Below are 54,945 nucleotides of genomic sequence, written 5' to 3' on the forward strand. Positions count from 1 at the left end.
GGCCGGCCCGGACACTGCGCACCGACCACGGCCCGGCGGCCGGGCGGGTCGCGCCCGGCAGGACCGCGGGCCCGACCGGAAGCCGCCCCTCGGCCGGGTCGGCCGGGGCGGCCGCGGCGGTGGGGCCGAGGGTCGGACGCCCGTGCGGCAGATCGGCGGAGTGCGATGCGTAGCTCGTCATGCCCTCAAGACTGGCCGTCCCGGGCAGCGTTGTCGGTAGTGCACCGATCCGAATCGGGGGTGTACCCAGCTTCACCATTTCTCGGTACCGACCTTCATGGTGACGGCCGATCACGGCACTCTAGGCTGTCCGCCATGCTCTCCACGAAGCCGCGCCGTGCGCTCATCGGGAGCGCCGCCCGGCCCCCGTGGCCTGCGGCGTTCTGGCGGGACGCCCGGTTCCTCGCCGCCGGAATCCCGCTCTCCCTTCCCGTCTGGCTGACCGTCACCGTCCCCAAGGTGTCGCTGTTCCTCGTGGGCGTGATCCTGCTCGGGATCCGCCTCCTCTCCGCCGCGCAGCGCGCCCGGCTGCGGGCGCTGCGCGGGGTGGACGTCCCGCCGCTGCTGCGGCCCGCCGGCACCTCGGCCGGCGCGGTGGCCACGCTGCGCACCGCCGTGAGCTGGCGCCAGATCGGCTACCACCTGGTGGTCGCTCCGCTGGTCGCGCTCGGCGCGCTGGTCGTGCTGTGGGGGTCGGGCGCGGCCGTGGTGGCCTCGACGGTCTTCGGCTGGGCCTGGATGATGCCGTCCTCCTCGCCGGTCGCGGACCACTGGGCCAAGCTGGACGTCCCGCTCACCGTCGGCGGCGTGGCGCTGCTGGCGGTCCTGCCCTGGGCGGTCCGCCTGCTGGCCGGTCTGGACGAGGCGCTCGCGGTGCGGATGCTCGGTCCGGGCCGCACGGCGGTGCTGGAACACCGGATCGAGGAGGTGGTGGAGAGTCGGGCCGGCCTGGTGGACGCGGTCGACGCCGAACGCCGCCGGATCGAGCGCGACCTCCACGACGGCGCCCAGCAGCGGCTCACCTCCCTGGCGATGAACCTCGGCCTGGCCCGCCGCACCCTCAAGGACATCCCGCCCGAGGCCATGCAGGTGATAGTCGAGGCGCACGAGGAGGCCCAGGCGGCCATCGACGAGCTGCGGGACCTCGTCCGCGGCCTGCACCCGGCCGTTCTGGAGGACCGCGGGCTGGACGCGGCGCTCTCCGGCATCGCGGCCAGGATCCCGCTGCCGGTCCGGCTGGACGTCGACCTGGCCGAGCGGATAGCGCCGACGGTCGAGGCCGTAGCCTACTTCACCGTCTCCGAGGCACTGACCAATGTCGCCAAGCACGCCCGGGCCTCCCGGGTGGACGTCACGGTGCGGACGGCCGGCGGTCGGCTGCACCTGGTCGTCAGCGACGACGGCGTGGGCGGGGCGGACGCCGCTCGGGGCACCGGCCTGACCGGCCTGCGGCAACGCACCGCCTCGGTCGACGGATCCTTGTTCCTGGTCAGCCCCGTCGGGGGCCCGACCACCATTACCGTGGAGTTGCCGTGCGCGCTGTGATCGCCGAGGACTCGGTCCTGCTCAGGGTCGGTCTGGTCAAGGTCCTGGAGGCCGTGGGCTACGAGGTGGCCGCCGCCGTCGGGGACGCCGAGGCACTGCTCGTCGCGGTGGAGGAGCACCGCCCGCAGGTGGTGGTGGCGGACGTCCGGATGCCGCCCGGCTACTCCGACGAGGGGGTGCGGGCCGCGCTGGTGATCCGCCGCCAGTGGCCGGAGGTGGCGGTGCTGCTGCTCTCCCAGTTCGTCGAGGAGCGCTACGCCGCGGACCTGCTGACGACCAACACCAGCGGGGTCGGCTACCTGCTCAAGCAGCGGGTGGCCAATGTCGACGAGTTCGTGGACGCCCTCCAGCGGGTCGCCGAGGGCGGGACGGCGCTGGACCCGGAGGTGGTGGCCCAGCTGCTGGTGCGGCGCCACCGCGATCCGTTGGAGCGGTTGACACCGCGCGAGCGGGACGTGCTCGCCCTGATGGCGGAGGGCCGGTCGAACGCGGCCATCGCCGGCTCCCTGGTGGTCAGCGACAGCGCGGTGGCCAAGCACATCAACTCGATCTTCGCCAAGCTCGACCTGCCGCAGGCCGACGACAGCCACCGCCGGGTGATGGCGGTGCTGCGCTTCCTGGAGGTGGCATGAGGACGCCGGAGGCCGGTCCGACCGCGGGCACCGGCCCGGTCCGGGGCGGGGGGACGGCGACGGCGAGCCCCGCTGCACCCGTGCCCGGGCCGCCCGCCCGCGGCGGCCACCGGGGCTGGCGGGTCCTCGGGACCGTGACGCTGGTCGTGGTGATGCTGATCGGTGCCCTGCAGGCCTGGGCGACGGCGGTGCAGCAGCAGAGCCGTTCGGAGCGGACCTACGGGATCGCGGTGACCAAGGTGCGGCTGGACACCGGCCGGGCCGCCGTCCGGATCCGGCCCGGGCAGGAGGGCCAGGTGGTGGTCCGGCAGCTTCTGAACTGGATGGTGCGGAAGCCGGTGGTCTCGGCGCTGTTCGACCAGGGCGAGCTCGACGTCCGGATGGTCTGCAACCAGGTGTTCGCGGTCGGCGACATCGGCTGCGGAGCGGTGGTCGAGCTTGAGGTTCCGCCCGGGGTCGCGGTGACCGGACGGCAGTCCAGCGGCAGCATCGACATCGCCGGGGTGACGGGTGAGATCGATCTGGCCTCCACCTCGGGGGAGGTCCGGTTGGACGAGGTGTCCGGTCCGCTGACCGTGCGTACCACCTCCGGCTCCGTGCACGGCCGGCGCCTCACCTCCCCGAGGGCCGACGTGGCCGCGACCTCGGGCTCGGTGGAGCTGGGCTTCACCGCGGAGCCCTCGGCCGTGGACATCGGTGTCACCTCGGGGTCGGTGAGCCTGGGCCTGCCGCGCGGGTCCCGCTACGACTTCGAGGGCGGCTCCGCTCCCCGGGGCGGGATCGATCCGGTGCTGGCCGACCGCTTCAGCCCGCACAAGGTCAGGATCTCGGTCAGCTCCGGTTCGGTGGAGGTCTTCGCGAGGGACGGTGACGCCGACGGCAGCGGGTGAGAGCGACCGGACCGGTCGGGAGAGAGGTGGGCAGGGCCTGGTCAGCGCCGGGGCAGGGGCGGTGGGGAGCCCGGACCGATGGCCCTCCGGGGCGGGCGCGGCGGGTGGGGGACAATGGAGAGTCCCCGAATCGCCGTCCCCGAGGTCAGCCGCGCATGACAGTCCCGCCCGCACCCACCGAGCCGAGCACCGCGACCGGCACGACCGGCGCCACCGGTACGACCGGCAGCAGCACCGCGACCACCGCCACCGGCAGCGCCACCGCGACCGGCGGCACCGCGACCACCAGCGCCACCGCCACCGCAGCCAGCGCCGAGTTCGCGCCGCTGACCGTCGGCCCGATGGTGGTCTGGCCGCCCGTGGTCCTGGCGCCGATGGCCGGCATCACCAACGCGCCGTTCCGCACCCTCTGCCGCGAGCAGAGCGGAGGCAAGGGCCTCTACGTGTCGGAGATGATCACCACCCGGGCCCTGGTCGAGCGCAACGCCAAGACCATGCAGCTGATCAAGTTCGACCCGAGCGAGAAGCCGCGCTCGATCCAGCTGTACGGCGTGGACCCGGTGACCGTCGGCAAGGCGGCCCGGATGATCGCGGACGAGAACCTCGCCGACCACATCGACCTCAACTTCGGCTGCCCCGTCCCCAAGGTGACCCGCAAGGGCGGCGGCTCGGCGCTCCCGTACAAGCGCAACCTGCTGCGCGAGATCCTCCGTGAGGCCGTGTCCAACGCCGGCGACCTGCCGGTCACCATGAAGATGCGCAAGGGCATCGACGACGACCACCTCACCTATCTGGACGCCGGCCGGATCGGCGCCGAGGAGGGCGTCTCCGCGATCGCCCTGCACGGACGCACCGCCGCCCAGCACTACGGCGGTACCGCCGACTGGTCGGCGATCGCCCGTCTGCGCGAGGCCGTCCCGGCGGGGATCCCGGTGCTCGGCAACGGGGACATCTGGTCGGCGGACGACGCGGTGCGGATGATGCGCGAGACCGGCTGCGACGGCGTGGTGGTGGGCCGCGGCTGCCTGGGCCGGCCGTGGCTGTTCCGGGACCTGGTGGCGATCTTCGAGGGCGAGGTGGACTACGCCCGTCCGACCTTCGCCGATGTGGCGCGGGCGATGGTCCGCCACGCGCAGCTGCTCGGCGAGTGGCTGGGCGACGAGGCCCGCGGCGTGATCGACTTCCGGAAGCACGTCGCCTGGTACACCAAGGGCTTCTCGGTGGGCTCGGAACTGCGGGTGAAGCTGGCGAACTCGTCCTCGTTGGCCGAATTGGCCGAAACCCTGGCCCTGGTGGAGCAGTCGCAGAGCTGGCCGGCCGGCGCCGACGGCCCGCGGGGGCGGACCAGCGGCAACAACCGTGTGGTTCTGCCGGAGGGCTGGTTGGACGATCCGTACGACTGCGCCCGACCGGGCGAAGACGCCGAATCGGACACCTCTGGCGGATGATCTGTACGTGGTGGCAAATATGGCCCTCTCGGGCCGATGGCCACCCCGTCCCAGCCCTCTTTGCCACTCTGGACAAGAGGGCTCCTTTTTGGCATCCGAATGTCACGGACCGAGCACGTTTCTGGACGCAGTGCAACGATGGGCGGAGTCGACCTACGCTCGATCGGTGAGATGTGTCCGTGACGCTTGCCACATACCCTCCGTGCCCCAGGGGTCCGACAGTACGAAATGAACAAGTCGAAGGCGGATCGCTTCCCGAAGGGGGGCGGCGGTGGATCGGCACTGAGGGTGCAGGAAATCAAGCCGGGCCGTCAGCCCGGGCGGCCGGTGGCTACCGTGTGTTCCGGATATGTGATCTTCCGGTTTCCATGCCTTCAAGACTTGAACGCTTGCTAGCGTCATCCGGACGATTTCACCTCCAGAGGTGAACGCCGTTCCATGCATTCGATCTATCGGGTTACCTGCGGGTCCTGGCCACGTACGGCCTATTGGCGGCGCAGAAGTGCCTTCGAAATGGGTATGTTCTCCGGCGTCAGGGCAACCGTGCGCGAGGAGACCGACCCGTGGCGTCCCAGCAGAAGTTTGTTTACTCCTTCACTGAAGGAAACAAGGACCTCAAGGATCTTCTTGGCGGCAAGGGCGCGAACCTGGCCGAGATGACCAACCTGGGTCTTCCGGTCCCTCCGGGGTTCACGATCACCACCGAGGCCTGCAAGGTCTTCCTGGAGACCGGCACCGAGCCCACCTCCCTGCACGAGGAGATCAGCGCCCACCTGGACGCGCTCGAGCAGGAGATGGGCAAGCAGCTCGGCCAGGCCGACAACCCGCTGCTCGTATCGGTGCGTTCGGGCGCCAAGTTCTCCATGCCCGGCATGATGGACACCGTCCTGAACATCGGCCTCTCGGACGCCTCGGTGGTCGGCCTGGTCGCCCAGTCCGGCAACGAGCGCTTCGCCTGGGACTCCTACCGCCGCCTGGTCCAGATGTTCGGCAAGACCGTGCTGGGCGTCGACGGCGAGCTGTTCGAGGAGGCCCTGGACGAGGCCAAGCACGCCAAGGGCACCGCCAGCGACCTCGACCTGGACGCCGCGGACCTGAAGCAGCTGGTCGAGGTGTTCAAGGGCATCGTCGAGCGCGAGACCGGCCGGGCCTTCCCGCAGGACCCGCGCGAGCAGATGGACCTCGCCATCCACGCGGTCTTCCACTCCTGGAACGGCGACCGGGCCCGGCTCTACCGCCGCCAGGAGCGCATCCCGAACGACCTGGGCACCGCGGTCAACGTCTGCAGCATGGTGTTCGGCAACCTCGGCGAGGACTCCGGCACCGGCGTCGCCTTCACCCGCGACCCCTCCACCGGCGCCCAGGGCGTCTACGGCGACTACCTCTCCAACGCCCAGGGCGAGGACGTCGTCGCCGGCATCCGCAACACCCTGCCGCTGTCCGAGCTGGAGAAGCTCGACAAGAAGTCGTACGACGAGCTGATGTCGATCATGCAGACGCTCGAGACCCACTACCGGGACCTCTGCGACATCGAGTTCACCATCGAGCGCGGCAAGCTCTGGATGCTGCAGACCCGGGTCGGCAAGCGCACCGCCGCGGCCGCCTTCCGGATCGCCGTCCAGCTGGTCGACCAGGGTCTGATCGACCTGGACGAGGCCCTGATGCGGGTCACCGGCGGCCAGCTCTCCCAGCTGATGTTCCCGCGCTTCGCCCCGAACGCCGAGTCCAAGCAGATCGCCCGGGGCCTCGCCGCCTCGCCCGGCGCCGCGATCGGCAAGATCGTCTTCGACTCCTACACCGCGGTGAAGTGGTCGCGCTCCGGCGAGAAGGTCATCCTGGTCCGCCGCGAGACCAACCCGGACGACCTGGACGGCATGATCGCCGCCGAGGGCATCCTCACCTCGCGCGGCGGCAAGACCTCGCACGCCGCCGTCGTCGCCCGCGGCATGGGCAAGACCTGTGTCTGCGGTGCCGAGGAGCTGGAGGTCGACACCAAGCGCCGCCGGATGACCACCGCCGACGGCCTGGAGCTGGAGGAGGGCGACGTCGTCTCCATCGACGGCGCGACCGGCAAGGTCTACCTCGGCGAGGTACCCGTGCTCCCCTCCGCGGTGGTGGAGTACTTCGAGGGCACCCTGCACGCCGGCGCCGACGTCCAGGGCGGTCTGGTCCAGGCCGTGCACCGGCTGATGTCCCACGCCGACGGCCGCCGCCGCCTCGCGGTGCGCGCCAACGCCGACAACGCCGAGGACGGCTCGCGCGCCCGCCGCTACGGCGCCCAGGGCATCGGCCTGTGCCGCACCGAGCACATGTTCCTCGGCGAGGAGCGCCGCAAGGAGGTCGAGCACCTGATCCTCGCGGACAACGACAAGGACCGCGAGGCCGCGCTCTCCACCCTGCTGCCGCTGCAGAAGGGCGACTTCCTGGAGCTGTTCCAGGCGATGGACGGACTGCCCGTCACCGTCCGCCTGCTCGACCCGCCGCTGCACGAGTTCCTGCCCGACATCACCGAGCTGTCGGTGCGCGTCGCCCTCGCCGAGGCCCGCAAGGACCCGAACGAGAACGACCTGCGCCTGCTCCAGGCGGTGCACAAGCTGCACGAGCAGAACCCGATGCTCGGCCTGCGCGGTGTGCGCCTCGGCCTGGTCATCCCCGGCCTGTTCGGCATGCAGGTCCGGGCCATCGCCGAGGCCGCCGCCGAGCGCAAGCTCGCCGGGGCGGACCCGCGCCCCGAGGTCATGATCCCGCTGGTCGGCACGGTCCAGGAGCTGGAGCTGGTCCGCGACGAGTGCGAGCGCGTGCTCGCCGAGGTCGCCCAGTCCACCGGCGTCCAGCTGGACATCAAGCTCGGCACCATGATCGAGCTGCCGCGCGCCGCCGTGACGGCCGGCCAGATCGCCGAGGCCGCCGAGTTCTTCTCCTTCGGCACCAACGACCTCACCCAGACGGTCTGGGGCTTCTCCCGCGACGACGTCGAGGCCTCCTTCTTCACCGCCTACCTGGAGAAGGGCATCTTCGGGGTCTCGCCCTTCGAGACCATCGACCGCGACGGTGTCGGCTCGCTCGTGAAGCACGCCGTCCAGGCCGGCCGGGCCACCCGCCCCGACCTCAAGCTCGGCGTCTGCGGCGAGCACGGCGGCGACCCGGAGTCGGTGCACTTCTTCCACGAGGTGGGGCTGGACTACGTCTCCTGCTCCCCCTTCCGGATCCCGGTGGCGCGGCTGGAGGCCGGCCGCGCCGCCATCGAGACTGCGGGCAGCGACTCGCGCTGAGTGCCGGGGGCTCGTCATGAGCCCCCGGCACGGCCGAATCGCTGACCGTGTCCCCTCCATCGGGGAGGGGCGTACACCGGAGCTCGGCGCAGGAGAACCGGCGTACGTGAAGCGGCCGGGGCAGGAACGGACAATGGCGTCCGTACCCGCCCCGGCCGCATGCTTTTCCCTCCCGTCCGGTCCCACCGCGGCGGACCCCGCCCCCCGGTGTGGCGCCGACCACGCGTGTGGCTGGCCGGACCCCGGTCCGCCGACTGCCAAGCTGGGCCCATGACCAGCAGAAACCGCCTGTGGACCGCCCTCGCCGTGCTGATCTGCGTGCTCGCCGCCGCGGTCGGCTACCTGCTCTCGGACGACACCGGCGGCGGCGCGTCCCAAAGCGCCGCGTCCAAGACTGCCGCGACCCCCACCGCCACCGGCCCCGCCGCGGCCTCGACGGCTCCGGCGGCACCGAAGCCCAGCGCACCCCGGCCCTCCGCCCCCGCGACCCCGCCCGCCACCCCGCCGGCGACCGCCGCCGGCACCGGCTGGGTGCCGACCGACCCGGCGCTGGCCGACGTCTGCCGCACCAGGCTCCCGGACCAGGCCCGCGACACCCTCGGACTGATCGCCAAGGGCGGCCCCTACCCCTACCGCTCGGACGGCATCGTCTTCGAGAACCGGGAGAGCCGCCTCCCGCGCAAGACCTCGGGCTACTACCACGAGTTCACCGTCGTCACCCCGGGCTCCGGCGACCGGGGCGCCCGCCGGGTGGTCACCGGTGGCTCCGGCGAGCAGTACTGGACCGCGGACCACTACGCCACCTTCCAGGAGATCGACTCCCGCTGCTGAGGAGCGGATGCGGCTCGGCGCCCCACTGGGTCCGGTGCCCCACTGAAAGTACTTTCCATCGCGGAAAGTACGTGCCATAGTGGAATCAAGATCAACGATCACCACCACCGGGGGACTCCATGAGCGATTCCGTGCCTGTCGAGCTGTCCGCGGCCGAGGCGCTGGGCCTCGCCGCCCGGGCGCGCGCCGCCGCCCAGGCACCGCAGCCGGTGCCCGCCTGGTACGGCGCCACGTTCGCCGCCGGTTTCTCGCTCTACGGCCTCGGCCTCGGCTACGCCCTGTGGGCCGACGCGAGCTGGCTGGCCGGTGTGCTGGGCGGGGTCTTCGCGGCGGTCAGCGGTGCCCTGGGGGCCGTGGTGACCCGTCGCGGCGGTGTGGCGAGGGGCTGGACGCCCGGCTTCGGCGGGCCGATGACGCGCTGGGTGGTGCTGGTCTTCGCCGGAGCCCTCGCGGTGGCCGCCGTCGTCCATCTGCTGGGAGCCGATGCCCGGGGGGCGTTCGGCAGTGCCGGCGTCACGGCCGGGGCGCTGTTCTGGCTGGCGATGGTGCGCGTGAACGCCCGGATCCGCCGCGAGGCGGGGGACGCCTGATGGCCGGGCTCGACCCGCTGCTCCAGCACCCCACCCGGCTCACCGTGCTGGCGTTCCTCGGCGGCTGCATCGAGGCCGAGTTCTCCGCCGTCAGGGACTACTGCCAGGTCTCCGACTCGGTGCTCAGCAAGGCGGCGAGCGCGTTGGAGGAGGCCGGCTACCTGTCGGTCAAGAAGGGCTACGTCGGCAAGCGCCCGCGCACCTGGCTGGCCGCCACCCGGGCCGGCCGCCGGGCGCTCGCCGACCACCTGGGCGTCCTGCAGCAGCTGGCGGCGGCGGCCGAGGCGGCGGGCCGGGAGGCGGAGGGCCGGCAGCCGTGACCTCCCGGGGTCGCACTCTGCGGCGTCCCCGAACCGCAGCGTCCCCGAACCGCAAAGCCGTCGAGCCACCCCAACACTGCCCCAGCACTGCCCCGCCCCCGTCCCCTCACCGGGCCCGCCGCCAGGTGACCCGGCGGTGCGGTCCGTGCGGACCGGTCGAGAGCAGCGCGGCCACCTCCTGCAGCACCGGCCCCGGGTCGCGGCGCAGCTGGACGGGGGTGGTGCGGACGACCGGGAGGCCGGCGGCGGTCAGCCGGTTGGCCCGGGTCAGGCTCCGCTCGTGGTCGGCCGGGCTCAGGTGCCAGGCCCGGGAGTCGATCTCCAGGGCGACGCAGGCCTGCGGCCAGTACGCGTCCGGCACGGCCAGGAACCGCCCGTCCAGGAAGAGCACCGGGTTCCAGAGCGGTTCGGGGAGCCCGGCGCCGCGCACCGCGTCCCGGGCCTCGCCCTCGACCACGGACCGCACTCCGGCCGTCAGCTCCTCGACCACCCGGGCCGGCCCGGTCAGTTCGCGGGCGTCCGGCCGGGCGAGCAACTGGTCCAGCAGCTCGCCGAGTTCGCAGTGCCGCCGCTGGACGGCCTCGGCGCAGAGCGCGCGGAACCGGCGCTGTCCGCCCGCCCGGGGCGCGAGGTCGGCCAGCGCGCGGGCGACCGAGGTGCTCCACAGCCCGTCGTCGCGCTCGAAGCCGCCCGGCATCGCCCCGGCCGCGCGGTGGATCCGGACGAACCCCCGGTCGGCGACCCGTCGCTGAGCGGGGATCAGGACGTCCACCTCGGTGAGGTCCGCCGGGTGCCCGGCGGAGGGGAGGCCGGCGTCGGCGAGCACCGCCACCCCGGTGAGCAGCACCTCCCCGGCCTGCGGCGCGGGCCGCCCCTTGGGGCCCGCGTAGGCGAGTGCGGCCCGCAGCCGCTGGTGCGGGGTCAGCCGCCCGGTCTGCAGGCAGATCACCCGGGGCAGCACCCGCTGCCACGGGCCGCCGGGCCGCAGCCGGTGCGCGATGCTCCCGGACGGCACTCCGAGCGCGCGCAGTTGGGCGCGGGTGACGATGTGCTGCTGGTCGCCGCCGACCAGCAGCAGCGGGTCGACGACCGGCCGCGGTGCGGCCCGCGCGCGAGCGGCGACGGGAGGGCGCGTCACGGCGGCGAGCGTCGGCGGAACAGCGGAGGCCGGGGCGGCGAGGGTCATGCCGAGGTGTTTTCCCGCCCGGGTCGGAGGTATGCGAAACATCGCCCGCCCGGGGAGTGTCCGGTGGAACCGGGTTGACGCCGGGCCGGTGCGGACGGTGGGCTTGGTGCCCAAGATGACGATTCCTCACCCCGGCCCCGCGCTCGACGCGCTCCAGGGCCTCTCCGTCGGCGACGCCTTCGGCGCGCAGTTCTTCGTCCCCGCCACCGCGCGGGCCCACCTCGCCGCCCGCACCACCCCGCCCGGCCCGTGGCCGTGGACGGACGACACCGAGATGGCGTGCTCGGTGTACGCCGCGCACACCGAGCGCGGCGCGATCGACGTGTTCGACCTCACCCATGCCTTCGCCCGCAGGCACGACTTCGACCGGGGCTACGGCCCGGCCGCCAACCGGCTGCTGCGGCTGGTCCGGGAGGGCGGTGACGCCCGGGAGCTGGCCTCGGCACTGTTCGACGGCCAGGGTTCGTACGGCAACGGCGCCGCGATGCGGGTCGCCCCGCTCGGGGCGGCGTACGCGGCCGACCCGGCGGAGGCGGTGCGCCCGGCCGTCGAGACGGCGCTGATCACCCACACCCACCCGCAGGCGGTGGACGGCGCGGTCGCCGTCGCGGTGGCCGCCGCCTGCGCGGCGCGGGCCCGCGGTGCCCGGACGACGCCGGCGGGCTTCCTGGAGCAGGTCCTCGACCTGACCCCGCGCGGTGCCGTCCACGACGGCCTGGCCGAGGCGGTCGCGCTGCTCGCCGAACCGGACCTCACGGTGGTGGCGCGCTTGCTCGGCAACGGCAGCCGGACCAGCGCCGCCGACACCGTCCCGTACGCGCTGTGGTGCGCGGCCCGGCACCTCACCGACTACCCGGCGGCGATCCGGACGGCGGTGGCCGCCGGCGGGGACGCGGACACCGTGGCCGCGATCACCGGCGGCGTGGTCGCCGCGCACACCGGGACGGCCGGGATCCCCGCCGACTGGCTGGCTGCCCGGGAGCCGTTGCCGGCCTGGGCCTTCGTCGAACCGGGGAGCGTGTCCGCCGGCCGGGGCCGCGCGGAGATGCTGGTGCCGCGACCGTGCCCGGTGCCGGACGTGCTGTGGACGGACGAGCAGTGGCAGCGGCTGCGCACCGGGGCCGGGCCGCTGGTCGGGGGCCGCCGCCCGGCGCTGCACACCCGGGAGGGCACGCTCCGGCTCTGCGGTCCGGACGGCCACCCCTGGTGGGAACTGACGGTGGCGCCGGAGCGGGCGGGCCGGCGCCCGGTCTCCGCCGTGGTCGAGGCCTGCCCCGGCCGGGCGCCCGAGGACGACGGCCGGGGCGCCGGCCTGCTGGCCCGGCTGCTGCGGGCCGCCGTCGCGGGCGTGCCGGTCGCGGACGGGCCGGTCGCGGACTGACCCCGGCCCTGGTGTCCGGACCCGCGCCGGGTCCGGACACCAGGGCGGACGAACCCTCCGGCCCCGAACCACCGGACCGCCGAATCGCCCGGACCCCCGGAGCCTCCGGAGAGGACCCGGCCGGAGGCCTCAGGCCGTGATCAGATGCCCCGCGCCGCCGCCGTGTCTAAGGCACTCCTGGTTGATCGCCGGATCCGGGGCGCTCGGCGAGGTCGCGGCGGCGATCCGCAGCTCGATGATGTCGCGCACGGCGGGCCACTCGCTGTCCAGGATCGAGTAGAACGCGGTGGACCTGACCACCCCGTCCAGCCCCCGCGAGTGCGCCCGGCGGACGCCCTCGCCGGTCGCGCCCAGCCGCTCGATGGCGGCCCGCGACCGCATGTTGCGGGCGTCGGCGCGCAGCGAGATCCGCTGCACGCCCCACACCTCGAAGGCGTGCCGCAGCATCAGCAGCTTGGCCTCGGTGTTGATGCCGGTGCCCTGGGCGCGCGGGGACAGCCAGGTGTTGCCGATCTCGGCGGCGTCCGGGACGGCCGTGGCCGGGTCGCCGAACGGCACGCCGGGAACCGGCGGCCAGACGAGCGGCCCCTGCCAGTAGTCGAGTTCCAGGAACCGGGTGGAGCCCACCACTCGGCCGTCCGCCTGGTTCACCGTCGCGAACGGCAGCGACCGGCCGGAGGCCTGGTCCGCCAGAGCACGCGCGATGTACTCCCGGGCAGCTTCCAGGCCGTGCGGGACGGGGGTGAAGGCGTAAGTCGTACGGTCCTCGGCGCCGGCCTGGGCGATGGCCTCGGCATGGTGCGCGGCGAGGGGCTCCAGCCGCACGGTGCGGCCGGTGAGGATGACAGGTACGGGCACGGAACCTTCGGTCCTTCGGCGGTCGGAGGGCGCTGGCCCGTGCCGGGGTGCGGCGAGGGCCAGCAGTGGACGGTTCGCCCCGCTCCGGAGTGCGCCCACCGGTGCCCGCGCACGCCGGAGGTCCGGTCGAGCGGGGCGGGGAGCGACGGCCCGGAGTCGGGCAGCGCGGTGCCGGAACGGACACGGGTCCACGGACCGGTCCGGCGGGATGAGCGAGGGGACAGTGTGCGTCCGCGAGATGGCCGAAGAGGAAACGAGAGCGCGAAGGGAAGCAGGCGGCCAGGTGAAGGCAAGATGCGTCGTAGGTGGCTGGCCGAGCACCGGTCCGGGTCGTGATCGACGGCGTTACGGACGACGTGACGACGACGCGACGATGCGAGGCAGCGAGAGGACGATACCCGCCAGAAGGCAATGCGTCACTTCGCGGCACACGAATGGCCGTCGGGGCTGGTCCGGGGCTTGTGGCGGCGACCGTTCGCACCCCCCTGACCAGGGCCTTTCGGGCCGGGTGCGATCATGGTCCGGTCGGCCTCGCGGGGGCGCGCGACGGGCGGGACGACGGGCGCGCGCCGGGCGGGGCCGCGAAACGGGCCCGGCCCGGCGGGAATTCCGGCGGCACTCCGCACGCTGGACGAGGAGAGCCGGGCAGCAGTCCCAGCGCGGGCAGCCGCGCGGGGGCGTGCGCGGTGAACCGCGACGAGGAAAGAAACGGGGTGTGGGTGAGCGGTGCGTGATCCCCAGGCGCTGTACGAGCTGGACCAGCAGGGTGTGGCCGCGGTGGCCGCGGCGAGGGCCGCGCTGGCGGACACCGGTGCCGGCCTGGTGCTGCTCCACCACTTCGAGGGCTTCATGGACGCCGGCGAGGCGGGCGCCCAGGTGGTCGACCACCTGCTGGAGACGGGCGAGCCCCAGGTCGTCGCCCGCTTCGACCACGACCGTCTGGTGGACTACCGGGCCCGCCGCCCCGCGATGCTCTTCGACCGCGAGCACTGGTCGTCCTACGAGCCTCCGGAGATCCTCCTCCAGCTGCTCCACGACGCGGCCGGTTCCCCGTTCCTGCTGCTCACCGGCCCGGAGCCGGATGTCGAGTGGGAGCGTTTCGCCGCCGCCGTCCGGCAGCTGGTCGAGCGCTTCGACGTCCGGCTGGCCCTCGACTTCCACGGCATCCCGATGGGCGTGCCGCACACCCGCCCGGTCGGTCTGACCCCGCACGGCAACCGGCTGGACCTCGCGGCCGGCTACCCGCAGTGGTTCGAGCAGGCGCAGGTCCCGGGCAGCGCCCAGGCGCTGCTGGAGTACCGGCTGGCCGAGGCCGGGCACGACGTGCTGGGCTTCGCCGCGCACGTGCCGCACTACGTGGCGCGTTCGGCGTACCCGGCGGCCGCGGTGCTGATCCTGGAGGCCGTGCAGTCGGCGACCGGGCTGGTGCTGCCCGGCACGCTGCTGCGCGAGCGGGTGGACGAGGTGTACGCCGACATCGAGGAGCAGCTGGCGCAGGGCGACGGCGACCTCCGCTCGGCGATCCGCGGCATGGAGGGCCAGTACGACGCGGTGGCCGGTTCGCAGGGCCGGGAGAGCCTGCTGGCCGAGCCGGTGGACCTGCCGTCCGCGGACGAGCTGGGCCGCCGCTTCGAGCAGTTCCTGGCCGAGCACGAGCGCGGGCCGGAGTAGTCGGCCGGAGCGGTCCGCCGGAGCAGTCGCCCCGGGCGGCCCCGGGCGACGGTCACCACGGTCACCGTCGCCCGGGGCTGCCCGCTGTCGGGCCTCCGGGGCGCCCGCCGAAATTTCCCGTTCCGGACGGGAGCGATCGCGCCCGCCCGTCCGTTGGGTACTGCGGTGCCCGGGGGACGGGCCGTCGTAGGGAGAATGCCAGCGGCTCCTACCGGGGGGTTCCCGTGTCACTGTCCGTACGCCCGATCGGCACGCTCGGCGGCGTGTTGAGCGCGGGCCTCGCCGCCGTGCTGGTCGCCGGATGCTCCGGTTCGTCCGGTTCGGAGACCGTCGCCGCGGCCGCCGCCGGCGGCTCGGCACCGCCGCGCGCCGCCGCCACCGGGGCCGCACCCACCCCGACGCCGACGCCCACCCCGACACCCACCGGGCCGTACGTGGCGCTCGGCGACTCCTACACGGCGGGGCTGAAGATCAGCCCCCAGGTGGGCGTGCCCAAGGGCTGTTCCCGCTCGGCGGTCAACTACCCCTCGCTGGTGGCCCAGGCGCTCGGCCTGGCGGGCGAGCGGTTCCGCGACGTCAGCTGCAGCGGTGCCCGGACCGGCGACCTCACCGGCGCCCAGAGCACCGAGGGCGGCGTCAATCCGCCGCAGCTGGACGCGCTCACCCCGGCCACCCGGCTGGTGACCCTCGGGATCGGCGGCAACGACGCCGGGTTCATGGAGGTCGTCGGCCAGTGCGCCAAGGAGAACCTGGTGGACGCGCTCAAGGGGCTGGTCGGCTCGGACCGGGCGGCGGCGCCCTGCCGGGACTCCTACGCGGCCGCGGACGGCGGCGACCAGGTGCAGCGCAAGGTGGACAGCGCCGGCGAGCGGCTCGGCGAGACCCTCAAGGAGGTCAAGCGGCGGTCCCCGCAGGCCAGGGTCTACGTGGTCGGTTACCCGGCGCTGCTGCCCGCCGACCCGGCGAGCTGCGTCCCGGTGCTGGGGTCGACCGTCGCGGGCGGGGACCTCGGCTTCCTGGTGGAGAAGGAGCAGCAGCTCAACGCCATGCTCAAGCGCCGGGCGGAGGCGGCCGGCGCGGTCTTCGTGGACCTCTCCGGGCCCTCGGCCGGCCACGACATGTGCGCGGGCGAGACCGCCCGCTGGGTGGAGCCGCCGTTCCCGACGCAGGGCCTGGCGGCGATCCACCCCAACGCCAAGGGCCAGGAGGGCGCGGCCGCGGCCGTGCTCAAGGCGCTGCGGGGCTGACCGCCGCCCTCGACAACAGGGCCGACGGCGGGCGTCCAAGGGTTCACGCCCCGGCCCGCGCCCGGCCGCGCGCGGCACACTTCCGGTGTCACAGCCGCGGCGTACGGTGAGGGGCATATGGACGACACCGCGCACCGCCTCACCGCCGCCACGACCCCGACCCCGTACGACCGCGCCGCCGAGGCCCGCTGGGTTCCCGAACCGGACAAACGCCCCGGCCGGACGGCCTTCCAGCGCGACCGTGCCCGGGTGCTCCACTCCGCCGCCCTGCGCCGGCTGGCCGGCACCACCCAGGTGGTCGCCCCGATGCGCAGCGACTTCCCCCGCACCCGGCTGACCCACTCGCTGGAATGCGCCCAGGTCGGCCGGGAGTTGGGCGCGGCGCTCGGCTGCGACCCGGACCTCGTCGAGACGGCGTGCCTGGCCCACGACATCGGCCACCCGCCGTTCGGCCACACCGGTGAGGAGGCGCTCGACCAGGCCGCCGAGGCCTGCGGCGGCTTCGAGGGCAACGCCCAGTCGCTGCGGATCCTGACCCGTCTGGAGCCCAAGCGCTTCGCCCCGCAGGACGGGACGCCGGCCCGGCTGGCCCCCTGGCCGGGCCGCAGCGTCGGCCTGAACCTGAGCCGCGCCGCCCTGGACGCCGCCACCAAGTACCCGTGGCCGCACGGCGCCCACCCCACCGACCCGGCCTCGCCCAAGTACGGCGTCTACGCCGACGACCTGCCGGTCTTCCGCTGGCTGCGGGCCGGTGCCCCGGCCGGGGCCAAGTGCTTCGAGGCCACCGTCATGGACTGGTCCGACGACGTGGCCTACTCGACCCACGACGTCGAGGACGGCCTCCAGGCCGGCCACATCGACCCGGTCGCGCTGCGTGCCCCGAGCGAGCGGTCCGAGCTGTTCAAGGTCGCCGAGCGCTACGCCCGGGACGCCGAGCCGGAGGAGCTGGCGGACGCCCTGGACCGGCTGCTCGACAAGGACTGGTGGCCCGAGTCGTACGACGGCACCGCCCGCGCCCGGGCCGGGCTGAAGGACCTCACCAGCCAGCTGATCGGCCGGTTCTGCCTGGCCGCCGAGCAGGCCACCCGGGCCCGCTACGGCCCCGGCCCGCTGACCAGGTACGGGGCCGAGCTGGTGGTGCCGCGCGAGGTCCGGCTGGAGTGCGCGGTGCTCAAGGCGGTCGCCGTCCGGTACGTGATGCAGCGCGACGAGCAGGCCCAGCTGCGGGCCAGGCAGCGGATCGTCATCGCCGAGCTGGCCGAGGTCCTCACCCGGCGCGCCCCCGAGGTGCTGGACCCGGTGTTCGCCGCGATGTACGAGGAGGCGGAGGACGACCGCGCGGCCCTGCGCACCGTGATCGACCAGATCGCGACCCTCACCGACGCCTCCGCGCTGGCCCTGCACGCCCGGCTGACCGGCCCGGCCGGGTCCTGACGGGCGGCGGGCCGGTCGGGCCCGCCGGAAGACCCGGCCGCCCCAGTAGACTTCCGGGGTGGCCGGGCGGATCAGGGACGAAGATGTACAGGCGGTGCGGAGCGCACTGCCGATCGACGCCGTGGTCGGCGACTACGTACAGCTGACCAACGGTGGCGGTGGCGAGTACAAGGGCGTCTGCCCCTTCCACGACGAGAAGTCCGCCTCCTTCTACGTCAATCCGGCCAAGGGCGTCTTCCACTGCTTCGGCTGCCAGGAGAACGGCGACACCATCGCCTTCCTGATGAAGATCGAGCACTTCACCTTCGCCGAGGCCGTCGAGCGGATGGCGGCCCAGGCCGGCATCACCCTGCGTTACGAGGAGGGCGGCTACAGCCCCCGGCACCAGCAGGGCGAGCGCACCCGGCTGGTCGAGGCGCACAAGGTGGCCGCCGCCTGGTACCAGGAGCAGTTGGCCTCGCCCGAGGCCGAGATCGGCCGCCGCTTCCTGGCCGAGCGCGGCTTCGACGAGGAGTCCGCGCGGACCTTCGGCGTCGGCTACGCCCCGGTCGGCTGGGAGCACCTGGTGCGCTACCTGCGCGGCAAGGGCTTCACGGACAAGGAGATCCTGCTCGGCGGCCTGGCCTCGCAGGGCCAGCGCGGCGGGCTGATCGACCGGTTCCGGGGGCGGCTGGTCTGGCCGATCCGGGACATCGCGGGCGAGGTGATCGGCTTCGGCGCCAGGCGGCTGCGCGAGGACGACAACGGTCCCAAGTACCTCAACACCCCCGAGACGCCGATCTACAAGAAGTCGCACGTGCTCTACGGCATCGACCTGGCGAAGAAGGAGATCGCCAAGTCCGGCCGCGCGGTGGTGGTCGAGGGCTACACCGATGTGATGGCCTGCCACCTGGCCGGGGTCACCTCCGCCGTGGCCACCTGCGGCACCGCCTTCGCCGAGGACCACATCAAGATCATCCGTCGGCTGCTGATGGACACCTCGCAGTACCGGGGCGAGACCGTCTTCACCTTCGACGGCGACGCGGCCGGCCAGAAGGCCGCGCTGCGGGCCTTCGAGGACGACCAGAAGTTCGCCGCCAAGACCTCCATCGCGGTCAGCCCCGGCGGCATGGACCCGTGCGAGCTGCGCCTGGCCAAGGGCGACGACGCGGTCCGCGAACTGATCGACAACCCCGTCCCGCTCTTCGAGTTCGCGCTGGGCTCGGCCGTCGCCAAGCACCGGGTGGACACGCCCGAGGGTCGGTCGGCGGCGCTGGAGGAGGCGGCGCCGATCGTCGCCAGGATCAAGGACCGCTCCATCCAGCACGAGTACGCCGTCCGGCTGGCCGGCATGCTGGGCATCCTGGACGAGCCGTTCGTGGTCCGCCGGGTGGCCCAGCTGGCCCGCTGGGACCGCGAGCGCCAGCAGAACCCCCGGGCCAACGGCCAGCGCCGCCCCGAGCCGCCGCAGCCGGTCCGTCCGGCCCGGCCCGCCTTCGTGCTCAACCCGCGCGACCCGGCCCAGTTCGTCGAGCGGGAACTGCTCAAACTGGCCCTCCAGCACCCGGACCTGGTCTCGCCGGCCTTCGACAACTACGCCGAGGACGAGTTCCCCACCCCGCCCTACACCGCCGTGCGGCGGGCCATCGGCCAGGCCGGCGGCGCCGCGTACGGGGCCACCCTGGCCGACTTCACCAGCGTGGTGCGCGAGATCTGCCCGGACGACCGGGTGCGCTCGCTGGTCACCGAGCTGACCGTGGAACCGGTGCGCTCGCGCCGCAAGGTGGACGCCGTCTACGCGGGGGAGTTCCTGGTCAAGCTGCGGCTGCTGGCCGTGGACCGGCGGGTCGACGAGGTCCGCGCCCACCTCCAGCGCCTCGGCAACCGCGCCGCCGCGGAGGACATGCACGCCGTGCAGACCGAGCTGTGGCAGCTCCAGCAGTACGGGCAGTCCCTGCGCAGCGGCGGTTCGGCCGCCCTCTAGCGCGCGCTGCCGCGTGCTCCGGCGCCCTCCAGCGCCCGTTCCGGCGTGCTCCGGCGCCCGTTCGCGCCCCGGTTCAGAAAGTCCGCGCACGAGTCTCGGCCACGGAGCGTGGTGTGCCGCACACTGGAGGGCGTCCTGCCTCCGTACAGCGCGGGTCCGCCAGAGTCGCGCCCGCCCAGAGGGGATGCCCGTGGACCGAGGCCTCGCCGCGACCGCCCGACCGACCACTGATCCGCTCGCCCCGCCTCCGCCGTACGACGACGCCGCCGACCCGCCGGAGGACCACGGCCGGGCGGGGGCACCGCCCGCGGACGGCGGACGCGTGCCCGCCCAGGGCCACCCGTCGGGGCACCCCGACGCCGAGGCGGCGGCCGGCCCCGAGGACACCGGGGACGGGGACGCCGAGGACTCCGACGACGGGAACGCCGACGACGGGAACGCCGACGACGGGGACGCCGACGACGGGGACTCCGAGGACTCCGAGAATGCCGAGGGCGCGGAGGGCGCCGGTCGGGAGGAGCCGGAGGACCCCGAGGAGACGGTCGGACCGCGGCGTCCGGCGGCCGCCGATCCGAGCGGGCCCGCCGCCGACCTGCTCCGCCAGTACCTCCGCGAGATCGGCCGGATCCGGCTGCTCACCGCCGCCGAGGAGGTCGACCTCGCCCGCCGGATCGAGGCCGGCCTGTTCGCCGAGGAGCGGCTGCACCGCGAACCGCCGCCCGCCGACCGGCTGGCCGCCGAACTCGGCACCCTGGTGCTGATCGGCCGGCTCGCCAAGCGCCGGCTGATCGAGGCCAACCTGCGGCTGGTGGTCTCCGTCGCCAAGCGCTACATCGGCCGCGGTCTCACCCTGCTCGACCTGGTCCAGGAGGGGAACCTCGGGCTGATCCGGGCGGTCGAGAAGTTCGACTACGCCCGGGGCTACAAGTTCTCCACCTACGCGACCTGGTGGATCCGCCAGGCGATGAGCCGCGCCCTGGCCGACCAGGCCCGGACGATCCGGGTGCCGGTGCACGTCGTCGAACTGATCAACCGGGTGGTGCGGGTGCAGCGTTCGCTGCTCCAGGAGCGCGGGACCGAGCCCGGCCCGGCCGACATCGCGGCCGCCCTGGAGCTCACCGAGGAACGGGTGCGGGAACTGCTCCGCCTCGCCCAGGAGCCCATCTCCCTGCACACCCCGGTCGGCGAGGAGGACGACGTCGCGCTCGGGGACCTCATCGAGGACGCCGACGCGGCCTCACCCGCCGAGTCCGCCGCCTTCCTGCTGCTGCGCCAGCACCTGGAGGCGGTGCTGGCCACCCTCGGCGAGCGCGAGCGACAGGTGGTCCAGCTCCGGTACGGCCTGGACGACGGCCGGGCCCGCACGCTGGAGGAGATCGGTGTGCTGTTCGGGGTGACCCGGGAGCGGATCCGCCAGATCGAGTCGAAGACCCTGGTCAAGCTCCGCGACCACGCCTTCGCCGCCCAGCTCCGGGGGTACCTCGAGTAGCAGGCGGCCGCACGACCCGCCCGGTGGCGCGTCGTGCGGCCTGGTTGCCTGGTTGCCTGTTTGCCGGTCGGTCCGTCAGTCCGTCGGTCCGTCGGTCCGTCGGTCCGTCAGCTCGACGGGGTCGGCGCCGGAGCCGGGTCGCCGGCCGCCGCCGGCGGGGAGGCCGGGCCGACCGGGATCGGGGTGTTGGCGACCACCCGGGCCAGGTCGGAGATGCTGGAGGTGCAGGAGGCGCCGTCCGGCTGGGCCTGCTTGCCGCAGACCTGGAGCACGGCCGAGGGGTCGCCCGCGTTCACCATCTGCGAGTAGTTGTCGTACCCCCAGTGGATCAGCGCCGTCTCCGACTCGCCGGCGCTGGTGGTGATGGTCGCCTGGTCGCCGGGCTGGCCCTCGGTGATGGCGGCCCAGGCCGCCTGGCACTTCTGGCTGTACCGGAGGTAGATGACGACCTTGCCGATGTTGGTGGTCAGCAGGGTGCGGGCGTCGCCGCCGCAGCCGGCCGCCTTGGGGTCCTTGTGCGCACAGCCGAGGGCCTGGCAGGCCGGGACCGCCGGGGCGGGGTTGGCCGGTACGGCGGGCGGCGAGGTGCTCGGCGAGGCGGAGTCGACGGGCGTCGTCGAGGTGGGGGGCAGCACCGTGGCGGCGGTCGGTCCGACCTTGTCCTCGTCGGCGCCGGAGAAGTACCGCATCCCGGCGAGCGCCAGCAGCAGGACCGCGACCACCGAGGCGGCGATCAGGGCCATGGACCGGCCGCGCACCGGGCCGGTCGGCCGCTCGACGGTCCTGGCGCGGTCGGGAGCGGGCACGGAGCTGAGTTCGGGGGTGCTCCCGGTCCCGGCGCCGTCGGCGCCCAGGACGTCCGCCCCGGTGCCGTCGGCCGGCGAGCTGTCGGCCGGTGCGCCATCGGTGGCGGTGGTGGCGGCCTCCACATCGGCGCCCGACTCCCGGTCGGGCTCGTCCGACTCCTCCGCGGCCCCCGCGGCCCCCGCGGTCTCGGCAGTCTCCGCGGCATCCGCAGGCGCCGGGTCGCCCGACGTCGCCCCCTCGGCCGCGGTCAGCTCCCACAGCCCCCGCAGCTTCGGCCCGTCGCAGTCGACGGCACCGACCAGCGCTTCGAGCGCCTGCGCGGTGATGACCCGCTTGCCGTTCAGCCAGCGTTCCCAGGAGGCCCGGCTGTAGTGGGTCCGGGCGGCCAGCTCGGAGAGCGAGAGCCCGGTCGCGTCCTTGACGGCTCGCAGCTCCTCCGTGAGGCGCCTGGCAGGGTCGGACAGGTCGTCGGGCAGCTGCTTCCAGGCGGAACCCATGCGGTCTCTTCCAAACGTGCGAGGCGGGCGGGCGGGCGGTGCTGGAACCGGTCCGGGCCCCGGTGACGTGTCCGCGTCTCAAACCACGACGGCCCGGTGTCCCAATACCCAGGTCCTGGCGCTGAGACGGACGGAAGTGTCTCACAACACCGGAGAAGGCTCGAACATTCATATGACGGTCGGGCATTGTTCTTTCCGCCGGAGCGGTACGCAGCCCCGGTCCCACCGCCCGGGCGCCGCCCCTACGGCCCCGGTGCCGCCGTTCCCTGGCCCTCCACCGGTCCGAGACAGTCTCACGGGGGGATACTGCCCCGGACCGCAGGGAAGCACGGTGGGAAGGGTGTCCCAAGCTGTCTCAAGCGGCCCTTCCCACCGTGCCCACGGCCCCGACCGCCTGCTCCTGGCGACGACCGCCCGGCTGTTCACCTCTCCGTCTGCTCTCGCTTCTTCGCCTCTCCGCCCGCCCCGCCGGGGCTCAGTGGTGGAAGGCCGTCCGGACCGGCACGCCGAGGTCCTTGAGCGGGACCGGCTGGCTGCGCAGCTCCGGCAGCAGCCGTTCCAGATCCGTGAGCAGCAGCTCGGCGAGGTCGCGCGAGAACCCGTTGCGGCAGACCACCCGCAGCACCGCGAGGTCCTCCCGGTTCGCCGGGAAGGTGTACGCGGGCACCTGCCAGCCCCGCTCGCGCAGCCGTCGCGACACGTCGAACACGTCGAACGGCACCTCGTCCGTGGTGGTGAACGCGAACACCGGCAGCTCGTCGCCCCGGGTGATCAGCCGGAAGCCGCCGAGGCCCTCGATCTCCCCGGCCAGATAGCCGGCCACCTCCCGGCAGACGCCCTGGACGGCCCGGAAGCCGGCCCGGCCCAGCCGCAGGAAGGTGTAGTACTGCGCGACCACCTCGGCGCCGGGCCGGGAGAAGTTCAGCGCGAAGGTCGGCATCTCGCCGCCCAGGTAGTTGACCCTGAACACCAGCTCCTCGGGCAGCGCCTCGTGGTCCCGCCAGAGCGCCCAGCCGACGCCCGGGTAGACCAGTCCGTACTTGTGGCCGGAGGTGTTGATGGAGGCGACCCGGGGCAGCCGGAAGTCCCAGGCCAGGTCCTCGTCCAGGAACGGCGCGATCATGGCGCCGGAGGCGCCGTCCACGTGCACCGGCACGTCCAGGCCGGTGCGCCGCTGGAGGTCGTCGAGCGCGGCGCAGATCGCCGCCACCGGCTCGTAGGAGCCGTCGAAGGTCGAACCGAGCACGCCGACCACGCCGATGGTGTTCTCGTCGCAGAGCCCCACCGCCTGCTCGGGGCCGAGGTGGAAGCGCTCGCCGTCCATCGGCGCGGTGCGGGCCTCGACCTCCCAGAAGGTGCAGAACTTCTCCCAGCAGACCTGCACATTGATGCCCATCACCAGGTTGGGCCGGGCGCCGGCGGCGTAGCGGTCGGCGTTGCGGGTCATCCAGCGGCGCTTGAGCGCGAGTCCGGCCAGCATGCAGGCCTCGCTGGAGCCGGTGGTGGAACAGCCGACGGCGGCGTCCGGGTCCGGGGCGTTCCACAGGTGGGCGAGGATCGACACGCAGCGCCGCTCCAGTTCGGCGGTCTGCGGGTACTCGTCCTTGTCGATCATGTTCTTGTCGAGGCACTCGGTCATCAGCCGGGTGGCCTGGACGTCCATCGAGGTGGTGACGAAGGTCGCCAGGTTGAGCCGCGCGTTGCCGTCCAGCAGCAGTTCGTCGTGGATCAGCTGGTACGCCGTGTCGGCGGGGACCGGGCCGTCGGAGAGCCGGTGCAGCGGGGGCGACAGCGCCATCCCGCCGAGCGGGTCGGCGGCGGTGCCGACGAACGGTCCGACGGTCAGCCGGCGGTCGTCACCGGCGCCCTTGTGCAGTGCCATGGCGAATCCGCCGCCCTTCCGTCCGGTGGCCCGGGTCGCCTTCCACGCTGCCACCGGTTGCCGGGTGACGCATCCGCTGCGGCGGGGCGGCCCTCGGGGCGGCTCACGGCCGGCGGCGCCCCGCCCCGTGCTTCCCGGCCGTGGGGCGCCTCGTTCCGGGGCTGTCAGCCGGCCGTCTCCGGGTGGATCTGCTCGCGGGCGGCCCGGTACTGCTGGCGGACCGCCGAGCCGACCGCGAGGTCGTGCTCGGCGTCCGGGGCGACGGTGACGGCGCCCGGCAGCTCCCAGCGCGGCGGCTCGGGGGTCCCGGCCAGTGCCCAGGCCGCCTGCCGGGCCGCGCCGCGCGCCGCGTGCGCTCCCGGGGGCGGCACGACCACCGGGACGCCGAACAGCTGCGGCGCGACGTGCCGCACCGCCGCCAGCCGTCCGGCGGCGCCCAGCAGGAAGACCCGCTTCACCTCGACGCCGCGGGCGCGCAGCACGTCCAGGGCGTCCGCGCTGTTGCAGAGCATGCCCTCGACGGCGGCCCGGGCCAGATGCTGAGGGGACATCGACTCGGCCCGCAGGCCGGTCAGGGTGCCGGCGGCGTGCGGCAGCGCGGGAGTCCGCTCGCCGTCCAGGTAGGGGAGCAGCACCAGCCCGTAGGCGCCGGGGGAGGACTGCATCGCGAGGTCGCTGAGGCCCTCGAGGTCGCGGCCGAGCACGGCGGCGGTGGAGCGCAGCACCTGGGCGGCGTTCAGGGTGGCGACCATCGGCAGGTGGCGGCCGGTGGCGTCGGCGAAGGAGGAGACCAGCCCGGTGGCGTCCACCACGGCCTGCTCGTGCACCGCGAAGATCGTCCCGGAGCTGCCGAGCGAGACCACCGCGTCCCCGGGGCCGAGGCCGAGGCCGAGCGCGGCGGCCATGTTGTCCCCGGTGCCGGCCGAGATCAGCAGGCCCTCGGGGGTGTGGCCGGCGGGTTCGGCGGGGCCGAGCACGTCCGGCAGCCGCAGCTGGTGGCCCAGGGCCAGTTCGACCAGGTCCTGGCGGTACTCGGCGGTGATCGGGGACCAGTAGCCGGTGCCGGAGGCGTCGCCCCGGTCGGTGGTGCGGCGCCTGGGGTGGCCGAGCAGCTGCCAGACCAGCCAGTCGTGCGGGAGCAGCACCTCGGCGATCCGCCGGGCGTTGGCCGGTTCGAACTCGGCGAGCCAGCGCAGTTTGGCGACGGTGTAGGTGGGGCCGGGGACGGCGCCGATCGCCGCCGTCCAGGCCGCGGGGCCGCCCAGCTCGTCCACCAGGGCCGCGGCGGCGCCGCCGGCGCGCGGATCGTGCCAGAGGATCGCCGGCCGGACCAGCACACCGCCGGCGTCCAGGCCGATCATGCCGTGCTGCTGCGCGCTGACGCCGATCGCGCGGACACTCTCCAGCAGTCCGCCGGCCGCCGCGTCGCCGAGGGAGTGCAGCCAGAGCTGCGGATCGGCCTCGCCGGGGCGGGTGTCCGGGTCCTCCGGCACGGGGTGTTCGGCCTTGCCGGAACGCAGGACGGCGCCGGTTGCGGAGTCGCACGCGACGATCCTGGTGCGACCGGTGGAGCTGTCTATCCCCGCGACGATGGCCATATCGAGATCATGCCTCAGCGGGCGTCCGGACGCGGCCCGGCCGGGCAAGTTTTGCCCGTTCGGTACCGCGCCCGGAGCCCTGGTCCGGCCGGGTGCCACCGAGGTGCCACCTGGCCTCCGGACCCGCCCCGGACCGGCCCCCGGCACGGCGGCCGGGGGCGGTGGTCGGGTACGACGGACCCTAGGGGCGGAAGGTGCCCCAGGCGTCGTCCTCGGCCTTCGGCCGGTTGAAGTACGGCACCCGGTCGGTGACGGCGTTGGGCAGCCGGTCGCCGACCTTGTCGGCCACGGCCCCGGCGGCCTTCCCGGCGACCGCGCCGGCCTGCTGGCGGGCCTTGTCCGTCGCGCCCTGGACCTTGGGGTTCTGGGCGACCTGCCGGGTGACCCTGGCGATCTGCTCGTACCGCTGGCGACCGGCCCGCGTGCCGAGTACGTAGCCCGTTGCGAGTCCGACGCCGAACGACAGCTTCCACATGGTCGGATTCCACCCTCTCCTGGCGGCCATTGCCGCGTTGCCCTACCCGTCTGTCGGGACGGTGAACCGTCGGTGACCCCAGCATCCACGGACGGGGCCCGGAGCGCGCGGGGAGCGCGCCCGGCGGGCCGGCCGGTGGCGGCCGGGGAAAGCGATTGGCGGACCACCCCCCCGAGTGCGCTAATGTATGTCCCGCAGCGAGCGCCGAGGAGCCCGGGAGACCGGGGGCCGAAGCGGAAGCTCGATCCCCCATAGCTCAATTGGCAGAGCAGCCGACTGTTAATCGGCAGGTTATTGGTTCGAGTCCAATTGGGGGAGCCGAGGTGGTGGCCTTCGGGCCCATCACCCGTACGTGGTACGGCTGTTGTGTACCGCGATCCCGCATAGCTCAATTGGCAGAGCAGCCGACTGTTAATCGGCAGGTTATTGGTTCGAGTCCAATTGCGGGAGCTGCGCCGGGTCCGCCCGGTGACTGCTCAGAGCGAAGGCCCCTCGGTAGACCGGGGGGCCTTCGTGTTGCCCGGGCCCGGGTGGCGGCGGCCACGGGCGCCCGGGCCCGCGTCCCTCGGCCGCCGGCTCAGGCGAGGGCCTGCTGGTACAGCTCGGCGACCCGCTCGTCGAAGGTGACGCTGTACGAGGTCTCCGGCGTCGCGCCGCCCTCCTGGTAGCCGCCGATCACCCCGATCACCCGCCCGTTGGTGGTCAGCCACGGGCTGCCGCTGGTGCCGTCGGTGTAGCCGCCGCAGTCGAACCGTTCCTGGGTCGGGCTCTGCGAGGCGGTCAGGCCCGAGCAGGTGATCGGCTCGTCCCGCTCGTTGGGGTAGCCGGTGACCGAGACCGCCAGGCCGAAGCCCTGGTCGGTGCCGAGCGGGTTGCCGCCGACGGCGTCCTCGACCTGCCGGCCGTTCACCGGTCGCACGGTGACGAACGCCACGTCGTACTCGGGGTCGTCGTCGGTCTCCCAGTGCGGATCGACGGTGACCGACTCCACCGGCCAACTCCCGTACGGCGAGTAGCCGTTGCGGTAGCCGGGGGTGAACACCAGGCCGTCCAGCAGGCCGATCCGGCGGCTCTGCACGCAGTGTGCGGCGGTGACCAGCAGATTGCGGCGCGGGCTTCTGACCACGCTCGCGGTGCACGCCCTGGGGCCCTCCGAGGTGTGCACGGACAGGGTGCCGATCCGGTCCCAGGCGGGGTTCTGCGGCGCGACCGAGGCCGTCCGGCCCCGCTCGCCCCCGCCGCAGGCGATGGCGGCGGCCAGCAGCAGGGCCGCCAGGACGAGCGTCCGGACCGCGCGCGCGGGTCGAACCGGGCGGGAGGGCATCGGTGCTCCGTCTGGTCCTCGGGGGCGGTCGCCGCCGGTCATGCGTCCGCCGTTCGAGAGCAAGATCTATCAGGCCGGGCCCGGCCGCGCCACTGCCGCCGCCCGGCTCCCGACCCCCCGTCACCCGGCCCCGCGGGCGGGCCCGCCGGGCCCGGCCGCCCCCGGTGCGCACCCGTGTGCGCCCCCGGCGCGCACCACGGGTGATCGACCGGCTATGCTGCCCGGGACGGCCTTTCGGGGCCGTCTGCTGCTGCCGCGACCGGCCTGCCGTCGCGCGCTGCGAACCGGGGCGGTAGCTCAGCCGGTTAGAGCAGGGGACTCATAATCCCTTGGTCGTGGGTTCGAGTCCCACCCGCCCCACCTCTCACGCCCGCGCGGGCGGCCCCCGGCTGGGAAAACCCTAGGGGATCAAGCCCGCGGCCACGCCACGACGCGCCGGAATTCACCCGCTCGTGGGCATCGCCCGGCCACCGCGCCACCCCTCCCCGTCCGAGGCCCGTGCTCCCGGACGCCCCTCCCCGGTCCACCGATCGGTTGATCCCCCCTCCACCGTGCCCGCCGGCCACCGGGACCGTTCGGTCGATCCGCCGGCGAGGTCCCGCGCGGGAGGCTCGTAGCAGGCCGGGAACACGGCCGGGCGAGCGGAACGAGGGGGAGGGAGCGGCACCATGGCCGTGATCGAGGTGGCGGGGCTGGGCAAGTCCTACGGGCGCCGGCAGGTACTGGAGGACGTCTCGTTCCGGGTGGAGCGGGGCGAGGTGTTCGGGCTGCTCGGTCCCAACGGCGCGGGCAAGACCACCGCGGTGGAGTGCTGCGAGGGCCTGCGCCGGGCCGACGCCGGGACGGTCCGGGTGCTGGGCCTGGACCCGGTCCGGGACGCCCGCCGACTACGGCCCCGGATCGGCGTCCAGCTCCAGCAGGCCCAGTTGCAGGGGTCGCTGCGGGTCGGTGAGGCGCTGGAGCTGTACGCCGGGCTCTACCCCGACCCCCGGGACTGGCGGGAGCTGCTGGACGAGTGGGGGCTCGCCGACCAGAGCCGGACCCCCTTCGACAGGCTCTCCGGCGGCCAGCGCCAGCGGCTGTTCGTCGCGCTCGCGCTGATCGGCAACCCCGAGGTGGCGTTCCTGGACGAGCTGACCACCGCGCTCGACCCGCAGGGCCGCCGCGACACCTGGGAGCTGGTCCGCCGGATCCGCGACAACGGCGTGACGGTGGTGCTGGTCTCGCACTTCATGGACGAGGTCGAGGCGCTGTGCGACCGCGCCGCGGTGCTCGACGGCGGGCGGATCGTCGCCACCGGCACCCCCGCCGAGCTGGTCGCCCGCTCCGGGGCCGGCGGCACCCTCGGCTTCCGTCCCACCGCGCCGCTGGACCCGGCCCGGCTGGCGGCCCTGCCCGGGGTCACCTCGGTGGAGGAGCGGGGCGGCCGGATCGAGGTGACCGGCACCGGGGACTTCGCCGACCGGGTCACCGGGCTGCTGGCCCGCGAGGGGATCGTCGTCACCGGCCTGCGGATCCGCGAGCACGGCCTGGACGAGGCCTACCTCGCGCTCACCCGGCACGACTCCTGAGCCGTACGGCTCCCGGACCGGCGCGAGCCGTACGGCGCCACCACCGCACCCGAGCCGCCACCACCGCACCCGAGCCGCCACCACCGCACCCGAGGGGACCACCACCGTGAACCGCACCGCCCACGCCGTCCGCCGCCTGGCCGTCGCCGAGACCCGGCTGTTCCTGCGCGACCCGATGACCGCCTTCTTCACCCTGCTCTTCCCGGTCGCCCTGTTCGGCGTCCTGGGCTCCGTCCCGGCCCTGCGCAAGGCCTCGCCGGACGCCCACGGCCTGAGCACGGTCCAGCTGTACGCGCCGATCCTCGCCGTCCTCGCGCTGATGATGCTCGGCCTCAACGGCCTGCCCTCGCTGCTGGCCACCTACCGCGAGCGCGGCGTGCTGCGCCGGATGTCCGCGAGCCCGGTGCGCCCGGCGCTGCTGTTCGGGGCGCTGCTGCCGCTGTACCTGGGCATCGCCACCGTCTCCATGCTGCTGGTGACGGCGCTCGCGCCGGTGCTCGGGGTGGGGCTGCCGCGGAGCCCGGCGGCCTTCGCACTGGCCTTCCTGCTCGCCGCCGCCGCGATGCTCTCGGTCGGCCTGCTGCTGGCCGCGGTCGTCCCGTCGGCGAAGGCCGGCAACGCGGTCGGCGCGCTGGCGCTCTTCCCGATGATGTTCTTCTCCGGGCTCTGGCTGCCCCGCGAGTTCGCGCCCGCGGTGCTGAACCGGATCGGCGACCTCACCCCCGGCGGGGCCGCCGCGCAGGCCCTCCAGGACTCCTGGGACGGCCGGTTCCCGCACGCCGTGGCCCTGCTCACACTCGCTGCGTACGCCCTGCTCGCCGGTGCCGCGGCTGCCAGGCTGTTCCGGTGGGAATGATCAAGGCCGACCCGGCGGACGAGGGTTCACTCGGAGCCTGGCAGCGGCGGCTGGACCGTGCTGCCGGGCTGCTCGGCTATGTCGGGCTGCTGATCGCCACCGGGCTCGTGCTGCTGGTCCCGGTGCCGACCGCGCGGTCCGTCCGGGCCACCCTGCCCGCCGCGGCGCTCGCCCTGCTCTGGCTGCTGCTGCGCTCGGCGCTGGACCGCCGCACCCGGCCCGACGGCGGGGCGCGGTTCGCCGGCGCCCACTTCCTCGGGCTGCTCGCGGTGACCACCGTCCTGGTGCTGGACAACCCGCTCTACGGCTTCTTCGCCTTCAGCTGCTACCTGCACGCCGCCCAGTACCTGCGGGGCCCGGCCAGGGTGCTGGGCACGGTGGTGGCGGCCGTCCCCACCGCGCTCGCCCAGAGCGGCGGGGTGCTGCCGACGAGCCCGGGGCAGGTCGGCGGGTTCCTGGCCGTGCTCGCCTTCAACCTGGTGGTGGTCGGGGTGCTGCTCGCGCTGAGCGAGGTCGCCGACCGGCTGAGCCGCCAGCGCAAGCGGGCCAACGCCGAACTCGCGGAGGCCAACCGGCGGCTGTCCGGGATGCTCGCCGAGAACGCCGGACTGCACGCCCAGCTGCTGGTCCAGGCCCGCGAGGCCGGGGCCGCCGACGAACGCCGCCGGTTCGCCCAGGAGATGCACGACACCGTCGCCCAGGGCCTGGCCGGCATCGTCACCCAGCTCCAGGCCGCCGAGCAGGTCCGGGACCGCAGCGCGGCGGACGCCGACCGGCACCTGGCCAACGCCGTCGGCCTCGCCCGGGAGAGCCTCACCCAGGCCCGCCGGGCCGTGCACGCGCTGCGCCCGCTGGAGCTCGAACGGGCCGCGCTGCCGGAGGCGATCGCCGAACTGGTCGGGCAGTGGCGCGAGCGCAACAGCGCCGCCGCCGCGCTGACCGTCACCGGCGAGGCCCGCCCGCTGCACCCCGAGGTCGAGGTGACGCTGCTGCGGATCGCCCAGGAGTCGCTGGCCAACGCCGGCCGGTACGCCCGGGCCTCGCGGGTCGGGCTGACCCTCTCGTACATGCCGGGGCTGGTCACCCTGGACGTCCGGGACGACGGCGTGGGCTTCGACCCGAGGGCCGAGCCGGCCTCCCGGGCCACCGGCGGCGGCTACGGGCTGGACGTGATGCGCCGCCGGGTCGGACGCCTGGCCGGGCGGCTGGACCTGGAGACCGAACCGGGCGCCGGGACGACGGTGTCGGCGACCCTGCCGGCGATCAGTGCGGAGGAGTAGGACCGTGGACGAGGCGACGACGATCAGAGTGCTGCTGGTGGACGACCACCCGGTGGTCCGGGACGGGCTGCGCGGCATGTTCGCCGCCGCCCCCGGCTTCGAGGTGGTCGGCGAGGCCGGGGACGGTGCCGAGGCACTGGTGCTGGTCGCCGCGCTGCGCCCGGACGTGGTGCTGATGGACCTGCGGATGCCGCGGATGGACGGTGTCACCGCGATCCGCGAGCTGGCCGAGCGCGGCCTGCCGGGGCGGGTCCTGGTGCTCACCACCTACGACACCGACGCCGACGTGCTCCCCGCCGTCCGGGCCGGCGCCACCGGCTACCTGCTGAAGGACGCGGCCAGGGAGGACCTCTTCCACGCCGTCCGGGAGGCCGCCCGCGGCGCCTCGGTGATCGCGCCGACCGTCGCCGCCAAGCTGCTCGGCCAGGTCCGGGAGCCGGTCCGGGAACCGGCCCAGGAGCCGCTGAGCCCGCGCGAGCTGGAGGTGCTGGAGCTGGTCGCCGCCGGATCCACCAACCGGGAGGCGGCGGCCCGGCTGTTCATCAGCGAGGCCACCGTGAAGACCCATCTGATCCACGTCTACGCCAAGCTCGGCGTCAAGGACCGCGCCTCGGCCGTCGCCGCCGGCTTCAACCTGGGCCTGCTCACCCCCACCGGTCGCCCGTAAGCTGACCGGATGCTCGAATCCGCGCTGCTGCCGACCCCGCTGGCGGACTGCACCGACGAGGCGCTCGCCCGGGCCGGGGTGGAGCTGCGGCTCAAGCGGGACGACCTGGCGCACCCGCTGGTGCCGGGGAACAAGTGGCGCAAGCTCGCGCCGAACCTGGCGGCCGCCGTCGAGGGGGGACACACCCGGCTGGTGACCTTCGGCGGGGCGTACTCCACCCATCTGCGGGCGGTCGCGGTGGCGGCCGCGGCGCTCGGGCTGGAGAGCGTCGGGCTGGTCCGCGGCGAGGAGCTGGCCGACCGGCCGCGGAACTGGTCGCTGCGGGCCGCCGAGGCGGCCGGGATGGAGCTGGTGTTCCTGACCCGGGCCGAGTACCGGGAGGCCGCCGGCCGGGCCGGCGAAGGCCCGGGGTGGCGCTGGGGCCCCGGCCTGGTGCTGCCCGAGGGCGGCTCCAACGGCCTCGCGGTCACCGGCGCGGCGGAGATCGTCGCGGAGCTGGACGACCTGGGCGGGCGCGACGTGGTCTGCTGCCCGGTCGGCACCGGCGGCACGCTGGCCGGGATCGCGGCCGGGCTGCCGCCGGGGGCGCGGGCGCTGGGGGTGGCGGTGCTGCGCGGCGGCGAGGGGTACCTGGAGGCGGAGGTGAACCGGCTGCACCGGGAGGCGTACGGGCGGGAGTTCGAGGGCTGGCGGATCGACCACGGGCACCACGGCGGGGGGTACGGCCGGGTGCCGGCCGCGCTGGAGGAGTTCGCGGCCGGCTTCGAACGGCGGCACGGGATCGCCCTGGAGCGCCGTTACGTGGCCAAGCTGCTGGCCGCCGTGCACGACCTGGCCGGGGCCGGGGCGTTCCCGCCCGGCACCCGGCTGACGGCCGTGGTCACCGGCCTGCCCGACCCGGTCGACGCCTGAGACGGTCGACGCCTGAGCAGGTCGATGCTGGGCCGGGCAGGGCCGGACGGCCGGGGCCTCAGCCGAAGGTGAGGTCGCTGCAGGGGTCGGTGTCGGCGCTGCGGCTGTTCTCGGCGATGCCGCTGGGGACACCGGTGGGCAGCGGGCCGGTGGCGGCCGGCGGCCCGGTGGGGGCGCTGACGGGAGCGCCGACGGGAGCACCGGCGGGGGCACCGGCGGTGACTCCCACGGCGGCGGGCACGCCGCCGGGCACGGGCCGGGCGGCCGGAGCGGTGGTGGCCGCGGGCACCGGGCGGTAGTCGCGCCCGAGGGTGACCCTGACGCCCTCGGAGCCCGGCTCCGCGGTCGTCCTGGCACCGGGGAAGAGCGCGGCGAGCTGGTCGGCGACGGCCTTGAACGGCGGGTCGTAGGCGATCTCGGTGCGCAGCCGGCCGCCGGTGGTGGCGCCCAGCGAGACGTTGGTGAAGCCCTGGGCGCGGATCGCCGCGGAGCCCGCGCCGGCGAGTCCGTCGGTGCCGACGCCGTTGACCACGGTGATCGTGGTGGCGAGCTGCTCGGGGCTCAGCGGGGTGGCGGCCGGCGCGGGGGTCGCGGCGCCGTCGGTGGCGGCGGGCGAGGGCCCGGTGGCGTCGGCCCCCGGGACGAGGCCGGTGCTCTGGCCGTCCAGGGTGCGGTCCTCGCGGAGCAGCCGCCACAGGGTGTCCACGTCGGGGTGGACCAGGTCGACCCGGCCCTTCTGCACGGTCGAGAGCTGCCAGGGGGTGGTGACGAAGGTGATGTCGGACAGCTTGATCTGCTGAAGCGACTGCGCGAAGTCGACCAGCTTCATCGCGGTGCCGAGGCCCTCGTCGACGGTCAGCGAGCGGGTCGCGGCGTCGGCGAGCGGCAGCAGGGTCGGCAGCGAGAAGCCCTGGGACTGGATCTTGCGGATCATCGATGAGAGGAAGGCCTGCTGACGCTTCATCCGGCCGATGTCGGAGTTGTCGCCGAAGCCGTAGCGGGCGCGGAGGTAGTCGACTGCCGGCTGGCCGGCGATCTTCTGCAGGCCCTTGCGGAGCTTGATGTTGTGCGAGTTGACGTCGTTGGGGACGCAGACCTCCACGCCGTTGATGGCGTCGGTCATCGCGGCGACGCCCTTGAAGTCGACCACGATGGTGTGGTCGATCCGCAGCCCGCTGAGCGCCTCGACGGTGTTCTGGGTGCAGGCCGGGTTCCCCTTGGGGAACTCGCCGACGGTGAAGGCCTCGTTGAACATCTGGTTGGTCCGCGGCTTCGTCCAGTCGCCGCTGGGCAGCCGGCAGGACGGGATGGTGACCAGGGTGTCGCGGGGTATGGAGACGCCGACGGCGTGCTTCCGGTCGGCGTAGACGTGCAGCAGGATCGCGGTGTCCGAGTGGCCCACCCCCACGTCGCCGCCGCCGAGGTCGGAGTTCCCCTCGTCGCGGGTGTCCGAGCCGAGCAGCAGGACGTTGACGGGCACCGAGGCGCCGGGAGCGGTGGGTACCGGGGCGGGCGGGCGCTCGGTGGCGACGCCGCCGGCGTCGAAGGTGCTGATGTTGGTGTCGAGCCGGTGGTAGAACCAGGCTCCGGCTCCGGCCACGGTCAGTACCAGGACGGCCGCGAGTCCTATGACGGTTCGTATGACACGTCGACGGCGCGAGCTGCCGCTCATCCTTCCCGCCCCCCGTTTTCCGTTCTGGGATCCCACCCGGCCGCCGGTCGGCGGGCGGGTGCCTCGTCTTCGAACGTTAGACGTTTCGGGGGAGTGTTCGGTTACCTCCGATCGGCGGACAATTCGGAGGCCCGAGCTGTGATGCTGCTCACGCGCCGGGGCCGGTGGCGCCGGTGAGCATCCGGCGGAGCAGGTCGCGCAGCTGGGTCCGCTCCTCGGAGTCGAGCGCGGCGAGCGGCTCGCGGGCGAAGTTCAGCGACTCGCGGAGCTCCTCGGAGGCGCCCGCGCCGGTCTCGGTGGCGGCGACCAGCTTGACCCGGCGGTCCTGCAGGTCGGGCTGGCGGGTGACGAAGCCGCGGGTCTCCAGCCGGTCCACGATGCCGGTGATGTTGGAGGGCTCGCAGCTGAGCGTCTGGGCGATCTGGCGCATGGGCATCGGCCCGCGCCGCAGCAGTGCGAGGACCTTGGCCTGCGCCCCGGTGAGCGAGCGGGCGGCGGCCGCCTCCTCGTACTCGCGGTGGAAGAGCGCGACCAGGTTGGCCATGAGATCGACGACCTCGCGGGTGATCTCGTCGGTCTGCGGTGCGGTGGCCCGGGTCGGCTGGGTGTCCATGGTTCCCATCATACCTGAACAGTTGACAACGTGAACCTTTCATGCCCATTGTTACTTCACCGACTCAACCTTTTATGTGGGGAGATCATCATGGCCGCCGAGCAGACCGCCGCTCCGGAAGCCCCCGCCACCGCCCGCGAGTGGCACCTCGCCGCCCGCCCCGAGGGCTGGCCCGTCCCGACCGACTTCGCCCTGGTCGAGGCGCCCGTCCGGACCCCGGGCCCGGGCGAGATCCTGGTCCGCAACACGGACCTGTCGGTCGATCCCTACATGCGTGGCCGGATGAACGACACCAAGTCCTACATCCCGCCGTTCAGGATCGGCGCGGCCATGGACGGCGGCGCCGTCGGTTATGTGGTGGCCTCGGAGGCCGAGGGCTTCGCCCCGGGCGACGCGGTGCTGCACGGGCTCGGCTGGCGCGAGTACGCCACCCTGCCCGCCAAGCATGCGGTCAAGGTGCCGGAGATCGAGGGCGTTCCGCTCTCCGCCTACCTCGGTGTGCTGGGCATGCCCGGCCTGACCGCCTACGCCGGCCTGCTCGCCGTCGGCGCCCTCAAGGAGGGCGACCGGGTCTTCGTCTCCGGCGCGGCCGGCGCGGTCGGTTCGATCGTCGGCCAGATCGCGAAGCTCAAGGGCGCCTCGCTGGTGGTCGGTTCGGCCGGCTCGGCGGAGAAGGTCGACCGGCTGACCGGGGAGTTCGGCTTCGACGCCGCCTTCAACTACAAGGACGGCCCGGTCGGCGAGCAGCTCGCCAAGGTCGCCCCGGAGGGCATCGACCTCTACTTCGACAACGTCGGCGGGGAGCACCTGGAGGCCGCGATCAACGCCCTGGGCGTGCACGGCCGGGCCGTGCTGTGCGGCGCGATCGCCCACTACAACGACACCACCGCCGCCCCCGGCCCGCGCAACCTGATGCAGGTCATCGGCAAGCGGCTGCGCCTGGAGGGCATCCTGGTCGGCGACCACGACGCGCTCCGCCCGCAGTTCGTCGCCGAGGTGGGCGGCTGGCTCCAGGAGGGCAAGCTGCGCTCCGAGGAGACCGTGGTGGACGGCTTCGAGAACGCCGCCCAGGCCTTCCTGGACATGCTGCGCGGTGCCAACACCGGCAAGATGGTGGTCCGGCTGAAGGACTGACGCCCCGTCGGGTCCGGCCGCCTCGCAGCTGCCTCGCTACCGCCTCGTACCGGCCATCGCCGGTGCGAGGCGGTTTGCGTACCCGGCGGAGGGGATCCGGCCGCACTACCGCATTCCGGCCGGATCCGAAAGTGCGTCAGCACCGCCGCGGGGAGGCGCGGTACGGTGGTCCCGCCTGGCGATGGGGCCGTTCGGGGGAGAGATCCCACCGGGGGGTGGACCTCGTTGCGGATTCGACTAGCATTGAGCGAAAGCCTGTCCGTTTTGCTCAATTTAGTGGCTTAATGTCGGCTAACGTGGGTAACTGTGGATCAACTACGGGCACGAACGCGAGGCAGCTGGGGAAGGCGACCCTCGTCCACAGCCTGGAGGTCCCGGTGACGACACGTGGAGTCCTGTACGTCCACTCCGCGCCCCGCGCGCTGTGCCCGCACGTCGAGTGGGCCGTCGCGGGGGTGCTCGGTGTGCGGGTGAGCCTGGACTGGATCCGCCAGCCGGCCGCGCCCGGACACTGGCGCGCCGAGCTCTCCTGGCAGGGCGAGCCCGGCACGGCCTCGAAGCTCGCCTCCGCGCTGCGCGGCTGGCAGCTGCTGCGGTACGAGGTCACCAGCGAACCCTGTGCCACGGCCGAGGGCGAGCGCTACAGCAGCACGCCCTCGCTCGGCATCTTCCACGCCGTCACCGGCATCCACGGTGACATCCTCATCCCCGAGGACCGGCTGCGCGCCGTCCTGCTGCGCTCCCGCAGCGAGGGGGCGGACCTCGAGGGCGAGATCGCCATGCTGCTCGGCAAGCCCTGGGACGACGAGCTGGAGCCCTTCCGCTACGCCGGCGAGGGCGCCCCGGTGCGCTGGCTGCACCAGGTGGTCTGACCCGCCGGGGGACAACGACGACGAGGAGGGGCCGGCGCTCAGTGCGAGCGCCGGCCCCTCCTCGTCGAATGCGTCCGGATACGGCCCGGATGTGGTCCGGTCTGCGGGCCCCGGCCCCGGGGTCAGCGGGAGCGGAAGGCCAGCACCACGTTGTGGCCGCCGAAGCCGAACGAGTTGTTCAGCGCCGCGATCCGGCCCTCGGGCAGCGCGCGGGCCTCGCCGCGGACGATGTCCGCGTCCACGTCGTCGTCCAGCTCCTCGACGTTGATGGTCGGCGGGGCCAGGCGGTGGTAGAGGGCCTGCACGGTGGCGACGGTCTCGATGCCTCCGGCGCCGCCCAGCAGGTGACCGGTCATCGACTTGGTCGCCGAGATGGCGATGTGGTCGAGCTCCTCGCCCAGCTCCTTGCGGAGCGCCTTCAGCTCGGCGGTGTCACCCTGCGGGGTGGAGGTGGCGTGCGCGTTGACGTGCACGATCTCGGCCTTGTCGAGCTGGTTGCGCTCGAACAGGTCGGCCAGCGCGCGGGCCACGCCGGCACCGGTCGGCTCGGGCTGGGCGATGTGGTGGGCGTCCGAGGACAGGCCCTGGCCCACCGCCTCGCAGTAGATGCGGGCGCCGCGGGCCTCGGCGTGCTCCACGGACTCCAGCACGACCACGCCGGCGCCCTCGCCGAGCACGAAGCCGTCCCGGCCCTTGTCGTACGGGCGGGAGGCGCCCTCGGGGTCGTCGTTGTTCTTGGACATCGCCATCATGTTGGCGAACGCGGCGATCGGCAGCGGGTGGATCGCCGCCTCGGTGCCGCCGGCCACCACGACGTCGGCGCGGCCGTTGCGGATCATCTCGATCGCGTAGCCGATCGCCTCGGCGCCGGAGGCGCAGGCGGAGACGGGGGTGTGCACACCCGCGCGGGCGCCGACCTCCAGGCCGACGTTGGCCGCCGGGGAGTTGGGCATCAGCATCGGGACGGTGTGCGGGGAGACCTTGCGGGCGCCCTTCTCCTTCAGCACGTCGTACTGGTCGAGCAGGGTGGTGACGCCGCCGATGCCGGAGGCGATCACGGCGCCCAGGCGCTCCGGGGCCAGCTTGGAGGACTCGTCGGTGGCCGGGGTCTCGAAACCGGCGTCGGCCCAGGCCTCGCGGGCGGCGATCAGCGCGAACTGCGCCGAGCGGTCCAGCTTGCGGGCCAGCGGTCGGGGGAGGATCTCGCCCGGCTCGACGGCGGTGCGCGCGGCGATCCGGACGGGCAGCTCGGCGGCCCACTCCTCGGTCAGGACAGCCACCCCGGAGCGCCCGGCGAGCAGGTTCTCCCAGGTGGTGGCGGCGTCGCCGCCCAGCGGCGTGAAGGCGCCGATACCCGTGACGACCACGGTACGGTTTTCAACGGTCACTGGATCTTCTTCTCTCACGTTCGTGCGGGGTCGGCGGCGGGCCGAATGTGGGCCCGGCCGGGCGCCCGGTGGGCGTCCCGGCCGGCGGGTCGGCCGACCCGGTGGAGTCGGCCGATCTCAGGCATCGACAGAGTCGACGGCTCAGGCGTTGGTGAGGATGTAGTTCACCGCGTCGCCGACGGTCTTCAGGTTCTTGACCTCGTCGTCCGGAATCTTGACGTCGAAGCGCTCCTCGGCGGCCACGACGACCTCGACCATGGACAGCGAGTCGACGTCCAGGTCGTCGGTGAAGGACTTGTCGAGCTCGACGTCCTCGGTCGGGATGCCGGCGATCTCGTTGACGATCTCGGCGAGACCTTCCAGAACCTCGTCCTTGGTAGCCATACTGGCTGCTCCTCTTCGGTGTTGAATGCGGCCGCCCGGCGGACGGACGCAGGTTTGTGGTGGATCGGGCGGAAAACGCCTAGGGGAGCGTAACGACCGCCGCGGCGTACACGAGACCCGCCCCGAACCCGATGATCAGTGCGAGGTCCCCGCTGCGGGCCTCGCCGCTCTCCAGCATGCGTTCCATCGCGAGCGGGATGGAGGCCGCCGAGGTGTTCCCGGTCTCCGCGATGTCGCGGGCGACCGGCACCGACTCGGGCAGCTTGAGGGCCTTGATCATGGCATCGGTGATCCGCATGTTGGCCTGGTGCGGGATGAACGCGCCGAGCTGGTCGGCGGTGATCCCGGCGGCGTCCAGCGCCTGCTGGGCCACCTTCGCCATCTCCCAGACCGCCCAGCGGAAGACCGTCTGACCCTCCATCCGCAGGGCCGGCCACCTGGTCTCCTCGCCGGCGCCGTTGATGGCGTCCTGCTTGGCGAAGGCGGTGTCCCAGGCCTCGGTCTGCGAGATGACGTCCTTCTGCGAGCCGTCCGAGCCCCAGACGACCTTGCCGATGCCGGGGGTGTCGGACGGGCCGACGATCGCGGCGCCGGCGCCGTCGCCGAAGATGAACGCGGTCGAGCGGTCCGAGGTGTCGGTCAGGTCGCTGAGCCGCTCCACGCCGATCACCAGCACGTACTCGGCGCTGCCGCCGCGCACCATGCCGTCGGCCAGGCCCAGGCCGTAGCCGAAGCCCGCGCAGGCGGCCGAGATGTCGAAGGCCGGGGCGGTGCCGCAGCCGAGCCGCTCGGCGATCTCGGTGGCGACGGCCGGGGTCTGCTTGAGGTGCGAGACGGTCGCGACGATCACGCCGCCGATCCGCGCCGGGTCGATCCCGGCCTGGGCGATCGCCTTGCCGGCGGCCTGCACCGACATCTCGGCGACGGACTCCTCCGGACCGGCCCAGCGGCGCTCGGCGATCCCGCTGCGGGTGCGGATCCACTCGTCCGAGGACTCGATCCAGGTCAGCACCTCGGCGTTCGGGATCACCCGGACCGGCCGGTAGCCGCCCACACCGTGGATGCGCGAGTACTGCGCACCGGTGACGGGGCGGATCTGGGGGGTGTTGCTCATGCCTGCTCCTGCTCCTGACCGCCGTGCTCCGCGACCAGGGCGAGGGCCTTGTCCAGGTCGGCGGGGGTCTTGAGGGCAAGCGTCGCCACACCCTTGAGGTTGCGCTTGACCAGTCCGGTGAGGGTGCCCGCCGGGGCGAGCTCGATGACGGCGGTCGCACCCAGCTGCTGGATGGTCTCCATGCAGAGGTCCCAGCGGACCGGGTTGGACACCTGCGACACCACTCGGCTCAGCACCTCGGCACCGGAGGCGACCACCTGGCCGTCCTGGTTGGAGATGTAGGCGACCTCGGGGTCGGCGACCGTCAGGGTCGGGGCCAGCTTGGCCAGCCGCTCGACGCCGGGGGCCATGTGCGAGGTGTGGAAGGCTCCGGCCACCTTCAGCGCGACCAGCCGGGAGCCGGCCGGCGGGTCCTCGCGCAGCGCGTCCAGCTGCGGCAGGGTGCCGGCCGCGACGATCTGGCCGCCGCCGTTGTTGTTGGCCGCGGTCAGGCCGTGCTCGGCCAGCTTGGCCGCGACCTCCTCGGCGTCGCCGCCCAGCAGGGCGAGCATGCCGGTCTCGGTCGCCGCGGCGGCCTCGGCCATGGCCAGGCTGCGCTCGCGGACGAAGGTGAGGGCGTCGTGGGCGCTCAGCACCCCGGCGCCGGCGGCGGCGGTGATCTCGCCGACGCTGTGGCCGGCGACGGCGCCGACCAGCTTGCGGGCGGCGTTCTCGTCCGGGAACAGCGCGCGGGCGGTCACCAGTCCGGCGGCGACCAGCAGCGGCTGCGCGACGGCGGTGTCCTTGATCTCCTCGGCGTCCGCCTCGGTGCCCGCGCGCACAAGGTCGAGCCCGGCGACCTCCGACCAACCGCGGAGGCGGTCGGCGACGCCGTCGAGCTCCAGCCAGGGGCTGAGGAAACCGGGGGTCTGGGCACCCTGTCCAGGGGCGACGATTACGAGCACGGTTCAACCCTCTCTCGCCAGGCGCCCGGGGGCGGGTAGGCGACGGTAACGAAGAAAAGCATCCGGGATTGTAAGGTCCCTACAGCGTGGTCAGCTCGACTCTCCCGTGGCCGTGAGCCGCCCCAGCGCCAGTGCGATACGCAGGGTGAAGGCCGAACGTACGTCGGAGGGAGCGTAGCCCGTGACGTCGGTCACACGTCGGAGCCGGTAGCGCACCGTGTTGGGGTGGACGAAGAGCATACGGGCGGCGCCCTCCAGTGACGAGGCCTGCTCCAGGTAGACACTCAAGGTCTCCAGGAGTGCCGAACCGGCTTCGTCCAGCGGTGTGTAGATCTCCTCCACCAACTGACGCCGGGCCGCCTGGTCGCCCGCGAGCGCCCGTTCCGGCAGCAGGTCGTCCGCCAGTACCGGCCGCGGGGCGTCCGGCCAGGCCGCGCAGGCCCGCAGGCCGGCCGCGGCGGCGTGCGCCGAGCGGGTCGCCGAGAGCAGGTCGGGCACGGTCGGGCCGACCACCACCGGACCGGCCGCGAACTGGCCGATCAGCGCCCGGGCCGCGTGCACCGGCTCCTTGTCGCCGCCCACCACGACCACCAGGCGCTTGCCCAGCACCCCGGTCAGCACGTGCAGCTTGGCGTACCTGGCGGCCCGGCGGATCGCCTCCACCACCAGCTCGCTGTCACCGTCCGGCGCGGAGCCCATCACCACCCGGACCTGGCTGGGCTGGCCCCAGCCGAGCGCGGCGGCCCGGGACAGCACGCCCTCGTCGGCGTCGCCGGAGAGCAGCGAGTTGACCACCAGGGCCTCCAGCCGGGCGTCCCAGGCGCCCCGGGCCTCGGCGGCCTGCGCGTACACCTGGGCGGTGGCGAAGGCGATCTCCCGGGCGTAGACCAGCACCGACTCGCGCATGTCGGCCTCGTCGCCGGGGGCGGCCACCTCCTCGATCGCCTCCTCCATCACCTCGATGGTGGTGCGGATCAGCTCGACGGTCTGGCGCAGGGTGATCGCCCGGGTCAGCTCGCGCGGCGCGGTGCCGAAGACGTCGGTGGAGATCGCCTGCGGGGCGTCCGGCTTGCGGTACCACTCGGTGAACGCGGCGATACCGGCCTGGGCGACCAGGCCGATCCAGGACCGGTGCTCCGGCGGCATCCGCCGGTACCAGCCGAGCTGGTCGTCCATCCTGGCGATCGCGGCGGAGGCGAGCTTGCCGGAGGACTTCTCCAGCCGCTTGAGGGTCGCGGCCCGGCGCTCGGCGCGGTCGGCGGCGAGCCGGCGCTCCTGCGCGGTCAGGCGCGGTGCCGCCCGCCCGGGCCGGTCTCTCCCGGCACCGGACGTCGGGCTCTTCCCGTTCCTGTCGGGGGCGGTCGGATCGCTCTTGGAGTTCGCGGAGGCGGCTGGCACAGGGACAAGACTGCCTCACCGGAGTGACTGCTCGTGCACAGGCCCCGGCGGACGGGCGGGGTGGTGGCGGTCACACCCGCCGCGGGCGGCACTACGGTGGGGCCGTGACCGATGCCCCAGCCCGTCCCAGGGCCGATCTCCGCCGTACCGCCGAGCGCTACCTCTCGACCCCCGCCGAGGGCGTCGAGACCCGGCACGCGTTCTCCTTCTCCGGGCACTACGACCCGAGGAACACGCACTTCGGGGCCCTGCTCGCGTGCAACGAGGAGCGGCTCGCCCCCGGCGCCGGCTACGACGAGCACAAGCACCGGGACACCGAGATCCTCACCTGGGTGCTGGAGGGCGCGCTGGCCCACCGGGACTCGCGCGGGCACAGCGGGGTGGTGCGGCCCGGCATGGTCCAGCACCTGGGCGCGGGCTCCGGCGTCAGCCACACCGAGCGCAATGTCGGCGGCGCGCAGGGCCCGGTCCGCTTCGTCCAGATGTGGCTCCAGCCGGACGTGTTCGACGCGCCGCCGGTGTACGGGCTGCGCGGGGTGGAGCGGACGGCCGAGGGGTTGACGCTGCTCGCCTCCGGGCTGGCGCGGGACGCCGGCACGGAGGCGCTGCGGCTGCGGCGCGGGGACGCCGCGCTGTGGCTGGTGACCGCCGGGCCGTGGCAGCCGCTGCCGGCGCTGCCGGCCGCCGCCTACCGCTACGCGCATCTGACGGCGGGCTCGCTCGGCTACCGGACGGTGCCCGGGCCGCAGGGCGGCGGCCGTTCGATGGTGCCCGGCGACAGCGTGCGGATCACCGGGGACGCCTTCGCGGCGCCGACGGCCGGCGAGGACGGCGCGGAGCTGCTCCTGTGGGAGATGCACTCGCCGGTCTCGTACGGCTGACGGCGCCGCCGCTGTCGTACTGACTGCTGCCGTACTGCTGGTACTGCCGCCGTCAGCCCCGGAGTTCGGCGAGGACGGCGTCGGAGAGCACCGGCCAGACCTCGGCCGCCCACGGGCCGAAGTCGAGGTCGGTGAGCGCGACGCAGGCCACCCCGGCCTCCGGGTCCACCCACAGGAAGGTGCCGGACTGGCCGAAGTGGCCGAAGGTCGCCGGGGAGTTGGTGGTGCCGGTCCAGTGCGGGGCCTTGCCGTCGCGGATCTCGAAGCCGAGGCCCCAGTCGTTCGGCCGGCGGTGGCCGAAGCCGGGCAGCACGCCGCCGGTGCCCGGGAAGGCCACCTCGCGGGTCGCCGCGTGCAGGGTGCCCGGGTCGAGCAGCTTGGGCGACTGGAGTTCGGCGGCGAACCGGGTGAGGTCGGCGACGGTCGACAGGCCGCCGGCCCCGGCGGGGGTGCGGTGCGCGGTGTTGATCAGGGTGGCGTCCATGCCGAGCGGCTGGAACACGGCCTCGGCGGCGTACCGGCCGAACTCGATGCCGGCCGCCTCCTCCAGGGTCCGCGCCAGCACGTCGAAGCCGGCGTTGGAGTAGAGCCGGCGGTTGCCCGGCTCGGCCATCACCCGGTGCTCGTCGAAGGCCAGGCCCGAGGTGTGGGCCAGCAGGTGCCGGACGGTCGAGCCCTCGGGCCCGGCCGGGTCGTCCAGCTCGAAGACGCCCTCCTCGACCGCGACCAGCACGGCGTACGAGGTGAGCAGCTTGGTCACCGACGCCAGCGGGAACAGGTGGTCCTGCGGCCCGTGCGCCCCCAGCAGCGCGCCGTCCGCGCCCCGTACGACGGCCGCCGCCGCGTTCGGTACCGGCCAGGTCTCGATCTTCCGCAAGCTCTCCATGGGCCAAATCTAACCGGGCCGCCCGCCCCGCCGGGATGGCAGGCTTGGTCCGACCGCACTCCACGGCGCCGGTGGCGTCGGCACGTTCAGCACGGGGGGACCGAGATGACCGTACTCGCAGCGATCGAGGCCGGACGGCGCACCTGCGGCGAGGTGTTCCGCAATCCGCTCGGTGCGCCGGACCGGACGCCGCGGCACACCATCGGCGAGGTGTCGGCGGCCAGCGGGCTGACCGCGCACACCCTGCGCTGGTACGAGCGGATCGGCCTGCTGGACCCGGTCGACCGCTCGGCCTCGGGCCAGCGCCGGTACAGCGACGGGGACCTGCACCGGCTGGCCTTCCTGGGGCGGCTGCGGCTGACCGGGATGCCGGTGGCGGACATGCTGCGGTACGTCGAGCTGGCCCGCGAGGGCGACCGGACCTCCGCCGACCGGCGCGATCTGCTGCTCGCCCACCGGGAGGAGGTGCGGCAGCGGATCGCGGACCTGCACGCGACCCTGGCCGTGCTCGACCACAAGATCGATCTGTACGACGGCCGGGTCGCGCGCCTGGCGCCGTGAGGCGGGACCGGGACAGGGACCGGGGCTGGGGCGTCAGACCTCCCGGCCGAGGTACGCGGCGAGCCGGGTGTACGGACCGGCCTCGGCGGGGGCGGTCCGGACCGGGCCGAACGGCACGTCGCCGCCGCGCGGTTCGGCCGGCAGCACGGCCAGCGCGATGCCCAGCGCGGCCTCGGCCAGCCGCTCGTCGAGCCGCTCGTCCAGCGGGGGGTCGGTGTCGAGGGCGCGGGCGATGTCCCAGGCGTGGGTGACGGTCTCCAGCACGTAGCCGCCGACCGCGGCCCGGCCGGGCACCTCGCCCCAGGGGGCGAAGGTCGGGCGGTCGAGCTTGGCGTCCTCGGCCCAGGCGGCGGTCACCCGGGCCCGGGCCCGGCCGAGGGCGGCCGGCCAGCCGTCGTCGGGGAGTTCGCCGGTCGCGGCCGCGACGTCCTCGCAGTGGCCGCCCTCGCCCATGTAGGCGAGCCGGTGGACGCCGCCGACCACATGGCTGAGCAGGGTTCGCAGGTCGTACTCGGTGCACGGGGTGGGCCGGTCCAGGGTCTCCGGGGCGGCCTCGGCGATCAGCTTCTCCAGCTGGTCGAGGGCGAGCAGGTACAGCGGGCGCGGGTCCTGGGTGGTGTCCATGGGAACGTTCGACTCCAGTGGTGCGGAAGGTTTTTCGGTACGGAGGCAATCTCCCGGTAAAACCTGACAAGCGCCGTCATGATTTCTGGGATCCTCGGGACATGAAGGCCGACCGCCTGCTCTCGATCCTGCTGCTGCTCCAGACCCGCGGCCGGGTGCCCGCCACCGAACTGGCCGAACGGCTGGAGGTGTCGGTGCGCACCATCTACCGCGACGTCGAGGCGCTCTCGACGGCCGGCGTGCCCGTCTACACCGAACGCGGCCGGCACGGCGGCATCAGTCTGCTGCCCGGCTACCGCACCGACGTCAGCGGCCTGACCGCCGACGAGGCGCGCGCCCTGTTCGTGCTGTCCGCCCAGGGCGCGCACAGCGACCTCGGGCTGGACGGCGCGCTGGGCTCGGCGCTGCGCAAGGTGATGGCCGCGCTGCCCGCCCCGCACCGGCCCGGCGCCGAGCGGATCAGCGAGCGGATCCTGGTCGACCCGGCGCGCTGGCTCCAGGCCGGCGCCGCGCCCGGGCCCGACCTCGGCGAGCTGCAGTACGCCGTGTTCGCCGACCGCCGCCTGCGGCTGCGCTACCGGCACAGCGGCTCGCCCGCCCCGGCGGAGTACACCGTGGACCCGTACGGCCTGGTCAGCAAGGCCGCCGTCTGGTACCTGGTGGCCGATCTGCGCGGCGAGCCGCGGCTGTTCCGGGCCGACCGGGTGCTGTACGCGGAGACCGCCGAGGAGTCGGTGCGCCGACGGCCGGGGGTGGGGCTCGGCGACGTCTGGACGGTGCTGCGCGAGCAGGTGGAGCGGCTGCCCAAGGAGTTGACGGTGCGGGTGCGGGTGCGGCGCGGGCGGCTGGACATGTTCGTCCGGATCCACGGCTCCCGGCTCATCGCGCCGCCGCCGGAGAGCGGGGGCGGCGCGCCCGAGGAGTGGGTCGAACTCGCGCTCGGCTTCCAGTCGTTGCCGGCCGTGCGGGCCCTGCTGGCGTTCGGCGCGGACGCCGAGGTGCTCCATCCGCCGGCCGCCCGCCGGGAGATGGCCCGGACCGCCGCCGACGCCGTCCGGCTCTACCAGGAGGTGCGCCGGGTCGACCCGGCCTGACCCGACGCGACCCGACCCGACCCGACGCGGGGCGGTTCGGGGCCTCAGGCCTCGGGGGCCGGGCGGAGCACGTCCTGGTCCCGGCCGAGGGCGACGGCGGCGAAGTTGTACAGGCTGTCGGTGCCGGTCGCGAAGTAGCCGTTGTGGCCGGAGGAGTGGGCCGAGGAGAGCCGCTCGGCGCCGAAGTCCAGCGAGGTCGGGTCGGCGCCGTGGCCGAGTCCGCCGACCTCCAGGTAGGGCACGTTGCCGATCCAGTCGGTCTCGTTGCGGGTCGCCCAGACCCGCACCCCGCCGCCCAGCTCGGAGCGGCTCTCCACGCCCATGCCGGGGGAGCCGAAGACCACCATGTCGGTGACCCCGCCGGTGTCCGCCGGGGAGGTGGCCGCGCGGGGGATGTCCGGCGCGGCCGTGCCGCAGACCACCGAGCCGTAGGAGTGGCAGAACAGCGCGGGCGGTGCCTGCGGGCGGGTGGTCTCCTTCAGCCCGGCGAGCAGGCGGCGCAGCCGGGGCGCGCCGACGTCGGCGAGCCGGGCGGTGACCGCGTCCGGGCCGAGGCCGGAGGGGGTGACGTAGCCGGTCCAGGCGACCACGGCGGTACGGGAGCCCGGGGACTGCCGGTGCTCCTCCTCGTACAGCGCGCGGGCCATCCCGGCGGGGGAGCGGAGCGGTTCCACGGCCTGGTCGAAGTGGCCGAGGTCGGCGTCGGAGCCGGGGACGAGCACGGCGATCCGGTCGGCGGTCCCGAGGTCGCCCCAGACCTCGGTCAGCAGGCCCCGGCCGCGCGGGTCGAAGGCGAGGATCTGCCGGCCGGGGGCGAGCAGGCTCTGCACGTCGTTGGCGCGGGAGACGGCCAGTGCGCGCTGGTCCCGGTCGAGCTTCGGGTCGGCGGCGCGGGCCCGGGCGTGGTCGCGCTCGGCGGCCAGCGCCACCCGGTTGGCCCGGTAGCGCAGGGCGAGCGGCGCGCCGTCGTAGTTGCCGACGACCAGCGGGTAGGCCGCGACCAGCCGGTCGGTCGCGGCCGCGGTGAGCCGGTCGAAGAACTCGGCGGCGGCGGCCGGCGCGGTGGTGGCCGGGTCGGGCAGGTCCTGCCCGTAGGAGTGGTCCTCGACCCAGGCGGCGCTGCCGGCCGGCGGCGTGGAGATGGCCAACTGCTCGGTGGCGGCGGCTGCCTGGGCGGCGGCCGCACCGGCGTCGGCGAGGACGGCGGCGCCCGCGAAGGCGCCGATCAGGACGTGCTTCCACCGTCGACGGCGCATCGTCTCAGCTCCCAGAGAGTCCCGTCACCGATCCCGGACGGGGCCCGAGGGTGGTACGACTGCCAACTTTCAGCGCAAGCCTAGGGGTCCGGAGCGGCGCCCGGACCGCCTTAAACTGTGGGATGGATCACATGAACGCCGGGTGACCCGGAGGGGTTTCGGTCGTTCGCGGGGAAATCGGCGGCTGCGGACCGGTTCGTCCCCCCTGACCGGTCCGCAGCCGCCGCCCGTCGACGGGCCCGGGCCCGCGCGTTCAGACCACGCCGAGCGCGTACGCGGCGAAGAACGCCGCCGCCGCGCCGGCCGCCGCCTTGGCCGGCCGGGAGAGCGCCGTCCACGGGCCGTCGAACCGGCGGGTGAACCACCCGATCCCGATCAGCACCGCGCCGAACAGCGGCAGCAGCGCCAGTCGCAGCGCCACCCAGCCGAGCGAGTCCGGTGCCACCGTCAGCCCGGGCACCGCGCCGAAGGCGGCCGCGCCCGGCACGGCGACGGCGAGCATCGCGCTCTGGTGCCAGCAGAAGATCGTCATCGCGGAGAGGTTGACCGCCACCACCGGCAGCCACAGCAGCGGACGTCCGGCCAGCAGCCGGCCGAGCCGGTCGCGCAGCAGCACCGCCGCGCCGCACTGGACCGAGGCCAGCGCCAGGACCAGCAGGGACGGCGGGTGCGAGTTGGTCCGGGCGGCGCCCGGGACCCCGACCATCGACGCCGGGTAGTGGAACACCAGCAACAGCGCCGCGAACAGCACCGCGCCCCCGCCCAGCAGCAGTCGCGCCGCCGGACGGCCCAGCCGGCCCGCGGCCCAGAGCACGCCCAGCTGGTAGCCGAACAGCCAGCCCGGAAGGATGTTCAGCAGCCCGACCCAGGACGGCACCGACTCCGCCCACGGCCCGTACCGCAGCAGGTCGACCGCGGCGACCGCGGCCAGCGGCAGGCCGGCGGACCAGCCGCCGAGCCGGCGGGCGGCGCTCGCGCAGAGCGGGGTGAGCGCGGTCAGTCCGAGGTAGACCGCGATGTACCAGAGCGGCTGCACCACCAGCGTGGACCCGGTCCGGACGGTGTCGGCGGGCACGCCGAGGCGCGGCAGCAGCGGGATCAGCAGGGCCCAGACGGCGGCCACCCCGAGCACCGGGCGGAGCAGCCGCACCGTCCGGCTGCGCAGCCAGCCGGCCGTGCCGGTGCCGCGGGCCCGGGCGCGTTCCAGCGAGCGGACCGCGGAGTACCCGCCGACCAGGAAGAACACCCCGAGCAGTTGCAGCCCCCAGCTGGCCGGGGCGAAGAAGCCGAGCGCGGGGGAGGACAGCGGGCTGGCGTTGTGCAGGGCGCCGTCGGCGGAGCGGGTGAAGCCGCCGAGCAGCCAGTGGCCGACCGGGACGGCGAGCAGGGCGAGGGCGCGCAGGCCGTCGAGCGCGCGGTCGCGGCTCTCGGGGGTGCGGGCGTCCACCTGGCGGGCGGCGCGGTGCAGGGGGGCCAGCAGGGGGGTCAGAGGGGAACCGGGCATGACGAGGTCTCCGTTCGCGGGGTGCGGCGCGGCGGTCGTGGAGCAGGGGGAGGAGAAGGGCGCGGGGGCCGAGGACTCAGTGGCCGAGGGCTCAGTGGCCGAGGGCGAGGCCGGCGAAGGCGGCTAGCGAGGCCGTGCCCGGGGCGAAGTAGCCGGAGTGGCCGCGCGAGCCGGTGGACGGCAGCGGCCGGGCGCCGAAGGCCGGGTCGGTGGGGTCGGCGCCGTGGCCGAGCCCGAGCAGCCGGACGAACGGCACCCTGCCGATCCAGTCGGAGTCGTTGCGGGCGGTGGCCCAGAGCGGGACGCGCGGGTCGAGTTCGGCGGCCGAGTCGACGCCGAGGCCGGGCGAGCCGAGCACCACCACACCGGAGGCCAGCTCCGGGCCCGGGCGGGCCAGCCCGCAGACCACCGAGCCGTAGCTGTGGCAGAACACCGTGGGCGGGGCGTCCGGGCGGGTGCTGACGGCGAGTCCGTCCAGCAGCCGGGTCAGCCGCCCGGCGCCGGCCCGGGCCAACTGCTCGGTGGCGGCGTCCGGGCCCAGGCCGAGCGGGGTGGTGTAGCCGGCCCAGGCGATCACCGCGGTCCGTCCGCCGGTCGCCCCGTACAGGGCGCGGGCCATGCCGACGGGGGTGCCGTAGGGGTCGCCGGTACGGTCGAAGGTGCGCAGGTCGATGTCGGAGCCGGGCACGACCACCGCGACCCGGCCGGCGGTGGCGAGGTCGCCGAACACCTCGGCGACCAGGCCCCGGCCGCGCGGGTCGAAGGCCAGGAACCGGCGCGGGCCGCCGGGCGCCGACCCGTCGAGCAGGGCGCGGTAGCGCTCCGCGTGCTCCCGGGCGTCGGCGTGGTCCTGCGGGGTGAGCGCCGGGTCGACGGCCCTGGCCGCGGCGCGGTCGCGTTCGGCGGCGATCGCCAGGGTGTTGGCCCGCAGCCGCAGCTCGACGGGCGCGCCGTCCAGGTTGCCGACCACCAGCGGGTGGCGGACGGCCAGCGCCTCCCGGGCGGCGGGCGGCAGCCGGGCGAAGAAGGCGGCCACCTCGGCGGGGCGGGCGGTGCCCGGGTCGGGCAGCGGCAGGCCGAGGGTGGTGTCGGCGACCCACTCGGTGCTGCCGGGCGGCGGCCCGGGCACCGCCCGCTCGCCGCCGGCGGCCCAGCCGCCCACGCCCAGCGCCGCGACCAGTGCCAGCGCGGTGGCCGCCAGTGTGCGTCGGATTCGCTGCTTCCCCATGTTCGTTCCCTCCCGGGCCGTTCGGCTTCGACAGGAGGGGACGGTAGGAACCAGGTGGCCCCGCGGACGTCACACCGCGGGGCCAACTCCCGGGTGCTACCCGGGTATCAGGAGGTTCTCCCCCGGGGGAGAACCCCACCCCGGGCCGGGGGAGAGCCCCGGAGCGCTTCGGAGGCGCGCGTCATTGCCCGGGCGTCACCAGGCCGGACTCGTAGGCGAGCACCACCGCCTGGGCGCGGTCGCGCAGGTCCAGCTTGGCCAGGATCCGGCCGATGTGGGTCTTCACGGTCTGCTCGGCGAGGACCAGGCCGGCGGCGATCTCCTGGTTGGACAGGCCCCGGGCGATCAGCTCCAGCACCTCGGTCTCACGCGGCGTCAGGCCGTTGAGGCGCAGCTTCGGGTCCCGGCGCCGGGCCGGCCGGGTGCGGGCGAAGTCCTCGATCAGCCGGCGGGTCACCGAGGGCGCGAGCAGCGCCTCGCCGGCCGCCACCACCCGGACGGCGGCGATGAGGTCGGCCGGCGGCGCGTCCTTGAGCAGGAAGCCGCTGGCGCCGGCCCGCAGCGCCTCGTAGACGTAGTCGTCGACGTCGAAGGTGGTGAGCATCAGCACCTTGGGGCGGTGGGCGCCGGGCACGGCCGGGTCGAGCAGCCGCCGGGCGGCCTCCAGGCCGTCCATGACCGGCATCCGGACGTCCATCAGCACGACGTCCGGGTGGGTGCGGCCGGTCACCTCCAGGGCCTGGGCGCCGTCCGCCGCGTCCCCCACCACGTCGATGTCGCTCTGCGCCCCCAGCAGGGCGGCGAATCCGGCCCGTACCATCGCCTGGTCGTCGACGATGATCACGCGGATGGTCATACGGTGCTCTCCCCGGGGGCGTTCTACGGTCCGGCCGGCGTCCCGTCCGGATCGGGGGACGCGGTGCCGTTCGGCCGGCTGTCCTGCGACCGAGTATCCGTCAGACCGGTGACGGGCAGCACGGCGGCCACCCGGAAGCCGCCGTCCGCCAGCGGGCCGGTGTCCAGTTGCCCGCCCAGCAGCCGGACCCGTTCCCGCATGCCGACCAGCCCGTGGCCGGTGCCCTCGGCCGAGCCCTCCAGCGACTCGCTGCGCTCGGGCGGGGCCGCGTTGACCACGGTGACCAGCAGGGACTCCCCGGTCGCGGTCAGCGAGACCCAGGCCCTGGCGCCCGGGGCGTGCCGGACCACATTGGCCAGCGCCTCCTGGACGATCCGGTGGACGGAGAGGCCGACGGCCGGGGGCAGCGCGTCGTCCGTCAGCTCCGGGTCGAGGGCGAGTTCGGCCGCCACCCCGGCCCGGCGCACCGTGTCGACGAGCTGGGCCAGCTGGCCGATCCCCGGCTGGGGCGCCGTCTCGGCACCGGAGTCCTCGCTGCGCAGCACGCCGAGCAGCCGCCGCATCTCGGTCAGCGACTCGCGGGCCGTCCCGGCGATCGCGGTGAACTCCTCCGCCGCCTCGTCCGGGACCCCGGCGATCCGGTACGGCGCGCTGGCCGCCTGCACGGCGATCACCGACATGTGGTGGGCGACCACGTCGTGCAGCTCGCGGGCGATCCGGGCGCGCTCCTCCAGCAGGGTGCGGCGCTCGCGCTCGGCCTCGCTGATGTGCTCCTGCTCGGCGAGCCGCCGGGCGGCCTCGGCGCGTTCGCGCAGCGCCCCGCCGAGCACCAGGACGGCGCCGGACAGGGCGGTGGCGAGCAGGCTGTTGTCCCCGCCGAAGCGGTCGGTGAAGCCCAGCAGGGACATCGCCAGGCTGACCGCCGCGGTCGTCAGCCAGACCGCGACCAGGGTCCGCCGGGGCTCGCGCAGGGCCAGCGGCAGCATCAGGAAGAGGTAGCCGATCAGGACCGGCGGCGGCCACGGCCAGGGGCCGGTGGGGCCGGTGCCGACGGTGAGGACCGCCAGCGCGGTCAGCAGGTCGGCGCCGCCGATCATCCACCAGGCGGGCAGCGGCCGGGTCAGGGCGAGCAGCAGCGGCACCGTCTGGGCGACCGAGAGGGCGGCGGCCAGGCCGACGGAGATCCCGTAGTCGCTGCTGAGCACATTGATCCCGCTGGGCAGCAGCGAGGCGATCGCGGCCACGGCGGCGAGGTAGGGGAGGCGGCGGACCCAGGGGCGCGGGGACTGGCCCAGCAGCGGGGTGTGGTCCGCGGCGGGGCGGGTCAGCGGGGCGAGCAGCGCGCGCACCGGACCGGCCGGGGCGGGCCCGGCGAACGGCTTGATCATCCGGTCAGCCTAGGGCGGGCGGGGGCCGCCGGCGTCCCCCCGGGGTGCCGGGTCCCGGGTAGTACTCCGGTAGGGGGCGGGCGATGTGCGCGCTAGGAGCGCCAGTCGCCGACCAGGGCGGGGCCGAGCTGGTCCAGGTGGCGGTCGATCAGCGCGACCATGCCCTCCGGCCCGATGTCCTCCTGGTCGCAGGTCCAGGACAGGTGGGCGGCGCGCAGCACGGCGCCGAACGCGGCCGCGAGGACGGCGGGCCGCAGGTCCTCGGCCGGGTCGAGGCCCTCGCGCTCGGCGAGCACCTGGATCACCACGCGCTCCTGCTCGGCGACCCGGCGCAGGTGGGCGGCGAGCAGGGTCGGGGTGTCCTCGATCATCCGGATGAGCTCCAGCGCGGCGTTCACCGAGCACGGTCCGGTGGGGTGGGCGGAGCCGCGCTCGCGCCAGGAGCCGACGATCGCGGCCCGCAGCGCCCGGAGCGGGCCCTCCTCGGCGGGGCGGGCCCGCAGCAGCTCGATGAAGTGGTCCTCGGCCTCGGCGAGGACGGCGAGGGCGACCTCGTCCTTGTTGGCGAAGTAGCGGAAGAAGGTGCGCTGCGAGACGTCGACCGCGGAGGCGATCTCGTCGACGGTGGTGCTGGCGAAGCCCTGCCCGAGGAAGAGCCGGTGCGCGGCCTCGATGAGGGCGTCCCGGGTGCGCTGCTTCTTCCGCGCGCGCAGCCCGGGCTCCGGAGAGGCGGCGGGAGGGGCGGACCGAGCGGCCATGGCGGGCGCCTTCCGGAGGGTGATGGGGCTGGTGTTCCGGAGGCTACTGTAGCCCTCTGACAAATGGCAGACAGCAGCAGAAGGCAGTGTTTGCCGAATGTCAGTGGCTGACATAATCTGCCGGAGTGGCGCCCGTCGGGCCGGGTACTCGTGGGGACGGGTGGGCCGGGGCGCCACGACCACGTCCGCCCGCAGCCAGCCCCGGAGGGCCCAGATGAGTCAGTCCCTCACCAAGAGCGCCGAGGCGGACACGCCGCCGTCCGGCACTTCGCCGGGTGGGAGGAGCCTCCAGGGACACCCCTGGCTGACCCTGCTCACCGTCGCCGTCGGCGTGATGATGGTCGCCCTGGACGGCACGATCGTCGCCATCGCCAACCCGGTGATCCAGGCCGACCTCAAGGCCGCGCCCTCCGAGATCCAGTGGGTGACCAGCGGCTACCTGCTGGCCCTCGCGGTCTTCCTGATCACGGCCGGCAAGATCGGCGACCGGTTCGGCCACAAGAGCACCTTCCTGGTCGGCGCGGTCGGCTTCGCCGCCACCTCGGCCGCGATCGGCTTCGCCGGCAACATCCAGACCGTGATCGCCTGCCGGGTGCTGCAGGGCCTGTTCGGCGCGCTGCTCCAGCCGGCCGCGCTCGGCCTGCTGCGCGGGGCCTTCCCGGCCGAGAAGCTCAACATGGCGATCGGCATCTGGGGCGGCGTGATCGGCGCCTCCACCGCGGCCGGCCCGATCGTCGGCGGCCTGCTGGTCGAGCACGTCAACTGGGAGTCGGTGTTCTTCATCAACATCCCGGTCGGCCTGCTGGCGCTGGGCCTCGGCCTGTGGATCCTCAAGGACGTGCGGGCCGAGAACGCCGCCAAGTCCTTCGACATCCCGGGCATCGTGCTGCTCTCGGTGGCGATGTTCGCGCTGGTCTTCGGCATCATCAAGGCCCCCGAGTGGGGCTGGGGCGACGCCTCCACGCTGCTCCTGCTGGGCGGCGCGGTGGTGCTGATGGTGCTCTTCGCGCTCTGGCAGGGCAAGGCCCGCGAGCCGCTGATCCCGCTCGCGCTGTTCCGCTCGGTGCCGCTGTCGGCGGGCGTGCTGCTGATGGCCCTGATGGCCTTCGCCTTCTTCGGCGCGATCTTCTTCGTGACCTTCTACCTGCAGAACGTGCACGGTATGACGCCGGTCCAGGCGGGCGTCCACCTGCTGCCGATGACCGGCATGATGATCGTCGGCTCGCCGGTGGCCGGCATCGCGATCGGCAAGCTCGGCCCGCGGATCCCGATCGTGGCCGGCATGCTGATCACCACCGTCGCGATGTTCGGCATGTCCACCCTGGACTCCGGCTCGGGCAACGGCGCGATGGCGCTCTGGTTCGTCCTGATGGGCCTGGGCATCAGCCCGGTCATGGTCGGCGCCACCGAGGTCATCGTCGGCAACGCGCCGATGGAGCTGTCCGGCGTCGCCGGCGGCCTCCAGCAGTCCGCGATGCAGGTCGGCGGCAGCCTCGGCACCGCCGTGCTGGGCGCGCTGATGGCCGCCAAGGTCACCGACGTGCTGCCCGGCAACTGGGCGAAGGCCGGGCTGCCCCCGGTCGAGCCGTCCCAGAGCGAGGGCCTCAACCAGGCCGCCCAGCTCGGCATCGCCCCGCCCGCCCCGGCCGGGACCCCGCAGCAGGCGGTCGACGCGATGGCCGGCGCCGTCCACGACTCCTTCGTCAGCGGCATGTCGCTGGCCTTCGCGGTCGCCTCGGTGGTCGCCTTCGCCGCCGCCGTGCT

The 54,945-nt window shown here is 74.3% G+C and carries 47 protein-coding genes, 3 tRNA genes and 1 pseudogene; 28 read left to right on the top strand and 23 right to left on the bottom strand.

Annotated elements, in window-relative coordinates:
* Positions 1–181, bottom strand: a pseudogene (locus tag BI06_RS50975) (hypothetical protein); the annotation flags it as partial.
* A gap of 134 nt (positions 182–315) precedes the next feature.
* On the opposite strand from BI06_RS50975, the gene BI06_RS20595 reads away from it, so the two are divergent.
* The 8 genes from BI06_RS20595 to BI06_RS20630 all read left to right on the top strand — a co-directional run bounded on the left by BI06_RS20595 (position 316) and on the right by BI06_RS20630 (position 9,528).
* Positions 316–1,545 carry a sensor histidine kinase gene (locus BI06_RS20595; protein ID WP_051741493.1) on the top strand — a complete coding sequence of 410 codons (1,230 nt, stop codon included), beginning with the start codon at positions 316–318 and terminating at the stop codon, positions 1,543–1,545.
* On the top strand, positions 1,533–2,177 hold the full coding sequence (locus BI06_RS20600) for a response regulator transcription factor (protein WP_030395805.1): 645 nt from the start codon (positions 1,533–1,535) through the stop codon (positions 2,175–2,177). Before BI06_RS20595 ends, BI06_RS20600 begins: the two co-directional genes overlap by 13 nt.
* Complete coding sequence (locus BI06_RS20605; protein ID WP_051741495.1) at positions 2,174–3,067, top strand: DUF4097 family beta strand repeat-containing protein; 894 nt, start codon at positions 2,174–2,176, stop codon at positions 3,065–3,067. The genes BI06_RS20600 and BI06_RS20605 overlap by 4 nt, the downstream gene beginning before the upstream one ends.
* A 341-nt stretch (positions 3,068–3,408) precedes the next feature.
* Positions 3,409–4,515 carry a tRNA dihydrouridine synthase DusB gene (gene dusB, locus BI06_RS20610; protein ID WP_043470620.1) on the top strand — a complete coding sequence of 369 codons (1,107 nt, stop codon included), beginning with the start codon at positions 3,409–3,411 and terminating at the stop codon, positions 4,513–4,515.
* 563 nt (positions 4,516–5,078) lie between these two features.
* Positions 5,079–7,787, top strand: coding sequence for a pyruvate, phosphate dikinase (gene ppdK, locus BI06_RS20615; RefSeq protein ID WP_030395808.1), 2,709 nt, complete (start codon positions 5,079–5,081; stop codon positions 7,785–7,787).
* A gap of 270 nt (positions 7,788–8,057) precedes the next feature.
* Positions 8,058–8,618 (top strand): ribonuclease, encoded by a 561-nt coding sequence (locus BI06_RS20620; protein WP_082558600.1) that lies wholly within the window; start codon positions 8,058–8,060, stop codon positions 8,616–8,618.
* Between the two features lie 119 nt (positions 8,619–8,737).
* Positions 8,738–9,208 carry a hypothetical protein gene (locus BI06_RS20625; protein ID WP_043470405.1) on the top strand — a complete coding sequence of 157 codons (471 nt, stop codon included), beginning with the start codon at positions 8,738–8,740 and terminating at the stop codon, positions 9,206–9,208.
* Entirely contained in the window at positions 9,208–9,528 is a 321-nt protein-coding gene (locus tag BI06_RS20630; protein WP_030395811.1) for a transcriptional regulator, read from the top strand. Before BI06_RS20625 ends, BI06_RS20630 begins: the two co-directional genes overlap by 1 nt.
* A gap of 106 nt (positions 9,529–9,634) precedes the next feature.
* Here the strand turns inward: BI06_RS20630 and BI06_RS20635 are convergent, their stop codons facing one another.
* Positions 9,635–10,666, bottom strand: coding sequence for a hypothetical protein (locus BI06_RS20635; RefSeq protein WP_158516446.1), 1,032 nt, complete (start codon positions 10,664–10,666; stop codon positions 9,635–9,637).
* A 163-nt stretch (positions 10,667–10,829) separates the two neighbouring features.
* On the opposite strand from BI06_RS20635, the gene BI06_RS20640 reads away from it, so the two are divergent.
* On the top strand, positions 10,830–12,095 hold the full coding sequence (locus tag BI06_RS20640; RefSeq protein WP_199523324.1) for an ADP-ribosylglycohydrolase family protein: 1,266 nt from the start codon (positions 10,830–10,832) through the stop codon (positions 12,093–12,095).
* Positions 12,096–12,224: 129 nt separating this feature from the next.
* On the opposite strand, the gene BI06_RS20645 is transcribed toward BI06_RS20640, so the two are convergent.
* Positions 12,225–12,953, bottom strand: a complete 729-nt coding sequence (locus BI06_RS20645; RefSeq protein ID WP_030395814.1) for a GNAT family N-acetyltransferase — start codon at positions 12,951–12,953, stop codon at positions 12,225–12,227.
* A gap of 726 nt (positions 12,954–13,679) precedes the next feature.
* On the opposite strand from BI06_RS20645, the gene BI06_RS20650 reads away from it, so the two are divergent.
* The 5 genes from BI06_RS20650 to BI06_RS20670 all read left to right on the top strand — a co-directional run bounded on the left by BI06_RS20650 (position 13,680) and on the right by BI06_RS20670 (position 20,757).
* Entirely contained in the window at positions 13,680–14,624 is a 945-nt protein-coding gene (locus BI06_RS20650; protein ID WP_030395815.1) for a PAC2 family protein, read from the top strand.
* A 224-nt stretch (positions 14,625–14,848) separates the two neighbouring features.
* Entirely contained in the window at positions 14,849–15,871 is a 1,023-nt protein-coding gene (locus tag BI06_RS50980) for an SGNH/GDSL hydrolase family protein (protein WP_051741501.1), read from the top strand.
* Between the two features lie 117 nt (positions 15,872–15,988).
* Positions 15,989–17,305 carry a deoxyguanosinetriphosphate triphosphohydrolase gene (locus BI06_RS20660; RefSeq protein WP_043470407.1) on the top strand — a complete coding sequence of 439 codons (1,317 nt, stop codon included), beginning with the start codon at positions 15,989–15,991 and terminating at the stop codon, positions 17,303–17,305.
* Positions 17,306–17,363: 58 nt separating this feature from the next.
* Positions 17,364–19,268 (top strand): DNA primase, encoded by a 1,905-nt coding sequence (gene dnaG, locus BI06_RS20665; RefSeq protein WP_030395818.1) that lies wholly within the window; start codon positions 17,364–17,366, stop codon positions 19,266–19,268.
* A gap of 184 nt (positions 19,269–19,452) precedes the next feature.
* The gene (locus BI06_RS20670) at positions 19,453–20,757 is read left to right on the top strand and encodes an RNA polymerase sigma factor (protein WP_082558601.1); all 1,305 of its coding nucleotides are present in this window, start codon (positions 19,453–19,455) and stop codon (positions 20,755–20,757) included.
* Between the two features lie 107 nt (positions 20,758–20,864).
* Here the strand turns inward: BI06_RS20670 and BI06_RS20675 are convergent, their stop codons facing one another.
* The 4 genes from BI06_RS20675 to BI06_RS20690 form a co-directional block, all read right to left on the bottom strand.
* Positions 20,865–22,061 carry a DUF2690 domain-containing protein gene (locus BI06_RS20675; RefSeq protein WP_043470410.1) on the bottom strand — a complete coding sequence of 399 codons (1,197 nt, stop codon included), beginning with the start codon at positions 22,059–22,061 and terminating at the stop codon, positions 20,865–20,867.
* Positions 22,062–22,536: 475 nt separating this feature from the next.
* Positions 22,537–23,943, bottom strand: coding sequence for a glutamate decarboxylase (locus BI06_RS20680; protein WP_030395821.1), 1,407 nt, complete (start codon positions 23,941–23,943; stop codon positions 22,537–22,539).
* A gap of 164 nt (positions 23,944–24,107) precedes the next feature.
* Positions 24,108–25,541, bottom strand: a complete 1,434-nt coding sequence (locus BI06_RS20685) for an FGGY family carbohydrate kinase (protein WP_030395822.1) — start codon at positions 25,539–25,541, stop codon at positions 24,108–24,110.
* A gap of 181 nt (positions 25,542–25,722) precedes the next feature.
* Positions 25,723–26,016, bottom strand: a complete 294-nt coding sequence (locus BI06_RS20690; RefSeq protein ID WP_043470413.1) for a hypothetical protein — start codon at positions 26,014–26,016, stop codon at positions 25,723–25,725.
* Between the two features lie 245 nt (positions 26,017–26,261).
* Here BI06_RS20690 and BI06_RS20695 point away from each other — a divergent pair.
* Positions 26,262–26,334: transfer RNA gene (locus BI06_RS20695), tRNA-Asn, on the top strand.
* A gap of 59 nt (positions 26,335–26,393) precedes the next feature.
* Positions 26,394–26,466 (top strand) — tRNA-Asn (locus BI06_RS20700).
* Between the two features lie 127 nt (positions 26,467–26,593).
* Here BI06_RS20700 and BI06_RS20705 read toward each other — a convergent pair.
* Entirely contained in the window at positions 26,594–27,340 is a 747-nt protein-coding gene (locus BI06_RS20705; RefSeq protein ID WP_030395824.1) for a serine protease, read from the bottom strand.
* 286 nt (positions 27,341–27,626) lie between these two features.
* On the opposite strand from BI06_RS20705, the gene BI06_RS20710 reads away from it, so the two are divergent.
* The 6 genes from BI06_RS20710 to BI06_RS20735 all read left to right on the top strand — a co-directional run bounded on the left by BI06_RS20710 (position 27,627) and on the right by BI06_RS20735 (position 32,626).
* Positions 27,627–27,700: transfer RNA gene (locus tag BI06_RS20710), tRNA-Ile, on the top strand.
* Positions 27,701–28,008: 308 nt separating this feature from the next.
* Positions 28,009–28,911, top strand: coding sequence for an ABC transporter ATP-binding protein (locus tag BI06_RS20715; protein ID WP_043470419.1), 903 nt, complete (start codon positions 28,009–28,011; stop codon positions 28,909–28,911).
* Between the two features lie 106 nt (positions 28,912–29,017).
* Positions 29,018–29,767, top strand: a complete 750-nt coding sequence (locus BI06_RS20720; protein ID WP_078880287.1) for an ABC transporter permease — start codon at positions 29,018–29,020, stop codon at positions 29,765–29,767.
* On the top strand, positions 29,764–31,047 hold the full coding sequence (locus BI06_RS20725; protein WP_043470422.1) for a sensor histidine kinase: 1,284 nt from the start codon (positions 29,764–29,766) through the stop codon (positions 31,045–31,047). Before BI06_RS20720 ends, BI06_RS20725 begins: the two co-directional genes overlap by 4 nt.
* A 4-nt stretch (positions 31,048–31,051) precedes the next feature.
* Positions 31,052–31,714, top strand: a complete 663-nt coding sequence (locus tag BI06_RS20730) for a response regulator transcription factor (RefSeq protein ID WP_030395828.1) — start codon at positions 31,052–31,054, stop codon at positions 31,712–31,714.
* 9 nt (positions 31,715–31,723) lie between these two features.
* Complete coding sequence (locus BI06_RS20735) at positions 31,724–32,626, top strand: 1-aminocyclopropane-1-carboxylate deaminase/D-cysteine desulfhydrase (protein ID WP_030395829.1); 903 nt, start codon at positions 31,724–31,726, stop codon at positions 32,624–32,626.
* A gap of 58 nt (positions 32,627–32,684) precedes the next feature.
* Here the strand turns inward: BI06_RS20735 and BI06_RS20740 are convergent, their stop codons facing one another.
* Entirely contained in the window at positions 32,685–34,226 is a 1,542-nt protein-coding gene (locus tag BI06_RS20740; protein ID WP_051741503.1) for an LCP family protein, read from the bottom strand.
* Between the two features lie 220 nt (positions 34,227–34,446).
* The gene (locus BI06_RS20745; RefSeq protein ID WP_078880288.1) at positions 34,447–34,920 is read right to left on the bottom strand and encodes a MarR family winged helix-turn-helix transcriptional regulator; all 474 of its coding nucleotides are present in this window, start codon (positions 34,918–34,920) and stop codon (positions 34,447–34,449) included.
* Between the two features lie 81 nt (positions 34,921–35,001).
* On the opposite strand from BI06_RS20745, the gene BI06_RS20750 reads away from it, so the two are divergent.
* Together BI06_RS20750 and BI06_RS20755 are read left to right on the top strand one after the other, a co-directional pair.
* Complete coding sequence (locus BI06_RS20750) at positions 35,002–36,045, top strand: NADP-dependent oxidoreductase (protein ID WP_043470424.1); 1,044 nt, start codon at positions 35,002–35,004, stop codon at positions 36,043–36,045.
* A 377-nt stretch (positions 36,046–36,422) separates the two neighbouring features.
* Positions 36,423–36,917, top strand: a complete 495-nt coding sequence (locus tag BI06_RS20755) for a DUF3145 domain-containing protein (RefSeq protein ID WP_030395833.1) — start codon at positions 36,423–36,425, stop codon at positions 36,915–36,917.
* Between the two features lie 122 nt (positions 36,918–37,039).
* Here the strand turns inward: BI06_RS20755 and fabF are convergent, their stop codons facing one another.
* The 5 genes from fabF to BI06_RS20780 all read right to left on the bottom strand — a co-directional run bounded on the left by fabF (position 37,040) and on the right by BI06_RS20780 (position 42,034).
* Positions 37,040–38,305, bottom strand: a complete 1,266-nt coding sequence (gene fabF, locus BI06_RS20760; RefSeq protein WP_030395834.1) for a beta-ketoacyl-ACP synthase II — start codon at positions 38,303–38,305, stop codon at positions 37,040–37,042.
* A 141-nt stretch (positions 38,306–38,446) separates the two neighbouring features.
* A complete protein-coding gene (locus BI06_RS20765) occupies positions 38,447–38,689 on the bottom strand; it encodes an acyl carrier protein (RefSeq protein WP_030310143.1) in 243 nt (80 codons plus the stop codon).
* A gap of 79 nt (positions 38,690–38,768) precedes the next feature.
* On the bottom strand, positions 38,769–39,803 hold the full coding sequence (locus BI06_RS20770; protein WP_030395835.1) for a beta-ketoacyl-ACP synthase III: 1,035 nt from the start codon (positions 39,801–39,803) through the stop codon (positions 38,769–38,771).
* A complete protein-coding gene (locus BI06_RS20775; RefSeq protein ID WP_043470427.1) occupies positions 39,800–40,747 on the bottom strand; it encodes an ACP S-malonyltransferase in 948 nt (315 codons plus the stop codon). Before BI06_RS20775 ends, BI06_RS20770 begins: the two co-directional genes overlap by 4 nt.
* Positions 40,748–40,837: 90 nt before the next feature.
* Entirely contained in the window at positions 40,838–42,034 is a 1,197-nt protein-coding gene (locus tag BI06_RS20780) for a CdaR family transcriptional regulator (protein ID WP_030395837.1), read from the bottom strand.
* A gap of 215 nt (positions 42,035–42,249) precedes the next feature.
* On the opposite strand from BI06_RS20780, the gene BI06_RS20785 reads away from it, so the two are divergent.
* Positions 42,250–43,026: a pirin family protein gene (locus BI06_RS20785; RefSeq protein ID WP_043470429.1), complete on the top strand. Its 777-nt coding sequence runs from the start codon at positions 42,250–42,252 to the stop codon at positions 43,024–43,026.
* A 52-nt stretch (positions 43,027–43,078) separates the two neighbouring features.
* On the opposite strand, the gene BI06_RS20790 is transcribed toward BI06_RS20785, so the two are convergent.
* Complete coding sequence (locus tag BI06_RS20790) at positions 43,079–43,912, bottom strand: serine hydrolase (protein WP_030395839.1); 834 nt, start codon at positions 43,910–43,912, stop codon at positions 43,079–43,081.
* Between the two features lie 105 nt (positions 43,913–44,017).
* Here BI06_RS20790 and BI06_RS20795 point away from each other — a divergent pair, with 105 nt between their 5' ends.
* A complete protein-coding gene (locus BI06_RS20795; RefSeq protein WP_051741505.1) occupies positions 44,018–44,473 on the top strand; it encodes a MerR family transcriptional regulator in 456 nt (151 codons plus the stop codon).
* A 33-nt stretch (positions 44,474–44,506) separates the two neighbouring features.
* Here BI06_RS20795 and BI06_RS20800 read toward each other — a convergent pair whose 3' ends face one another.
* Positions 44,507–45,097, bottom strand: a complete 591-nt coding sequence (locus BI06_RS20800) for a TIGR03086 family metal-binding protein (RefSeq protein WP_030395841.1) — start codon at positions 45,095–45,097, stop codon at positions 44,507–44,509.
* Positions 45,098–45,198: 101 nt separating this feature from the next.
* Between BI06_RS20800 and BI06_RS20805 the strand changes: the two genes are divergently transcribed.
* The gene (locus BI06_RS20805; protein WP_043470432.1) at positions 45,199–46,191 is read left to right on the top strand and encodes a YafY family protein; all 993 of its coding nucleotides are present in this window, start codon (positions 45,199–45,201) and stop codon (positions 46,189–46,191) included.
* Positions 46,192–46,235: 44 nt separating this feature from the next.
* On the opposite strand, the gene BI06_RS20810 is transcribed toward BI06_RS20805, so the two are convergent.
* The 6 genes from BI06_RS20810 to BI06_RS20835 form a co-directional block, all read right to left on the bottom strand.
* Positions 46,236–47,447, bottom strand: a complete 1,212-nt coding sequence (locus BI06_RS20810) for an alpha/beta hydrolase (protein WP_030395843.1) — start codon at positions 47,445–47,447, stop codon at positions 46,236–46,238.
* Positions 47,448–47,700: 253 nt separating this feature from the next.
* The gene (locus BI06_RS20815) at positions 47,701–48,951 is read right to left on the bottom strand and encodes an acyltransferase (RefSeq protein WP_043470434.1); all 1,251 of its coding nucleotides are present in this window, start codon (positions 48,949–48,951) and stop codon (positions 47,701–47,703) included.
* Between the two features lie 91 nt (positions 48,952–49,042).
* Positions 49,043–50,179, bottom strand: a complete 1,137-nt coding sequence (locus BI06_RS20820) for an alpha/beta hydrolase (RefSeq protein WP_043470437.1) — start codon at positions 50,177–50,179, stop codon at positions 49,043–49,045.
* A 181-nt stretch (positions 50,180–50,360) separates the two neighbouring features.
* Positions 50,361–51,035 carry a response regulator transcription factor gene (locus tag BI06_RS20825; RefSeq protein ID WP_030395846.1) on the bottom strand — a complete coding sequence of 225 codons (675 nt, stop codon included), beginning with the start codon at positions 51,033–51,035 and terminating at the stop codon, positions 50,361–50,363.
* A gap of 23 nt (positions 51,036–51,058) precedes the next feature.
* The gene (locus BI06_RS20830; protein ID WP_051741506.1) at positions 51,059–52,423 is read right to left on the bottom strand and encodes a sensor histidine kinase; all 1,365 of its coding nucleotides are present in this window, start codon (positions 52,421–52,423) and stop codon (positions 51,059–51,061) included.
* Positions 52,424–52,515: 92 nt separating this feature from the next.
* Entirely contained in the window at positions 52,516–53,181 is a 666-nt protein-coding gene (locus BI06_RS20835; protein WP_030395848.1) for a TetR/AcrR family transcriptional regulator, read from the bottom strand.
* Positions 53,182–53,395: 214 nt separating this feature from the next.
* Between BI06_RS20835 and BI06_RS20840 the strand changes: the two genes are divergently transcribed.
* On the top strand, positions 53,396–54,945 hold a 1,550-nt coding region (locus tag BI06_RS20840), incomplete at its 3' end, for an MFS transporter (protein ID WP_043470642.1).

It is taken from the genome of Kitasatospora sp. MBT66 (assembly GCF_000710405.2).
GTDB classification, from domain to species: Bacteria; Actinomycetota; Actinomycetes; order Streptomycetales; family Streptomycetaceae; genus Kitasatospora; species Kitasatospora purpeofusca.

Coding starts and splice junctions, on each gene's coding strand:
- BI06_RS20680 (WP_030395821.1), bottom strand. CDS start 23,943: ATGGCACTGCACAAGGGCGCCGGTGACGACCGCCGGCTGACCGTCGGA.
- BI06_RS20630 (WP_030395811.1), top strand. CDS start 9,208: ATGGCCGGGCTCGACCCGCTGCTCCAGCACCCCACCCGGCTCACCGTG.
- BI06_RS20810 (WP_030395843.1), bottom strand. CDS start 47,447: ATGCGCCGTCGACGGTGGAAGCACGTCCTGATCGGCGCCTTCGCGGGC.
- BI06_RS20820 (WP_043470437.1), bottom strand. CDS start 50,179: ATGGGGAAGCAGCGAATCCGACGCACACTGGCGGCCACCGCGCTGGCA.
- BI06_RS20765 (WP_030310143.1), bottom strand. CDS start 38,689: ATGGCTACCAAGGACGAGGTTCTGGAAGGTCTCGCCGAGATCGTCAAC.
- BI06_RS20640 (WP_199523324.1), top strand. CDS start 10,830: ATGACGATTCCTCACCCCGGCCCCGCGCTCGACGCGCTCCAGGGCCTC.
- BI06_RS20705 (WP_030395824.1), bottom strand. CDS start 27,340: ATGCCCTCCCGCCCGGTTCGACCCGCGCGCGCGGTCCGGACGCTCGTC.
- BI06_RS20750 (WP_043470424.1), top strand. CDS start 35,002: ATGGCCGCCGAGCAGACCGCCGCTCCGGAAGCCCCCGCCACCGCCCGC.
- BI06_RS20725 (WP_043470422.1), top strand. CDS start 29,764: ATGATCAAGGCCGACCCGGCGGACGAGGGTTCACTCGGAGCCTGGCAG.
- BI06_RS20620 (WP_082558600.1), top strand. CDS start 8,058: ATGACCAGCAGAAACCGCCTGTGGACCGCCCTCGCCGTGCTGATCTGC.
- BI06_RS20805 (WP_043470432.1), top strand. CDS start 45,199: ATGAAGGCCGACCGCCTGCTCTCGATCCTGCTGCTGCTCCAGACCCGC.
- BI06_RS20625 (WP_043470405.1), top strand. CDS start 8,738: ATGAGCGATTCCGTGCCTGTCGAGCTGTCCGCGGCCGAGGCGCTGGGC.
- BI06_RS20800 (WP_030395841.1), bottom strand. CDS start 45,097: ATGGACACCACCCAGGACCCGCGCCCGCTGTACCTGCTCGCCCTCGAC.
- BI06_RS20825 (WP_030395846.1), bottom strand. CDS start 51,035: ATGACCATCCGCGTGATCATCGTCGACGACCAGGCGATGGTACGGGCC.
- BI06_RS20660 (WP_043470407.1), top strand. CDS start 15,989: ATGGACGACACCGCGCACCGCCTCACCGCCGCCACGACCCCGACCCCG.
- BI06_RS20690 (WP_043470413.1), bottom strand. CDS start 26,016: ATGTGGAAGCTGTCGTTCGGCGTCGGACTCGCAACGGGCTACGTACTC.
- BI06_RS20605 (WP_051741495.1), top strand. CDS start 2,174: ATGAGGACGCCGGAGGCCGGTCCGACCGCGGGCACCGGCCCGGTCCGG.
- dusB (WP_043470620.1), top strand. CDS start 3,409: ATGGTGGTCTGGCCGCCCGTGGTCCTGGCGCCGATGGCCGGCATCACC.
- BI06_RS20675 (WP_043470410.1), bottom strand. CDS start 22,061: ATGGGTTCCGCCTGGAAGCAGCTGCCCGACGACCTGTCCGACCCTGCC.
- BI06_RS20745 (WP_078880288.1), bottom strand. CDS start 34,920: ATGGGAACCATGGACACCCAGCCGACCCGGGCCACCGCACCGCAGACC.
- BI06_RS20685 (WP_030395822.1), bottom strand. CDS start 25,541: ATGGCCATCGTCGCGGGGATAGACAGCTCCACCGGTCGCACCAGGATC.
- BI06_RS20790 (WP_030395839.1), bottom strand. CDS start 43,912: ATGGAGAGCTTGCGGAAGATCGAGACCTGGCCGGTACCGAACGCGGCG.
- BI06_RS20795 (WP_051741505.1), top strand. CDS start 44,018: ATGACCGTACTCGCAGCGATCGAGGCCGGACGGCGCACCTGCGGCGAG.
- BI06_RS20715 (WP_043470419.1), top strand. CDS start 28,009: ATGGCCGTGATCGAGGTGGCGGGGCTGGGCAAGTCCTACGGGCGCCGG.
- BI06_RS20815 (WP_043470434.1), bottom strand. CDS start 48,951: ATGCCCGGTTCCCCTCTGACCCCCCTGCTGGCCCCCCTGCACCGCGCC.
- BI06_RS20830 (WP_051741506.1), bottom strand. CDS start 52,423: ATGATCAAGCCGTTCGCCGGGCCCGCCCCGGCCGGTCCGGTGCGCGCG.
- BI06_RS20770 (WP_030395835.1), bottom strand. CDS start 39,803: ATGAGCAACACCCCCCAGATCCGCCCCGTCACCGGTGCGCAGTACTCG.
- BI06_RS20735 (WP_030395829.1), top strand. CDS start 31,724: ATGCTCGAATCCGCGCTGCTGCCGACCCCGCTGGCGGACTGCACCGAC.
- BI06_RS20835 (WP_030395848.1), bottom strand. CDS start 53,181: ATGGCCGCTCGGTCCGCCCCTCCCGCCGCCTCTCCGGAGCCCGGGCTG.
- BI06_RS20595 (WP_051741493.1), top strand. CDS start 316: ATGCTCTCCACGAAGCCGCGCCGTGCGCTCATCGGGAGCGCCGCCCGG.
- BI06_RS20670 (WP_082558601.1), top strand. CDS start 19,453: ATGCCCGTGGACCGAGGCCTCGCCGCGACCGCCCGACCGACCACTGAT.